Origin of the sequence: Sphingomonas floccifaciens, from assembly GCF_042681125.1 — a bacterium.
GTDB classification, from domain to species: Bacteria; Pseudomonadota; Alphaproteobacteria; order Sphingomonadales; family Sphingomonadaceae; genus Sphingomonas; species Sphingomonas floccifaciens.
Genome location: NZ_JBHUFC010000002.1, coordinates 338,678 through 383,064 on the forward strand (window position 1 = coordinate 338,678; position 44,387 = coordinate 383,064).

Sequence of the window (44,387 nt, forward strand, 5' to 3'; positions counted from 1 at the left end):
TATGACAAGAATGCGGACAAGAGCCTCGACAAGGCAGAATTCGGCAAATGGATGGTCGCACTGAAGACTGCGAGCGACCCTTCGACCAAGCCCACCGATTCGACCACGAAGACATGGATCGACGGTGCGTTCGCCACGGCGGACAAGGACAAGTCGAAGTCGGTGTCGCAGGCAGAGTTGACCGCCTATCTGTCGCAGGGCGCCGGCTAACGCTTGGCCTTTGCTCCCCGCGATTGTGATTGGCCGCCCGGTTTAGGACCGCGCGGCCTTTTGCGTCTTTCGCCTATGGGGGACTGCAATTCCGACCCGTAGCGAGCCTACTCTGTCGCCGCCTTAGGAAAGAAGCGCTCGATCGTCTCGCGCGCCAGTCGCGCCGGTCGCAGCGTCTTCGCATCCACGCAGCACCAACTCGACCGCACCTCCGCCAATACGTCCTCACCCCGGCGGATGACGGTCTCGTACATCGCCCGCGCGCCCTGCACCTTTTCCAGCAACACCGTCGCGATCACATCGTCGCCCAGGAAGGTCGGGCGGCGGTAGGTAATCTCGTGCTTCAGCGCTACCCACAGGTGTTGCGCGATCGCGTCGGCCGGCGCGAGCGACCGCCAATGGTCGATCACCGCGTCCTGCACCCACTTCAGATAGCTGGCGTTGTTGACATGGCCCATGAAGTCGATGTCGTCGGGCGACACGTCGATGGGATAGAGGTGGGGCGACACGTTGCTCACACGCATGTCAGTACCACGAACGGCCGGTCGCGCGCCAGACGTTCGCGAGGCCAGCAGCGCACCATTCGTCGACTTTCCGGCAGGCTGTGCCGCTCTGAGCAATTGCCGTCGAACCCGGTGCTTTCGCGCCCGATCTGTCCCGGAATCATCCAACCGCAATCATGAACGCGATGTTGTTTTAGGTTCATGCAACCGGAGCTAGAGTCACACCGTTACACATCCAGATCGTTTTTCAGGGATCGAAAGGAGCCTGTATCATGCGTAACCTTATTCTCGCCGCTGGCGCTGCCGCGTTGCTCGTCCCCGCCTCGCTGACCGTCCCGGTCGCCGTGGAGACCGGCTATTCGAAGGCCGAAGCCCAGCGCAACTATCGCTATCGCGAATGGCGTGGCCGTGACGGCCGTTACTACTGCCGCAAGCCGAACGGCACGACCGGTCTGGTCGTCGGCGGCGTCGCCGGTGCACTGGTCGGTCGCACGATCGACACCCGCGGTGACCGCACGGTCGGTACGCTGCTCGGCGCCGCCGCCGGTGCCGTCGCCGGTCGCGAGATCGAGCGCAGCGGCAGCCGTCGTAGCTGCCGCTAAGCGACACGCGGCAGACGCTGCGTAAGAATTGGGCCGCTCTCCATCGGAGGGCGGCCTTTTTCTTCTACGGTGTAAGCGGGCTGCGTTGGGTCAGGGAATAATCTGACCGACTATAGCTGCCATGTACTCCGGCTAGCGCAAGTGCCCGATCAATCGAGCGGGTAAAGCGCCCCGACGATCTGCCGTCCCTCACCGCGTAGCACGCCCCAAGCGCGTGCGGCGGCGCGGCTGTCCATGACCTCGACCCCCATTCCGCGGGCTTCCAGCGCAGCGACGAAGGCGCGGGGCGGGTGCTGAAGCGTCGAGCCGGTTCCCAGCAGCAAGAACTCAGGCGGCGGCTGGAGCGGCAGGATCGGCGCCACATCGGCATCGGTCAGCGCGTTCAGGGCAGGGGGGCGCCAGCCATCGGCGCGCTCAGGGGAGATCAGCAGCGCGTGATAGACGTTGTCGTCCACGCGAAAGCCGCCGCCCGAGAAGCCGGCGATGACCGGTCCCGGAACGGCGGCGTTGCGATCCATCTTCACGGCAGTTCGGTCGCCGGCTTCGCCTTGCCGCCGGAGCGCACATCGTCGGGCAGGAAGCTGTCGGGCTTCAGCCGCAGCCACAGCAGGATCGCGGCAGACACATAGACCGACGAGAAGGTGCCGATGACGATGCCGAGCAGCATCGCAGCAACGAAGCCGAACATCACGTCCGGACCCAGTACCAGCAGCACGGTCAGCACCAGCCCAATCGACAGCGACGTCGCGACCGTCCGGCTGAGCGTCTCGTTGATCGACAGGTTGAGCAGCTCCTCCATGCTCATCTTGCGATACTTGCGCATGTTCTCGCGGATGCGGTCGTACACGACGATCGTATCGTTCAGCGAATAGCCGATGATGGTCAGGATCGCGGCGACGACGTTCAGGTCGAATTCGAGCTGGGTCAGCGCGAAAAAGCCGAGCGTCAGCGCGACGTCGTGGAACAGCGCGAACAGCGCGCCGACGCCGAACTGCCATTCGAAGCGGAACCAGATGTACAGCGCGATCGCCAGCATCGCGAGCGCCAGACTGGTACCCCCGGTGCGGAACAATTCCTGGCTGACCTTCGGCGACACGCTCTGCACCGATCCGACGTTCGCACCAGGATAGTTCTTCTCGATCGTCGTCTTGATCGCGGTCGCCGCGCGGTCGGCCGCGGCGGGATCGCTGCTTTCCGGGACCGGGGTGCGGATGGCGACGTCGCGGTCGTTGCCGAAGCGCTGGATCGTCGTCTCACCGACGCCCAGCGCCTCGATCTGCTCGCGCAATTTCACCGCATCGACCGGCTGCTGGAAGCTCACGCGTACCGACTGGCCTCCGGCGAAGTCGACGCCCAGGTTGAAGCCGTTGATGAAGCACAGCGCGATCGAACCGACGATCAGGCCGATCGACAATGCCATCGCGACCGTCCGATATTTCAGGAACGCGATGTTGGTGTTGTCGGGGACAAGTTTCAGCGGGCGCATGAGCGAACTTCCACAGTCACCGTTCGGGCTGAGCTTGTCGAAGCCCTGTCCTTCTTCGCAAAGAAGTGCGGCCCTTCGACAAGCTCAGGGCGAACGGGGGAGGGGGTGATACGGAGCATCAGATGTTGATCGACTTCGGCCGGTTGCGCTTCAGCCAGCCCGCGACGAGCAGGCGAGTGAAGGTTACGCCGGTGAAAACCGAGGTGACGATGCCGATCGCGAGCACGACCGCGAAACCGCGGACCGGGCCGGAGCCGAACACGAACATGATGACCGCCGAGATGACGTTGGTCAGGTTCGCGTCGAAGATCGCGCGGCTCGCTTCCTTATATCCGACCTCGACCGCCGGAAGGGCGGCGCGGCCGCGGATGCGCTGTTCCTCACGGATGCGCTCGTTGATCAGCACGTTGGCGTCGACCGCCGCACCGATCGTCAGAACGAAACCGGCGATGCCCGGCAGCGTCAGCGTCGCGTTGAACAACGCCATCAGGCCGAGGATCATCACCGCGTTCACCAGCAGCGCCGCGGTCGTGTAGACGCCGAAGCGCAGATAGGTCGCAACCATGAAGGCGATCAGGGCGAGCGAGCCGACGACACCGGCCAGGATGCCCTTGTCAATCGAATCCTGCCCCAGTTCGGCCGAGATCGAGCTTTCCTGCACGACCTTCAGGTCGACCGGCAGCTTGCCCGAGCGCAGCGCGATGGCGAGTTCGTTCGCGGTCTGGACGGTGAAGCCGCCGCCGGAAATGGTCGCAGTCCCGCCCAGAATCGGTTCGTTGATGTTCGGCGCGGAGATCACCTGGTTGTCGACGACGATGGCGAAGGGCTTGCCGGTGTTCTCCTGCGTCACGCGGGCGAAACGACGACCGCCTTCGCCGTTGAACGTCAGGGTCACATCGGGCTGACCGTTCTGGTCGTAGCTCTGCTTGGCATCTGCGATCTGGTCGCCGGAGATGACCGCGGTGCGCTTGACCGCGATCTGCCCGCCGCCGTTGGCATAGGGCAGGACCTGGCTGCCGATCGGCGCCTGGCCACGTGCGAGCGCTTCGGCGTCCGAGCTACCGATCTGATCCACCAGCTTGAATTCGAGCTTCGCGGTCTTGCCGATCAGCGCCTTCAGCGCCTCGGGGTCCTTCAGACCCGGCACTTCGACGACGATGCGGTTGTTGCCTTCGCGGACGATGTTCGGCTCACGCGTGCCGAGCGCGTTGATGCGCTTGCCGACGATCTCACGCGCATCGTTCATCGCGGTGTCGATCGCCTGGTTGATGCCGGCCGCGGTCGGCTTCATCACGAAGCGGTTGGTGTCGACGACGCTGATGTCCCAGTCGCGCTGCCCGGTCATTCCGGCGCCGCTGGTCATCGGCAGCAGGCGTTCGCGTGCCGCGTCGACCTGCGAGCTGTCGCGCACCACGAACGACAGCTGGCCGTCGCGCGTCGAGATGTCGCCGATGTTGATCCGCGGGTTGGCGCGACGCATTTCGGTCTGGATCTGCTCGCGCATCGCCTCGACGCGGGCGTTGGCGACGTCCTTGGTGTCCGCCTCAAGCAGGATGTAGCTGCCGCCGGCGAGGTCCAGCCCCAGGTTGATGACCGGCTGCGGTACCCAGCCTGGCCATTTGGCGCGGGCGCTTTCGGGTACCAGGCTCGGCACCGCGAGCAGCGAGCAGAAGATGATCGTGGCCCAAACGAGCCAGACCTTCCACTTCGGAAAGTCCAGCATCAGTCGTTCGCCGGCTTGCCGCCGCCGAGCGGCGTTACCTCGGAAATCGTCGCCTTGACGATCTTCACGCGCACGTTCGGCGCGATCTCGACCTCGACCAGCCGGTCCTCGACCTTGGTCACCTTGCCGACCATGCCGCCGGCGGTGACGACGGTATCGCCCTTCTTCACCGCTTCGATCGACGCCTGCAGCGTCTTCATCCGCTTTTGCTGCGGGCGAATCATCAGGAAATAGAAGACGACGAAGATGAGGACGAGCGGTGCGATCGACACGATCGAGGCGAGTCCGCCATCGGCGGCGGCGCCACCGGCGGCTTGAGCATGGGCTGCGGGAATGAACATGGGTCTCGATTATCTTTGGGAAGCGTCGCCAACCGGCGCCCCCGGGCCGGCACATGGGTGGCTCCGCTAACAAAGTGAAGCGGTGCGCGCAACTTTTCGGGAGCGATGCCACGCCGCGCTTGCATCCCCGCGCGGCCCGGCCTAGATGCCGCGCCTTCGGACGTGGGGTCCTAAACCGCCCCATGTCCCCGGTCGGGGCGTAGCGCAGCCTGGTAGCGCATCACACTGGGGGTGTGGGGGTCGCAGGTTCGAATCCTGTCGCCCCGACCATTTTCTTCTGAGAGCAGGTGTTAGTAGGGGCAGCGATTACGCCGCCGCCTTGCTTTCCATATCCGAGCAATCGCCGGCCACGGCCGCGACCACCGCAGGCGGCTTCTTGCGGCCCATCGTCCAGTTCGCCTGCATGCGGACCCGCGGGTTGGGCGCACACCAAATTTCGCCCGTCTCGTTGATCGCGGTGACCCAGATCAGATTATGCTCCTGCCCATAGTCGATCACGGCAAAGGCATAGCCCGGCCCCTTGTCGAGCACATGGACGGGCAGCGGCGGGTCGAGTTGTTGGAAAGCCATGTTGTTATAGCGTGTTAGTCCTGCAGATGTTCCTTGGGCGCTGCGGCGATAGCTCCCTGAACCCCGCGGGACGCGGGGACTGGGCGGCGGCGATGCGGGTGCGGTCCACGTCAGCGCGTCCGTCCTGCTTGCTGGGGGCTTCAATCCCAGGTCAGGACCAGGCGACCGTTCGCCGGAACGCGGAAATCGATGCGGTCGTCGGTGACACAGTTCGCCGACAGCGTCTCGCCGCCGATGGTCGCGACCTGCGGGGTACCGAGCTTGCGGCGCTTCAATCGGACAAGGCTGAGGCCCGCGGTACAATTTTCCCCGCCGTCGAGCGTGATCGACAGCGCGCGGTCGCCCGTGCGCTCGGCGGCGCGGACGAACTGATCGCAGAACAGGCGGAACGGTGCGCCTTCGACCGGGTGGAAGGCGCGAGTAGCGAAGACCATCGCCGCGCCGCCGCCATAGACTTCCTGACCGACCTGACCGGCCGGCTGGCCATCGGGGTAGAGGTCCTCCAGGGGGAAGGACAGTTTCCGATCGACATGCCCGTTATTCTCGCGCTGCGTATTGGACACGACCTCCGCCGGAAGCGCGTCGGGATAATAGAACCACGCGCGATCGAGTGCGTATCTGCAATATTCGGCGACCAGCATCCGTGCTGCGGGCTCCAGCTCGGGGCCGCTGTCGTTCAGGAAATGCTCGAACGCGACGAAGCTGTCGAAACACTCGTACATCGCCATATAGGGCGCGTCCTGAAGGCACGTCGCGCCCAGGAAATTGCGATAATGCACCGCGTGCCCGATCTCGCTCTCCCAGATCTCGCAATTGTGCAGGAAGCTGCCGAGGTAGACGTAGCTCTGGTCCAGATAGATCGCCTGGCCGGTGATACGCCACAACCGCATGCAGGCCGCCGCGCCCCAGGCCGTGAGATTCGCCTGGTAGTTGATGTTGAACCGCAGCCCCATCGCCGCATCGATCGCCGCGCGCGCTTCGTCGAGATAGCGTTTGTCGTCGGTCAGCTGGAATTCCTGCAACATGACCCAGGCATAGATGCCGCCGACATCGGTCTGCCCGCGCCCATCGGCGCCTGCGACGTCGACGATCACCGAAAAGTCGGTGATCTTGTACTGGACCGGCCAGCGATAGTCGAAATGCTGCGCGGCCCGAATGCCGAAATCGACCGACCGCAGCAACAGGTCGCGCGCCCGATCGTCGCCATCGAGGGCGAGTCGGCCGAGGTTGAGCATCGGATGATAGAGGTACCAGCTGTCGACCGCATCGGCGTCCTTGTCCTTGCCGACATTGGGCAGATAGCGGCGTAGCGACTTCAGCTTGGGGTCGTAGAATTTTTCGACCCCGGCTTTCAGCTCGGCTTCCAGCGGATGTGGTTCGCCGGTCCAGCGGCTCCAGTCGTGGATCGCCGCGACAAGCGACATCTGGACCATGATGTCAGGATATTCCGCAGCGGTATAGGGATGGACGTAGCGATGACCATAATGACGGATCGTCGCTTCGGGAGCGGTATCAAGGTCGTGCAGCGTGCGTTCGGCGCGGTCGATCCAGTCGCGGTAGTCGGTACGGGGCAGGGCGATCTGCTTGTAGGCGACGCCCAGCATCTGGAGGAAGCGCCGCGCGCTGTCGCGCTCGTCGGCAGGGGCGTCGTGGCGGAACACCAGGATCGCATCGGACAATATGGTGGCTTCGCCCGCCGGCAGCGGCTGCTCGAGCGGAGTGACCGGCAGCAACATGCCCAGTTCGGGCCACTCCCCGCCGACGATGCCGTCCGGCTTGGTTCCCGTGATGAAGTAATAGGGGTTCAGCGCGGTGAGATTCTGGAAGTACAGCACGTCGCCGAAGGCAGGCTTGTCGATACGGAAATAGACCATTCCCGAATTCAGCCCGCGCTGCCCTGCCTCGACGACACCTTCGGTGCGCAGCGGATCGTCGTGCACGTCGAGCGGATACAGGTCGCGCGGCTGAAAGGGCAGCCACAGCGGCGCATCGGGCGTGACCGTCGTCGTGACCCGCACCGCTTCCAGCGCATCGCTGGGAATGCGGATGGTGACGACATGTTCGCCGATCGCGCTGGTGATGCGCAGGCGGACCTGCTCGTCCTCCAGACAATCGACTGCCACGCAATCGAACGGCACGGGAACATAGGCCATGCGCATCGCCAAGCCACCGCCGCGCGACCGGCGGAGTACGAGCCATACCGAATCCGTGGCATTGAGGATCTGTGCGGCAAGCGAGCCAAGCGTGAAGTCGGTTACCGCGGTCGCGCCGCCGGGTTCGAGCGCGGCCTTAAGGGCGATCAGATAGGGGCTGATCCCCCGGCTCTCCTGCGATGTCGTGTCTGGCGCCACCATGCCGGCAGAACCGGTGCGCCCGGTGAGCGTTCCCCTTGGAAGCCCCGAGATTTACCTGGGTGAAGATGTTTCTCCGACGACCGCATCCTCACGCTTTTCGGGCCTGATATAAATCGACGTGAGTTGCGGCAGGGCAGATTTAAGCTCGGTTTCGAGGCCCTCGATCAGCGTCTCTCCCTCGCCCATCGTCACGGCATCGTCGAAATCGGCGCTGACCGCGACGAAGATCGCGTCCGGCGACGTGTGAATCGTACGGACGTGATTGACCGACACGATCGCAGGGTGCCGCGCGACGCGCTCGCGGATCGTCGCGACCAGCCGCGGGTCGGCTGCCTCGCCGATCAGCAACCCCTTGGCTTCGCGCGCCAGCAGGATCGCGACCGCGGCCAGCACCGCGCCGATCGCGATCGAAGCCACGCCGTCGATCCGCGGGTCGCCGAGGCTGTGGCTTGCCCAGATGCCGATGCCGGCGAAGACGAGACCGATCAGCGCGGCGCTGTCCTCGAACAGCACCATGAACCCCGCCGGGTCCTTGGACCGCCGGATCGCCCGCCACCAGCCCAGCTCGCCACGGCGCGCATTGAATTCGCGTAGGGCGATGGCCCAGGACGTTCCCTCCAGCGCCACCGCGATGCCGAGCACGATGTAGTTGACCATCGGATCCCGCAGCGGTTCGGGCTCCAGGACGTGGCGGTAGCCCTCGTAGATCGACACGCCCGCGCCGATCGCGAAGATCAGCATCGCGACGACGAACGCCCAGAAATAGAGTTCGCGGCCATAGCCGAAAGGGTGGGCGGCATCCGCCGGCCGCGCGGCGCGCTTCTGGCCGTAGAGCAACAGGATCTGGTTGCCGCTGTCGACCATCGAATGGACGCCTTCGGTCAGCATCGACGACGATCCGGTGACCCCGGCGGCGACGAACTTCGCGATCGCGATTCCGACATTGGCGGCCAATGCGCCGTAGAGGACGATGTTGGCGCGAAGTGCTGCGAGGATGCGTGTGGCGGTCACCCCGCGCCAAGCGCTGAAGCGACGCGGGTGTTCCACACACCGTGCTCCCGCGCAGGCGGGAGCCCAGTGTCGCGAGCAACACAGCCCGCGGTATTGCTTGACCCTGGGTTCCCGCCTTCGCGGGAACACATTGGCATTTTACGCCGTCGCCATCGGCTCAACCGCCACATCCGCCAGCGCCTTGGGCTCATGGATCGGGCAGCCGTTGAACTTCCCGCGATAGTCCGCCGAGAATTTATACGTATCCTTGCGCGCCCGGTTCACCGCGCCGAGCGGCTGATGCGCCGCGAGGCCATGCCAGACGCTGAACGACAATCTGTCCTCCTGTCGCTCGCTCGTGCCATAGACCCACGCCGCCTGCGGCTCGACCGTCAGCGTTGCGATGGTGCGATAGGGGCTCACGTCCTCGTCCCAGACCGCGCTCGCATCCTCAATCGGCATCGCGTCGAGATCGGTGTTCAGCTGGACCCGCAGTTCCCAGGTGCCGCCCTGTTCCTCCAGCAGCTCGTTCATCGCCTCGCGGTTGGCATCGGGGCGGCCGGTTGCGTCGATCGTCTCGTCGGCGAAATCCTTGATGCCGCTGACCGGGACGAACTGGAACTTGGCGATATGATCGCCATAGCGGAACGGCGTCTGGCTGAAATAGGTGGTGCCGAGCGGATGGACCGGTTTTGCGCCGCCCAGCGTGCTGAGCATCACGGATTTCTGCCCGATCGCCTCTAGCCCTGCCTCGAACGCGCGCAACACGCTCGACAGAAGCTTTTTGGCACCTTCCGCCTTGTCGGTGGTGGCGGCGAGCATCTTGAGGTTGCCGAGGAATTTGTCCGGCGTCGGCGCAGCGAAGGCGGGCGCGTTGGCCGTCACGAAGTCCTGCGTGGTATCGCCCTCGCTGCCCGGCAACCGATCGCCCTCGACGCCCAGCACCTTGACCGCCAGGCCGCGCGGCAGGCGGATCGAATCGTCCAGGATATCGCCCGCATTCGTCGAGAACCGCAGGATCGCATCATAGTCGGCGGCGTGCGCGAACAACCCCTGCGCCAGTTCGGGCGGCAGGTCGCCGTGGACGGTCAGCTTGCCCGGCACCAGCCCGTGCGCCTTGGCATGGACCGAGCGGACGGCGTGGCCGTAATCCCGCGACGTGGTGTCCAAGATCGTCTTGAACTGATCCTTCAGGCCTTCGATCGTCTTCGCTTCATCGTCTTCGAAGCGTTCGACGTCCGCGCTGTAACGTACCGGCTCGGCCATCGTGCAATCTCCATCAGTGTCGCAACTGAACCATTCCCGATACGGCCCGTTCCGTTCTAACGTGCGTGGGTACTAAACGGGACGAAGCGGGATGGCGGGCAAGAAATCGACGTCAAAGGCGGGCAGCTACTGGGGTCCGGCCGGCGGCTGGGGATCGATGCGATCGGTCGCCGAGATCATGAAGCGCGAGAAGGTCGGCCCCGAGGCGATCCGGGAGCTGACCCGCCAGAACAAGCCCAAGGGCTTTGCCTGCACCAGCTGCGCCTGGCCCAAGCCCGCCGACCATCATCCGGCCGAATTCTGCGAAGAGGGCGCGAAGGCGACGGCGTGGGAATTGACCAGCCTGCGGACGACACCCGAATTCTTCCAGAAGCATACGCTGACCCAGCTGCGCGAATGGCGCGACTATGACTTGGAGCAGCAGGGGCGGCTGACTCATCCGCTGCGCTACGACGCCGCAACCGACAAATATGTCGCCTGCGACTGGGGCGAGGCGTTCGACGCGATCGGCGCGTCGCTGAAGGCGCTCGATCCCAAGTCGGTCGTCTTCTATGCGTCGGGCCGCGCCAGTCTGGAGACATCGTACATGTGGGCGCTGATGGCGCGGATGTACGGCAACCAGAACCTGCCCGACAGTTCGAACATGTGCCACGAATCGACCTCGGTCGGTCTGAAGGCGGCGATCGGCGTGCCGGTCGGCACGACACGGCTGGAAGATTTCGAGCAGTGCGATGCGATCTTCTTCTTTGGGCAGAATGTCGGGTCGAATTCCCCGCGGATGCTGCACGATCTGCGCTCGGCGCGGCACCGGGGCTGCGAGATCATCGTCTTCAACCCGCTGAAGGAACGCGGGCTGGAGCGGTTCACCGATCCGCAGAACCCGGTCGAGATGGCGACGCTGACCGAAACGCGGATCGCCACCCAATATCATCAGGTCCGCGCCGGCGGCGACATCGCGGCGATGACCGGCCTCGCGAAGTTTCTGGTCGAATGGGACGATGCGGCGAAGGCGGTCGGCGACACGCCCGTCCTCGACCATGAATTCATCGCGCAGCACACCCACGACTTCGACGTCTTCGCCGACCACGTCCGCGCCGCCGACTGGACCGCGATCGAGGCCGAAAGCGGCCTGACCCGCGAGGCGCTGGAACAGGCCGCGCGCGTCTATGCGCGGTCGAAGGCGGTGCTCGGCATCTATGGCATGGGCCTGACCCAACATGTGAAGGGCGTCGACAACGTCCGTATGGTCGTGAACCTGCTGCTGATGCGCGGCAACATCGGCCGCCCGGGTGCCGGGCCGACGCCGGTGCGCGGGCATAGCAACGTGCAGGGCCAGCGGACGGTCGGGATCACCGAAAAGACCGAACTGGCGCCGGTCGACAAGCTGAAGGAGCTCTACGGCTTCGATCCGCCGACCGAAAAGGGGCTCGACACGGTCGAGGCGTGTCGCGGCGTCATCGACGGCAGTGTGAAGGCAGTCATCGGTCTCGGCGGCAACTTTCTGCGCGCGGTGCCGGAGACGGGACTGATGGAAGACGCCTGGCCGAAGCTCGACGTGTCGGTCCAGATCGCGACGAAGCTTAACCGCAACCATTTGTTCGCGGGGCGCGTGACGTATCTGCTGCCGTGCCTTGGCCGGATCGAGGAGGATGTGCAGGCATCCGGCCCGCAGGTGGTGACGGTCGAAGATTCGACCAGTTGCATCCACGGATCGCGCGGTAAGGCCAAGCCGGCCAGTCCGCACCTGTTGTCCGAACCCGCAATCGTCGCCGCCATCGCCAAGCGCATCTGCCCCCCGAACGATCGCGTCGACTGGGACACCTGGGTCGCTGACTATGGCCGCGTGCGCGACGCGATCGAGGCGACCTATCCGGACAAGTTCGCCAACTTCAACCAGCGATTGTTCGAACCCGGCGGCTTTTGGAAGGGCAACAAAGCGTCGGAGCGGATATGGGAGACCGAGAGCGGCAAGGCCGAATTTCTGGTGCCCAGCGAACTGTCGGCGACCGGTTTCCTCGACAAGGCCGGCCGCTACCGGCTGATGACACTGCGGTCGAACGACCAGTTCAACACGACGATCTACGGCTATTACGACCGCTTCCGCGGTGTGAACGGCACCCGCGACGTGCTGTTCATGAACAGCGAGGACATCGCCGCGGAAGGTCTGCACGAGGGGCAGGTGGTGACGCTGGTCAGCGATGCGGAGGACAACCACGTCCGCCGCCGCGAAGGGCTGGTGGTGACACCCTACAGTATCCCGCGCGGGTGCCTGGGGGCCTATTATCCGGAGTGCAACGTGCTGATGCCGGTCGAGCATCATGCGGAGGAAAGCCACGTGCCGGCGGCGAAATCGGTTCCGGTGCGGTTCGCCCGCTGAGAGTGCGAGACGACTTAACCTCTCCCCGTTCGTGCTGAGCTTGTCGAAGCACCGTACTTCGTGCCGCGAGCGGTTAGCGGGCGTATCGCAGTACGGTGCTTCGACAAGCTCAGCACGAACGGGGTTTTGAACGCCCCCCCGGCACCGCCGCAATCCCCGCCGCCACCAGCGTACCCACGCAAAGCTGATACGGAAATGCTAGCATCGTCAGCCCCAGCCCCATCCACGGCTGCAACAGCAACACCGTCACGAACCCACCCGCCAAGGCTGCGATCACCGATCCCGTCGTCCCGCGCGTCGTGAACACCGCTACGCCGTACACCCCCAGCAACCCGGCATAGGCGAAGCTCATCACGCTCAACGCGAATTCCAGCAGCGGGGTGTCGGTGTAGCGCTGCCAGTAGAAGCTGAGCACCGCCGCGCCGAACATCGCGAGGCCGACGATCCCCATCCCCCAGCGGCCGGCTTGGACATAATGCCTCTCCGACCGCGCCGCCGTCCGCTCGCGCCAGGGGCGGTAGAAGTCGGTGATCAGCACCGACGACATCGCATTCAACGCCGAATTGGTCGTCGCCACCGCCGCCGCGGTCACCCCGATCGTCACCAGTCCGCGCAAGCCCGGCGGGATTTGGGTCAGGATGTAATGGACGAACACCGTCACCTTCTCGCCGGAGAACTGCGTCGCCGCGGTGTTCGCCGAACCCATAAGGTCGGGGCGGTTGTAGAAGATGTGGAGCAGCAGCCCGATCGTGATGAACATCGCGATGATCGGGATCGACGCCAGCGCCGACAGGATCAGCCCTCGCGCGCCGGTCTTCGCATCGGGGGAGGCGAGCAGGCGCTGCGTCGTATCCTGGTCAAGCCCCGCGTTGGCGACGTTCAGCAGGAACAGCCCCGTGCAGAGCGACAGGATCGTGAACGGCTTGGTGAGATCGAGCGAGGGATCGAAGACGAGCAGCTTGTGCTCGGCCGCCAGCGCATCGACCACCTGCCCGGTGCTCGCAGGGATCGACGTCCACAGGAACACGAACACCGCCACCGCCGACCCGACGTAGATCACGAACTGAATAAGGTCGTTCCACAGCACCGACCGGAGGCCGCCGACGAAGGTGAAAAGGAACGCTGCGACCATGACCGCGGCGGCGGCGAACATGATGCTGGGTGCCGACACGCTGGAGAACATCACCATCGCGATCGCGATCGCCGCCAGGTATACGCGCGCCCCGCCGGCCAGCACCCGCCCGACCAGGAACATGCCGCCGGCTGCGCGCTTCGCCCGGCCGTCGAACCGCTGGCCGAGCAATTCGTACACCGTCGTCACCCGTGCCGCATAGAAGCGCGGGATCAGCACGCGCGCCACGAACAGCGCGGCGAAGACGGAACTGAGCACGCCGCCGAGATAGGTGTAATCGCTGCGATATCCGTAATCCGGCCCGCCCAGAAACGTCGCGGCGGACTGCGTCGCCGACAGCACCGACACCGCGGCCAGCCAGGCGGGGACCGTGTGACCGGCAAGAAAATACTCCTCCGCATCCGCCGTCCGCCGCCGCGAGAACACATATCCGCCGACGATCAGCACGGCGACGTAGGCGGCGACGACGATCCAGTCGAGCGGGGCGAATTGGCCTGTCATCGTTGGATGGTAGCGGAGCGTGAGGGGGGTGCAACTCCCTCCCTTCATTCCGGCGAAAGCCGGAATCCAGGGTTTCTATGTCCAAACCTCGGACCTGCTTGGCCCTGGATCCTGACTTTCGTCAGGATGACGGCTTTGCAAGGGCTGCGCAAAATCCGAAACGTCGCGCGGGCTCGGCCCGAACGGTAATCGTCAGGTCCGCACCGCCCGCATCGCCGCCGGCCACATCAGCGCCAGCGCCGCGACCGACGCCGCCAGGGTCGCCAGCGCCGCCCCAAGTGCCTCGAACCGCGGCACCAGCAGGATCGCCGCCAGCACCAGTACGCCGACCGCCGCCAGCCGGATGCGGAACGCGGTCCCCGCGCGACCGGTGCCGATCAGCATCGGTTCGAATCCGATCCCCATCACGTCGATCGCTACTGCCAGGCTCAGCACCAGCACCAGTGGCCAGGCGGCGGTATAGGCCTTGCCGCCGACCAGATGCAGCGCGGGCTCGCCCAGGATCGGTAGGGCCAGGCAGATGACCGCGCCCACCGCCAGCGTCAGCCGCGTCGACTGGCGGAACAGCCGGCGCAGGTCGTCGCGCGACGTCGCCCGGTCGGCGCGCGAGAACTCCGGGAAGATTCCGCGCGAGAACATCTCGGCGATCTGCGCCAGCGCCTGACTCAACTGGAAGGCGAGGCGATAGGCCCCCGCCGCCGCCGGCCCGGTGACCAGCCCGACGACGACGACCACGCCCTGCCGTCCGACCGCGTTCAACGTCGCCGACACATTTGTCAGTGCGGCGAACCGCATCATTCCCGGATGCTCGCGCCACGTTCCCGCTACCCCGCGCCACCCGCGCATCAGTCCCGGCGATACCCGCCAGACCGCGCGCCAGTGGACGATGGCGGTGACGATTTCCGCCGCGCCCCATGCGATCAGGAAGCCGCGCACGCTTGCTCCGCTCGCGACCACCGCCAGCGCACCGACGAAGCGCATGATCGGGGTCGTCGATTCGGCCGCCGCACCGATGCCGTAGCGGTCGAACAAGCGCAGAACGCCGACGGCACTGGAGCGGATCGATATCATCAGCACCGCGCAGAAGATGACGGCGTCGCGCGTCATCGCATCGTCCCAGCCGAACCGCGCGTCGAGCGCCCAGAGCACGATCGTGACGACGACGCATCCCGCGACCGCGGCGACCGCATCGAGCAGCGCGCAGAACCGCACCAGCCGGCCGAGCGCCGCGTCGTCGCCCGCCTCCTGCAACGGCACGCCATATCGCACGACGACCTGCCACGACTGGAACAGCATCATCGCCGCCACCGCCTGGCCGATCGACAGAATCAGCATGAACTGGCCGAAGCCCTCCGGCCCCAGCGTCCGCGTGGCGAGGCCGAGGTAGACGAGGCTCAGCACCGCGCCCACGCCCTTGCCGGTCAGCAGCCAGCCGACGTTGCGCAGCGCGCGGGCGAACGGGCTCGCGATCTTTTCTTCCGCCGCCAAGGTCTTAGATGTCGCGAGCCATGCGCATGATCCGCCCCTTATCGCCCGGCCAGCGGGTGCGCCACCGGTGAAGATCGGGTTTCTCTACAATCACGATGCCTTGCATCAGGTAAGCCACACCGCGCCCGTCATCGCCGCGCTGACGCGGGACGCGCGCGCCGACGTGACGGTGCTGACGTCAAGCGACGCGCAGGCGATGCGCGTCCGGGATCTGATCGGCGCGGAAGCGGCAGCGAAGGTTAGGTTCGTCGCGCTCGACATCGGCAGGATCGCCCGTGTGCTCGATGCGGGTCTTCGCTGGATCGCGCCTTTTCGCCGGATCGCCGTATTGCGCGAGAACCTCGCCGAATTCGCCCGGCTCGATGCGTTGGTCGTGCCGGAGACGACCAGCCTGATGCTGCGTGACCGGTTCGGGCTGACCGACCTCAAATATGTCTGGATCCCGCACGGAGCGGGTGATCGCTCGGTCGGTTTCCGCAGCGTGATGAAGGGGTTCGATCTCGTTCTTCTTTCGGGGTCGAAGGTGCGTGACCGGATGCTGGCGCTGGGGCTCGTCACGCCCGACAATCACGCAATCGTCGGCTATCCCAAGTTCGAGACGGTCGACCTGACGCGCCGCCCGCGCCTGTTCGCCGACGAACGGCCGGTGGTGCTTTACAATCCGCATTTCGATCCGCTGCTAAGTAGCTGGTATCCCTGGGGTGAGGCGATCGTTGACGGGGCCGTCGCGCGCGGCGACGTCAATCTGGCGGTCGCGCCGCACGTCATGCTGTTCCAGCGCCGCATCCATGCCTCCGTCGAGCACCGCCGCCTTCATTGGCGTCGCGATGTGCCGGAGCGGTGGCGCGACCGGCCGGGCCTGATCGTCGATCCCGGCAGTCCGCGGTCGATCGACATGAGCTACACGCTGGGTGCCGACATCTACATCGGTGATGCGTCGAGCCAGATCTACGAATGGATCGCACGACCGCGGCCCGCGATCTTTTTGAATCCCGGCCGCATCGACTGGGTCGACGATCCGAATTTCGCCCATTGGCATCTGGGCGAAGTCGTCGACGACATCACGCAGCTCAACGCGGCGATCGACCGCGCGCTGGCCGACCCGCATCGCTTCGATGCGGTGCAGCGCGAAGCCTTTGCGCGGACGTTCGACCGCTCCGACCGGCCCGCCGCCGAACGCGCCGCGGCCGAAATCCTGAAAATGCCATGATCGGGACACAACCGTAATAAATTTGTCATGTCATGCGTCCGGACCGCTTGCCGAGCGTTAGTCGGCTAACCAGATTCTGGCGCGTTGTGACCCAATCCATCTACGATAGCCTTGCCCTGCCGCGACTTGCCTTCACGTCTTCGGACGTCCTGTCGTCGCGTGCCATGCGGAAACCTGTGGCCCGCCGAGGGAACACCCCTGGCCTCGTTGGCCTGATCCGCAATCCGCGCAGCCGCCATAACATCGGCGCGGCGAGTGCGTTCGTGCACCGCCATAATGTGATCTCCGCGACCCCTGACACCCGTGAAAGTCTGCGCGATACGCTCGAACTGTTCGCCGCGCGGGGGATCGACCTGCTCGCGATCGACGGTGGCGACGGGACTATTCGCGACGTGCTGACCTGTGCCGGTGACAGCTTCGGCGCGCGCTGGCCCGACATCGCTATCCTGCCGACGGGTAAGACCAACGCGCTGGCGATCGATCTCGACGTACCGGCCAACTGGACGCTGGACGAGGCGATGGAGGCGGCGACCCGCGGCCGGACGATCGCACGCAGCCCGGTGGAGATCGTCGATCGAGCGGTAGCGCTTCCACGAGTCAGAGGCTTTCTGCTCGGGGCAGGGGGCTTCGTCGACGCGACCGAACTGGCGCAGGCGACGCACCGTGCCGGTGCCTTCAATGGCCTGGCGGTTGGGCTGGCGCTGGCGGGGGCGATCGGATCGACTTTGTTCGGTCGCGCCGACAATCGCTGGCGCCGCGGCAGCCGGATGAAGTTGCGCTATTCTGACGACGCCCGCGCGCTCTACGGGGCGGCGACACAGAGTGACACCGCACGCTACATGATGCTTGCGAGCACGCTCGAACGCCTGCCGGTCGGGCTGAAGCCGTTCGGTCGAACGCGGCCGGGCCTGAAGTCGCTGGTCGTCGATGCCCCGCCGCGCGGACTGGCGACCAGCGTGCCGTTCCTGCTCGCCGGCCATGAAGGCGCTTGGCTTGAGGCGCGTGGCTATCACCGGATCGACGCGTCGGCGTTCGACATGGACCTGGACGCCGGTTTCATCCTCGATGGCGAGATTTTCCCCGGCGGCACCTATCGCGTGTCGCAGGGAGCGCCGCTGCGCTTCGTCGTCCCGTGAACGATGATCTCGCCGCGCTGGTCGCGGCCTCGCTCGACCGGCCGGTGGCGGCACCTGTCCGTGCGTTCGCCGATCTCCTGGCGCGCGAGAGCGGCGCGGTGGCGGTCCTGTTCTATGGATCGAACCTGCGAACCGGCGCGCTCGACGGGGTGCTCGACTTCTACGTGCTGACTGACGGTCCGCGCGAGCGGGGGCTGTGGCCGAGAGTAGGATACCGGGAGTGGAACGGGCTCCGCGCCAAGATCGCGACGATGACGCTGGCGACGTTCGAACGGGCCTGTGCCGACCGCACGATCGACACGACGATCTGGACCCGCTTCGTCCAGCCCGCGGCACTCGCCTGGTCGACGCAGGCGGGGCGCTCGCGGGTCGAAACGGCGATCGCGGCGGCGGCGGTGACCGCGGGGCGCTATGCCGCGGCGCTGGGGCCGGGGGCGGGCGAGGCTGCCGATTACTGGCGGGCGCTGTTCCGCGCGACCTATGCGGCCGAGTTGCGTGTGGAAGCCAAGGGGCGAGAGGAACAGATACTGAGCGTCCACGGCGACCATCTGACCGCGCTCCTGCCGGCGGCGTGGGACGCCGGCCGTATCCCGTGTCAGACGCGCGGGCAGGCGAGATACGAGATATTGCTAACCCCCGAAGACCGCGTCCGCATCCTTGCGCGCTGGAAGCGCCGCCAGCGCATGGGGCGTCCGCTCAACATCGTCCGGCTGGTTCGCGCCGCCTTCACCTTCGACGGTGCGGCGCGCTATGCGGCGTGGAAGATCGAGCGGCATACCGGCGTCGCCGTGCCGATCACTCCGTTTCGTGAGCGTCATCCCGTCCTCGCCGCGCCCGGCGTGCTGTGGCAGGTCTGGCGGGCACGGGCATGAACCTGTCGGCAGTCATCCTGGCCGGATCACGGCCCGGCGCGATCGATCCGGTCGCCGCGGCGGAGGGCGTCGCGCACAAGGCGCTCGTCCGGATCGACGGCGCGCCGATGCTGGCCCATGTCGCGGCGGCCCTGCGCGAGGCGGGCGTGCAGACGATCGCGGTGTCGGCCAACGATCCTAGCGTGATCGCGCTTGCGGTGTCGCTCGACCTGCGCGTCCTGCGGCCCGCGCGGGGGCCGAGCGACAGCGTCGCGATCGCGATCGCCGAACTCGGTGCGCCGCTGCTCGTCACCACCGCCGATCATGCCCTGCTGGAGGGGGCGTGGGTGACCGACTTCCTCGCCGACATTCCGGCGGAGGCCGATGTTGCAGTGCTGCTGGCGGAACGGCGGCGGATCGAGGCGGCGATGCCGGGTTCGCGGCGGACCTATCTGCGCTTCGCCGATGGCGCGTGGTCGGGGTGCAACCTGTTCCACCTCGCGACGCCCCAGGCCGAACGCGCGATCGCGCTGTGGCGGACGGTGGAGGCCGATCGCAAGCGGCCGTGGCGGATCGTGCGCCGGTTCGGTGTCGGCATGCTGCTGCGTTATCTGATCGGGCGATTGACGCTGGGCGAGGCGATCGCGCGGCTGGGGCAGACCGCGGGCGTGCGCGCAGCGGCGGTGGCGGCGCGCGACGGGCTCGCGGCGGTCGACGTCGACAAGGTCTCCGACCTGGTCGACGTCGACCGCATCATCGCCAGTCGACGATAGGCCAGCCGCGCGCTTCTGCCAGCACGCGCAACCGGGCGTGCGGGTTCACCGCGATCGCCTCGTCCGCCCAGGTGAAGCTCGGCTCGTCCGTCGCGTGATCCGAATAGAAGCGGACATGGGCGTCGGCGCGGGCCAACCCCTCGCGCGCCATCCACGCCTCGATCATCGCCAGCTTGTCAGGCCCGTAGCAGTTGGTACCGGCGATCCGATACGTGACGCGACCCTCCGCATCGACTTCAGCTTCGGTCGCAATGACGTCGTCGATCTCGAGCGCCGCGGCGATGCGGCCGGCGTAGAAGCGATGCGCGGCGGAGGCGATAACGATGCGATACCCCGCCGCCCGGTCCGCCGCGATCTGCGCGCGCGCGCCCGGCCGAATGTGGCGCGCGAAGCTGTCGGCGAACGACTGTGCGACGGCGGCGGTGTCGTCCGGCGAGAGCGTGCCGACCAGCAGCCGGTGCATCAGTTGCTTCAGCGTCCGCCGCTCGATGAGGCCGGCGCGATAGGTCAGCATCGCCCCGATCACCACCGGCGCGAACGCCAGCCGCCACGGCGCACGGGTCCACGCGGCGTGGAGCAGGAACGGCGTCCACGTCGGCACCGCGGTGATCGTGCGGTCGAGGTCGTAGATGGCGAGGCGGTGCATATCCGGCGCTCCGTCATCCCCGCGCAGGCGTGGATCCAGGGTTATCGCCGCACCACCTGTGTTGGTTGGCCCTGGATCCCCGCTTTCGCGGGGATGACGACAGTGAGCTATGGTTTACCGATCATAGGCCTTGGGCAGCACGCCCTCGACCACGTTCAGATAGCGGTCGCGCAACTGGCGCTGACGCGAGGTCATCGGCTGCGGCTTGCCGTCGATCCACACAGCCTGCGGTTGCGACGACAGCTCCAGCGGGTCGCCGTCCCACAGCACCACGTCAGCGCGGCGGCCGGGGCGCAGCGAGCCGATCTCGTTCCCCAGGCCCATCACTTCGGCCGGCTTCGACGTGATCGCGGCAAACGCCTTGCCCCAGTCGAGCCCGGTCGAGCCCGGCACCTTGGTGATCGCGACCAGATTGCCCGCGAACTGGCGCACGACATGCTCGCCGCCCGACCCGTCGAAATAGATGCCGACGGTCACGCCCGCCGCGGTCATCCGCCCGACGTTGCTTTCGGTCGCGGCGAGCTGTTCGAACGACGACGGCAGGTCGGCGAGCGCATAGGCGAGCACCGGCACCTTGGCGGCGGCGATCTCGCGCGCGACCATCCAGCCCTCTGCCGCACCGGCCAGGATCAGCCGTATCCCCGGATAGCGCGCCGGCAGCGTCAGCACCTGTCGGATGTCGCTCGCCCGTTCGACACGAACGACCAGCGGCACCTTGCCGTCGAGGACGTTGAGCAGCGCCTGCGCGTCCGCACGGGTCAGCAGGGCGTCCTTGCTGCGCCCGTCGAAGCCCGCCGGGTTGCGACGATAGTCCTGCGCCATGGCGAACGCATCGGCCAGCGCCGCCCAAGCCGCCGGACGGCTGCCGCCCGCCGAGCGCGCCCCGTCCTCGCCCAGCTGGACGGTCTGGAAGGCGCGGGCCTTCGTCACCGGATCGGGATCGGCGCCCAGATCGATCACCGCGCCTTGCCCTGAGAAGATCGACTGGCCGCCGCTGCCCGAGATGAAGGCGCGCGTCACGCCGCCCAGCCGCTCGTTGGCGATCATCACCGTGTCCGGATTGATCGCGGTCGAGACGTCGATCGATGCCGAATAGGGCGATTGGCGCGCCGAGCTGTCGTTGCTTTCGTCGACACCGCCGGCATCGACGAGGCCGAGGTCGCCGATGCCGGTGACGATGCCGGCCGACACCCATTTGCCGTTCGCGTCGACCGTCTGTGCACCGGCGGGGACGGCAACGCCCGAGCCTGCGGCGACGACCCGCCCGTCGCGGATGACGACGGTACCGTTCGGGATCGGCGCAGAGCCGTCGCCGATCGCGACCGTGCCGCCGGTGATCGCGATGGTCTGACCACCCCGCAAAGTATTACTTTGCGGGGACCCCGTCTGAGCGGAGGCGGGGAGGGCGACCAGAGCCGCCGCGGCGAGGAGCAGGGCCTTCACTTGACGTCTCCCATGCCGGGCTGGCCGATCTCGAAATCGCTCACCGGTCGCAATCTGGGGTTGTTCATGTCGTAGAGCATCGCGCCGTCGACCCAGACCTTCTCGGGCCGTGTGTAGACGCTCATTGGATTGCCGTTCCACAGCACGACGTCGGCCATCTTTCCGGGCCGCAGGGAGCCCGTGACCTTGTCAATGCCGAGCGCCTTGGCCGGGTTCAGCGACAGCCAGGTCCAGGCGAATTCGTCGCTGACGTCGATTCCGGCGCGGCGGCCGGCGGTCAGCGCCTTGGCGACTTCCTGGTTCAGTCGCTGGATGCCGTTGGCGTCGTCCGAATGGATCATCACGCAGGCGCCCGCCTTGTGCAGCAGCGGCAGGTTCTCGTGGATGCCGTCGTAGCTTTCCATCTTGAAGCCGTACCAGTCGGCCCACACGGCCGCGCAGGTGCCGTTCGCCCTCAGCAGATCGCCGATCTTATACGCCTCGACCGCGTGGTGGAAGGCGCTGACCTTATAGCCGAATTCCTTCGCCATATCCATGACGATGGCCATTTCGTCGGCGCGGTAGCAGTGGTTCTGCACCAGGATCTCGCCCGACAGCACGCCGCGCAGCGTGTCCATCGCAATGTTGCGGGCAGGGGGCTCGCCGCCGTCCTTCTCATATTTGTCCCAGCGGCGCTTATAGTCGGACGCCTGCGCCCAGGTCGCGCGGTCGACCGCGACATTGCCCATGCGCGTCGAGGGCTGACGTCCCTTGTTGCCATAGACGCGCTTGGGGTTCTCGCCGCACGCCATCTTCAGGCCGTATGGCGCGCCGGGGAACTTCATGCCCTGCATCGTGCGGGCATAGACGTTCTTCAGCACCACCGATCGCCCGCCCATCAGGTTCGCCGAGCCGGGCAGGATCTGCAGCGTGGTCACCCCGCCGTTGGCGAGCGCGCGGCTGAAGCCCGGGTCCTGCGGCCAGACGCTGTGTTCGGCCCAGACGTCGGCGGTGACTGGGCCGGTCGCTTCGTTCCCGTCCGAATGCGCCTGCACGCCGGGCGAGGGATAGTCGCCCAGATGGCTGTGGATATCGATGATGCCGGGGGTCACCCATTTGCCGGTGCCATCGATCACGGTCGCACCCGCCGGCGCGTCCACGCTCTGTCCGACCGCGACGATCTTGCCGTCCGCGAACAGCACCTGCCCGTTCTCGATACGCCCGCCTTCGCCGTCATAGACGGTGACGTTGCGGACCAGCGTCGGCACGCCAGGATAGGGGCGGTAGGTCGAGGGGAAGGGGTTGCGGTCGTATGGCTTGCCGGGCTGTTTCTTCGGCGCGGCAGAGGCGGTCTTCGCCTCCTCCTTCTGCCCGCAGGCGACGAGCGCGGACGCGGCAAGCAGCGTCGCCGCCAGGCGCAGGGTTCGACGGTTCATGATGGCCCCCTATTATTATGCAACGCATTGGTAGGGCGGGGCCGCCCATGCTTTCAAGCGCGAAACGCTCGGTCGTCCCATCCGTCGTTCCCGCGAAGGCGGGAACCCATCTCCCGGACGAGCAGCAGGCGAGCGCGGGAGATGGATTCCCGCCTGCGCGGGAATGACGGGGGTATGCTTAGTGAATCGTCGATGCCGGCGGCTCACCCGTCGAACGCACCTTCGCCCGCGCTGCCGCCAGCGCGAAGACGACCAGCGCGGCATAGCAGGCGGCCGGAACGATGAACGCGGTCGCATAGCTGCCGGTCGCGCCGGACACGAGGCCGGTCAGCGGCGGGATCGCCGCACCACCGACGATCGAGAAGCACAGGAATCCCGACGTGGCTTCCTGGCTGGCCGTCGACCGCTCCAGCGTCAGGGTGAAGATCACCGGGAACATGATCGAGTTGAACAGCCCCATCGACAGCGCGGCAAAGCCCGCACCGACGCCGCCGACCAGCAGCACGTAGCTGGCGATGCCGACATTGACGGCGGCGAACACCGCCATCAGCCGAGCGGCGGGGAAGCGCGTCAGCAGCGCCGAGCCGATGATCCGCCCGACCATCGCGCCGCCCCAATAGAAGGACACGGCCTTGCCTGCCTCCAGCAGCGACACGCCGGGTACGCCGTCGCTGCCCATCGCGAGGCCGAGCAGCGGGACGCCGAACGCCGCATCCGACTGGCCCCAGATCGCGTCCGAGTTCAGGAACAGTGCCATCTGCGTCCCGATCGCGACTTCGGCGCCGACGTAGAGGAAGATGCCCAGGCCGCCGAGAACCGCCCAGCGCGAGGCCAGCGCTTCGGAAATCGCCGCCCCGAATCCCTTGGGCGCGGCGCTGTCGGGCGCCGCTGCGGCGACCAGTTTGCGCATCGTGAAGAAGAACAGCAGCAGCAGCACGAGCAGGCCGGCGATCCAGAAGAAGGCGCGGTCGATGCCGCCGAGCGCCGTCTGGCGCACGGCTTCGGTGATGACCGTGCCTTCCTTCACCTCGACGCCCTTCAGGAACAAGGTCGCGCCGATCCAGGGGCCGAGGAACGTGCCGAGGCTGTTGAACGCCTGGCTGAAGGTCAGGCGGAAATGGCTCTTTTCCGGCGCGCCGAGCACGGCGGCGAGCGGATTGGCCGCGACCTGCAGGATGGTGATCCCGCTCGCCAGCACGAACAGCCCCAGCAGCACCAGGCTGTAGACCGCGGCATTGGCGGCGCCGAGCATGATGAGGCAGCCCGCGATCATCAGCACCAGCGCGATCAGCACGGTCGGCACCGACTTGCGCCGGCTGAGCAGTGAGGCGGCGGGGAAGCTCATCACGCCGTAGGCGATGAAGAAGGCCGATGCCGAAAGCTGCGCCTGAAGGTCGGTCAGCGAGAAGATGCCCTTCACCGCCGCGACCAATGGGTCGATCAGCGAAGTGATGAACCCCCAGGCGAAGAACAGCGTGGTGACGGTCGCGAACGCCGCCGTCGTGTTGGCGCCCGTCTGGGGTGCCGGCCGTGTGCTCATCTCGCCCTCTCTGCTGTAACCGTTTTCATAAGTGTTCTCTTTTGTCTGTAGAGGTTGGCGAGCAGGCCGCAAGAGGGCTTTCCGATCCTCCCCTGCAAGGGGAGGTGGCAGCGCGAAGCGCTGACGGAGGGGTGTCGAGCTATCCTAGTGGCAAGGCCTCCGCGTAAAATCCCCGTCGGTGCTCCCGCGAAGGCGGGAGCCCAGGGCCAGAGGGACAGACGCTGTTGTATTGCTTGGCCCTGGGTTCCCGCCTGCGCGGGAACACGGAAGGGGCAAGTGTTTGTCGGAAACTCTCGGGCCTCGTCGATAGCGGGACACCCCTCCGTCAGCGATTCGCGCTGCCACCTCCCCTTGCAGGGGAGGATTTTGGTGCGTTGACCTCGCCGCTTCGCGTCCCCATCACCCCGCCATGACCGATTTCGCCGCCACTCGCGCGCTGTTTCACCTGCCGCCGGGCGTCACCTACCTCGACGGCAATTCCCTCGGCCCCATGCCGATCGCCGCGCAGGATCGGGCGCGCCGGGTCGTTGTCGAGGAATGGGGCGACCTTTTGATCCGCGGTTGGAATGCCGCCGGCTGGATGGCCGCTCCGGCGCGGGTCGGGGATCGGATCGCACGGCTGATCGGCGCGCCGCAGGGCAGCGTGGTGATGGGCGATACCCTCAGCATCAAGGTCTATCAGGCGCTCGCCTCGGCACTGGCGATGCGGCCCGACCGGCGCGTGGTGCTGTCGGACAGCGGCAATTTTCCGACTGACCTCTATATGGCGCAGGGACTGCTCGCGTCGCTTGGGTCCGATTACCGGCTGAAGGTCGTCGCGCCCGAAGATGTCGCGGACGCGATCGACGAGAGCGTCGCCGTCACGCTGCTGACCGAAGTCGACTATCGCACCGGTCGCCGCCACGACATGCCCGCGCTGACCGAAAAGGCGCATGGGGCGGGCGCGCTCGCCATCTGGGATCTCGCCCACTCCGCCGGCGCGGTCGAGGTCGACGTGTCGACAGGTCGGGCCGATTTCGCGGTCGGCTGCACCTATAAATACCTCAACGGCGGCCCCGGCGCCCCGGCCTTCATCTATGTCGCGCCCGAACATCACGACGCTGCGCTGCCCGCACTGTCGGGCTGGATGGGCCATGCCGCGCCCTTCGCCTTCGACCTCGACTATCGACCGGGCAAGGGGATCGAGCGGATGCGCGTCGGCACCCCGGCGGTCATCGCACTCGCCGTGCTCGACGCCGCGCTCGATGCCTGGGAGGGCGTCGAGATGACCGATGTCCGCGCCCGCTCCATCGCGTTGAGCGAAGCCTTCATCGCCGGGGTCGAGGCGCGATGCCCGGACGTGACGTTGGCATCGCCGCGCGATCCGCGCGCCCGCGGCAGTCAGGTCGGGTTTCGCCACCCACAGGCCTATGCCGTGATGCAGGCGCTGATCGTCGAGGATGTCATCGGCGACTTTCGTGCGCCCGATATCCTGCGCTTCGGCTTCGCGCCGCTCTACAATGATATGGCGGACGTCGAGCGGGCGGTGACGGTGCTCGCCGATATCCTGTCGACCGGACGCTGGGATCGGCCCGAGTTCCACGCGCGGCAGGCCGTGACATGAAGCTGCTTGCCACCGCGCTGCTGCTGGGCGCCGCGAGTCCCACGATCACCGCGCCGCCGCCGACACTGAAGGTCGATCCCTTCTACGAAAAATATGTCGAGGCGGCCGGCTTGCCAATCCTGTCGTCGCGCGCCGTGCCCGACCCCGCGCTGCTGACCGCGCGTTCGCTGGTCGAGGGAATGGTGCGCCACCGCCCCGAACTCGCCCGCTGGCTCGTCGCGCACGGCTATCGCATCGCGATCATGTCGCTGGGGGAGGGGACGCTGGACCTGCCCGAACAGCGGCACTGGAAGAAGCCCGAGCGCGACGACCTGCGCCTGACGCGGTGCGAGCGCAAACATTACGACGAGCGGATCGGCAGAAAGTCGGATGCGGACTATTGGAATAATCGCGCGCGCGGCATGGGCGGCATCCTGACCAGCGCGGGGGCGGAGGATCTGCTGGGCGACCCCTATTCGCGCTATTATGGCGAGACGATCTTCGTCCACGAATTCAGCCATGTCCTTCTGCACGCGATCCGCGCGATCGATGCACCGCTCTACGCCCGGCTGGAGGCCGCTTATGCCGCCGCGAAGCGCGACGGGCGCTGGACGGACGAATATGCGCTGACGACCATCGATGAATATTGGGCGGAAGGGACGCAGACCTGGTTCGAATCGAACCGGCTGACGGTTGTCGATGGCACGCGCATCCTCGGCCCCAAGGATCTCAAGCGCTACGACCCCGCGCTCTACGCGGTGCTGGGCAAGGTCTATGGACGCAGTCACCACCTTGCCGGCGACCCCTGGTATCGCTCGCCGATGCGCATCCCGCTCGGGCCGATCCCGAAGAATACGGCGGAGGTCTGCTGAGGTTTACGTCTGTCGCCGCCGCGACCAAATACTCCTGCCGGCGGAACATAACCCATATTGGCTTGTTGCGCGCGGCATGGATCAAACCAAGCCCAACGCCCGCCAATATCCGCTGCTCGCCCACCCGCATGTCCACCTGCACGGCACGGTGAACGACGCGATGTACGACAGCTTCCGACAGCAGATCCTCGACGCGCCGCAGGAAGGAAGCCTCGTCTTCTCGATCACCACGCTTGGCGGCGATCCCGAGGTCGCGCGCGCGATGGGCGACGATGTGCGGCTGATCGGCGAATATGCCGGTCGCGAGACGTTGTTCCTGGGCAAGGTCGCAGTCTATTCGGCGGGCGCGACCTTCATGGCGGCGTTCCCCAACGACAAGCGCTTCCTAACCCGCGGCACCCGCCTGCTGATCCACGAGCGTCAGATGACCGCGACCGTCGAACTGAACGGCCCGCTGCGGATGCAGATCGCCAATCTGAAGGGCAAGCTGCACGAGATCGAACAGTCGATCGCCATCGAGGAGGAGGGCTTCCGCGCGCTGATCGCCGGATCGAGCGTCGATTACGACGAACTGCTCCGCAAGGCGCCGAACAACTGGTACATCGATTGCGAGGAAGCGATGGCGATGGGCCTCGTCCTCGACGTGATTTGATCCTACATGGTTGACGCACCCGCGAAACCCGTGCTTTCGCGTGCCGCAACCGCGAAGGACGAGATTGAGCGATGGCCGAGTTCACCCTGCCGAAGAACAGCAAGATCACGGGCAAGGGCCGCGTGCACAAGGCGCCGGCCGGGGCGAGCCGTGTAAAATCGTTCAAAATCTATCGGTACGACCCGACGACGGGTGAGAATCCGCGTTATGACACGTTCGAGATCGACCTCGACGACTGCGGCCCGATGGTCCTCGACGCGCTCATCAAGATTAAGGCGGAGCAGGACCCGTCGCTGACCTTCCGCCGCTCGTGCCGCGAGGGAATCTGCGGCTCGTGCTCGATGAACCTCGGCGGCAAGAACGGCCTCGCCTGCACGACCGCGATTGAGGACATCAAGGGTGAGGTCCGCATCACCCCGCTGCCGGCGATGGATGTGATCAAGGACCTCGTTCCCGACTTCACCCACTTCTATGCGCAGTATGCGTCGATCAAGCCGTGGCTCCAGACCGTCACCCCGCCGCCCTCGGGCAAGGAGCGACTCCAGTCGCCCGAGCAGCGCGAGCAGCTCGATGGCCTGTACGAGTGCATCCTGTGCGCCTGTTGCTCGACCAGCTGCCCCAGCTATTGGTGGAACAGCGACAAGTTCCTCGGCCCGGCGATCCTGCTCCAGGCCTATCGCTGGCTGGCCGATAGCCGCGACGAGATGACCGGCGAGCGTCTCGACGCACTGGAGGATCCGTTCCGCCTGTACCGCTGCCACACGATCATGAACTGCGCGAATGCGTGCCCGAAGGGCTTGAGCCCGGCGAAGGCGATCGCGGAGATCAAGAAGATGGAAGCCGAGCGGATCATCTGACGGTTCGGAGGCTGACCCATCACCGTTCTGCGAGCCGCGAGCGTTAGATTTGAAGAAGAAGGGCAGTGCTTCGACAGGCTCAGCACGAACGGGGAGGGTGGTGCACTCTCCCTCAACCGTTCGCACTGAGCTTGTCGAAATGCTGCCCTTCTTCGTCCCGCGAGCGATGACCTAACCCATGCCCACCGTCCTCGCCCGCTACGAAGCCCTGGTCGCCAGCGGAGAACTCCGCCCCGATCCCGCGCAGGCCGACGCCGCCCGCCGCCTTGCCGCGCTGGCGACGGAACTCGAAACCCAGCAAAAGCCGGGGCTCCTCGGCCGCCTGTTCGGCCGCACGCCCGAACCGCCCCGCGGGCTCTACATGTGGGGCGGGGTAGGGCGCGGCAAGTCGATGCTGATGGACCTGTTCCATGCCTGCCTGAAGATCGATCAGAAGCGTCGCGTCCATTTCCACGAATTCATGGCCGAGGTGCACGACCGCCTGCGCCGCGAGCGTGAGAGGGAGGCGGGCGACCCGATCCCCCCGGTCGCCGCCGCGATCGCCGCCGACGTCCGCGTTCTCGCCTTCGACGAACTGGTCGTCACCAACATGGCCGATGCGGCGATCCTGAGCCGTCTGTTCACCGGCCTGTTCGATCACGGCGTGACGATCGTCGCGACCTCGAACCGGGCGCCGTCCGAACTCTACAAGAACGGCCTCAACCGCCACCTTTTCCTGCCGTTCATCGCGCTGATCGAGGCGAAGATGGACGTGATCGCCTTGAACGGTCCGACCGACTATCGGCTCGATCGGCTCGGCAGCGGCGAGACGTGGCACGTACCCACCGGCGACGCTGCGACTCAGGCGGTCACGCAAGCCTTCTTCCGCCTGACCGACTTCGACCCCGCCGACCGCGCGAATGTGCCGAGCGAGGATCTGCCGATCCCGGGCGGGCGCGTGCTGCATGTGCCGAAAAGCCTGAAGGGCGTCGGCGTGTTCAGCTTCAAGCGCCTGTGCGGCGAACCGCGCGGCGTGCCCGACTATCTCGCCATCGCGCGGCATTTTCACACGGTGATCGTGGTCGGCATCCCGAGGATGGGGCCGGAGAACCGCAACGAAGCGGCGCGGTTCGTAACGCTGATCGACGCGCTCTACGAGCATAAGGTGAAGCTGCTGGCGACCGCGGATGCGGAACCGGACGACCTCTATGTCGCAGGCGACGGCGCGTTCGAATTTGAACGGACCGCAAGCCGGCTGATGGAGATGCGCTCGGCCGACTACCTCGCGCTGGGGCATGGGGCGGAGTAGCGGAATAGAAGAATTGGTTCAGAGAAGGCGCGAGGGCGCGAAGAGGGTGCCCATGTCGCCGCATCCAGGCCCCCGCCACCGTCATCCCCGCGAAGGCGGGGATCAATAGTCGCTGAGCGACCTGAGACTCACCTCCATCAGCGACTATCTATTCCCGCCTTCGCGGGAATGACGGAGGTGAGTGGTGGGCCAAGCCTAAACGCCTTTACACGCATCGCTTCTGTTCGCGCCTTCGCACCGTCTATAAACCGATCTTCCTTCGCCTTAACGCTATTGCGAACGATATGCAGTAAAACTCGTTAACCCGTCCGCTTTACGGGTTGCCCCCGTCGCGCGATGGGCCTAAGGCCGCATCCGACTTTCGCGCGTCTGTATAGGGTTTGAAATCGGGCGCGCCCGATCCTTGAATTTCGCGAAGGGAGAGACGGTTTTGGCTCGCAAGAAGATCGCGCTGATCGGCGCCGGTAATATCGGCGGCACGCTCGCGCACCTGGCCGCCCTGAAGGGGCTGGGCGACATCGTGCTGTTCGACGTCGTCGAAGGCGTGCCGCAGGGCAAGGCGCTCGACCTGTCGCAGTGCGGTCCGGTCGAAGGCTTCGACGCCACCATCATCGGCTCGAACGATTATGCCGACATCGCCGGCGCCGACGTCATCATCGTCACCGCCGGTGTCGCCCGCAAGCCGGGCATGAGCCGCGACGACCTGCTGGGCATCAACCTGAAGGTGATGAAGGCGGTCGGCGAAGGCATCGCCGAACACGCCCCCGACGCGTTCGTGATCTGCATCACCAATCCGCTCGACGCGATGGTCTGGGCGTTGCGTGAATTCTCGGGTCTGCCGCATCAGAAGGTCGTCGGCATGGCCGGCGTGCTCGATTCGGCGCGCTTCAGCCACTTCCTCGCCGAAGAGTTCAAGGTGTCGGTGAAGGATATCAACACCTTCGTGCTCGGCGGCCACGGCGACACGATGGTCCCGGTGCTCGAATATTCGACCGTCAGCGGTATCCCGGTCAGCGACCTGATCGCGATGGGCATGTCGACCCAGGAGCGCGTCGACGAAATCATCAAGCGCACCCGCGGCGGCGGCGGCGAGATCGTCGCGCTGCTGAAGACCGGCTCGGCCTATTACGCGCCCGCCACCAGCGGCATCGCGATGGCGGAAGCCTATCTCTACGACCAGAAGCGCATCCTGCCCGCCGCGGCGCACCTGACCGGCCAGTATGGCGTCGATGACCTGTACGTCGGCGTGCCGGTGGTGATCGGCAAGGACGGCGTCGAGAAGGTCGTCGAAGTGAAGCTGTCGGATGAGGCGAAGGCCAACCTCCAGGTCTCGGTCGACGCGGTCAAGGAACTGCTGGTCGCCTGCAAGGGCATCGATGGTTCGCTGAATTGATCTCTTGGGTGCACCCGCGCAGGCGGGTGCCCAGGGTTATTGAGCGACGACCTCAGTAACCCTAGGCTCCCGCCTTCGCGGGAGCACGGGAGTGTGAGATGAAGGCCGGTTACGTTTACATCGTCGCCAGCCAGCGCAACGGAACGATCTACACCGGTTCGACCAGCAATCTGATCCAGCGGATCTGGCAGCATCGAAACGGCGTAGGCGGCGAATTCACCAGCGAAACGAGGTGCGTCCTCCTCGTCTGGTATGAAGCACATGACGATTTGCAGGAAGCGCGATTGCGCGAACGGCGGATCAAGAAATGGAACAGGCCGTGGAAGCTGCGGCTGATCGAAGAGATGAACCCGCGGTGGGATGATCTGTTCGGTTCGATAACTGGGAATGCGGAGACAGCATGAGCATCCTCGTCAACAAGAACACCAAGGTCATCACCCAGGGCATGACCGGGGAGACCGGCAGCTTCCACACCAAGGCGGCGCTGGATTACGGCACGCAGATGGTCGGCGGCGTCACGCCGGGGAAGGGCGGCACCGAGCACCTCGGCCTGCCGGTGTTCAACACCGTCGCCGAAGCGGTCACCAAGACCGGCGCCGACGCGTCGGTCATCTACGTGCCGCCGCCCTTCGCCGCGGATTCGATCCTCGAAGCGATCGACGCCGAAGTGCCGCTGATCGTCTGCATCACGGAGGGCATTCCGGTGCTCGACATGGTCAAGGTGAAGCGTGCGCTCTCGGGCAGCAAGTCGCGCCTGATCGGCCCGAACTGCCCGGGCGTGCTGACGCCGGGCGAGTGCAAGATCGGCATCATGCCGGGCAGCATCTTCTCCAAGGGTAGTGTCGGCGTCGTGTCGCGTTCGGGCACGCTGACCTATGAGGCGGTGTTCCAGACGACCAACGCCGGCCTGGGCCAGACCACCGCGGTCGGCATCGGTGGCGATCCGGTCAACGGCACCAACTTCATCGACGTGCTGGAACTGTTCCTGGCCGACGACGCGACCGAATCCATCATCATGATCGGTGAAATCGGCGGCGACGCCGAGGAGCAGGCCGCGCAGTTCCTGATCGACGAGGCCAAGCGTGGCCGCAAGAAGCCGATGGCCGGCTTCATCGCGGGCCGCACGGCGCCTCCGGGTCGTCGCATGGGCCACGCCGGCGCGATCGTGTCGGGCGGCAAGGGCGACGCCGAGAGCAAGATCGCGGCGATGGAAGCCGCCGGCATCAAGGTCGCGGATTCGCCCAGCCTGCTGGGCGAGACGCTGGTCTCGGTGTTGAGCAAGTAAACCTTCTCTAGAGGGAGAAGGATACCGCAGCTTGCGAGCTTGCTCGCTAGCGAAGGTTGGATGAGGGGAGCCCGCTATCGATAGCGGGACACCCTCACCCAGCTCCGACTAAGGCCTTGCAGGCCTAAGTCTGCGCAACCCTCTCCCACGGGGAGAGGGGAAGTGAGGACGTGGTAATGGGCTACGAAGGCCAGGATTTTTCGGATATCGCCGGCGGTGTTTCGCAGGCGTTCGTCGACACGCTCTACGCGAAGTACAAGAGCGACCCGTCGGGGCTCGAACCCGGCTGGCGTGACTTCTTCGAGGGGCTGGAGGGTGCCGCTACGGGGCCGTCCTGGGCGAAGAAGAGCTGGCCGCTGACGGAGACGGACGCGCTCACCGCGGGGCTCGACCCGATGCAGATGGAGCCCGCGCCCAAGCCCGCGAAGCCCGGTGCCAAGCCTGCACCCGCTGCCGCTCCGGCCGCCTCGCCGGATGCGATCCGCGCTGCGGCCGATGCGTCGATCCGCGCAATGACGCTGATTCGCACCTATCGCGTGCGCGGCCACCTGGCGGCGAACCTCGACCCGCTGGGCCTGTCGACCCGCGAGCTGCCGGAGGATTTGCGCACCGAATATCACGGCTTCACCGACGATCAGATCGATACGCCCGTCTATCTCGGCGGCGTTCTCGGCCTTCAGAGCGCGACGATCCGCGAGCTGGTGACGATCCTGCGCGCCAACTACTGCGGCAACGTCGGCCTGGAATATATGCACATCGCGGACGTGGAGGAGCGCAAGTTCCTGCAGGACCGGATGGAGGGCCGCGACAAGGCGATCCAGTTCACGCCGGACGGCAAGAAGGCGATTCTCAGCAAGGTGATCCACGCCGAGGGCTATGAGAAGTTCCTCGGCAAGAAGTACGTCGGCACCAAGCGTTTCGGCCTCGACGGCGGCGAAAGCATGATCCCGGCGCTGGAAAGCGTCATCAAGTATGGCGGCCAGCAGGGCGTCCGCGAGATCGTCTACGGCATGGCCCACCGCGGCCGCCTGAACGTGCTCGCCAACGTGATGGCGAAGCCCTACCGCGCGATCTTCCACGAATTCTCGGGCGGTTCCTCGAACCCCGAGGACGTCGGCGGCTCGGGCGACGTTAAGTACCATTTGGGCACCTCGACCGACCGTGAATTCGACGGGATCAAGGTCCATATGTCGCTGGTCGCCAACCCGTCGCACCTTGAGGCGGCGGACCCGGTTGTGCTGGGCAAGACCCGCGCGATTCAGACGCTGGCGAACGACCTGACCGAGCACAAGGCGTCGCTGCCCGTGCTCATCCACGGCGACGCCGCAATGGCGGGGCAGGGAATTGTCTGGGAATGCTTCGGCTTCTCCGGCATCCGCGGCTACAACACCGGCGGCTGCGTCCACTTCATCATCAACAACCAGGTCGGCTTCACGACGAGCCCGCAGTTCGCGCGCAGCTCGCCGTATCCGTCGGACGTGGCCAAGGGCGTCCAGGCGCCGATCTTCCACGTCAACGGCGACGATCCCGAAGCGGTGACCTTCGCCACCAAGATGGCGATCGAGTTCCGCCAGACCTTCCACCGCGACGTCGTGATCGACATGTGGTGCTATCGCCGCTTCGGTCACAACGAAGGCGACGAGCCGTCGTTCACCCAGCCGCTGATGTACGCCAAGATCAAGCAGCATCCGGGTGTCAGCAAGATCTACGGTGACCGGCTGATCGCCGAAGGTGTCGTCGACCAGGCGTGGATCGACGATCAGTGGAAGCAGTTCGACACGATGATGGAAGGCGAGTTCGAGGCGGGTGCCTCGTACAAGCCCAACAAGGCGGACTGGTTCGCCGGTCGCTGGTCGGGGCTTCACGCGCCGGCCGACAGCGAAGGCAGCCGCCGCAACGTCGAGACGGGCATCGACAAGAAGCTGTTCGACAGCCTCGGCCGCACGCTGACGACGGTGCCGGACAGCATCCAGATCCACAAGACGCTGGCCCGCGTGCTCGATGCCAAGCGCAACATGTTCACGACCGGCGAGAATTTCGACTGGGCGACCGGCGAGGCGCTCGCGTTCGGCTCGCTGATGTCGGAAGGGTACGGCGTCCGCCTGTCGGGCCAGGACTCAGGCCGCGGCACGTTCAGCCAGCGCCATGCGGTGTGGGTCGACCAGACCGACGAGCATAAGTACGTCCCGCTCACGACCCTGCCGCACGGCCGGTTCGAAGTGCTGGATTCGCCGCTCAGCGAATATGGTGTGCTTGGCTTCGAATATGGTTTCGCGCTCGCCGATCCGAAGACTTTGGTGCTGTGGGAAGCGCAGTTCGGCGACTTCGTGAACGGCGCGCAGATCATGATCGACCAGTTCATCACGTCGGGCGAGTCGAAATGGCTCCGCGCCAACGGCCTCGTGATGCTGCTGCCGCACGGGTATGAAGGCCAGGGGCCGGAACACTCGTCGGCGCGTCCGGAGCGGTTCCTCCAAGCTTGCGCGCAGGACAATATCCAAGTCGCCAACTGCACCACGCCAGCGAACTATTTCCACCTGCTGCGCCGGCAGATGCACCGGTCGTTCCGCAAGCCCCTGATCGTCATGACGCCCAAGTCGCTGCTGCGGCACAAGCTGGCGGTCAGCAAGGCCGAGGATTTCCAGACCGACAGCCACTTCCGCCGCATCCTGTCCGACCCCAAGGCGCCGTCGGACGCGAACACGCGTCGTCTGGTCCTGTGCACCGGCAAGGTCGCCTACGACCTGATGGAGGCGCGCGACGCGGCGGGCGATACGGACACGCAGATCGTCCGCATCGAGCAGCTCTATCCCTTCCCGGGCGAGCCGCTGGCCGAGCGCGTGCGCAACATGCCGAACCTCGAAGAGATCGTGTGGGCGCAGGAAGAGCCGAAGAACAACGGCTACTGGTTCTTCGTCGAACCGCTGATCGAGGAAGCCCTGGCCAACACCGACTGCCGCGTCCGTCGTGCCCGCTACGCCGGCCGTGCGGCTTCCGCATCGCCGGCCACCGGCCTGATGAAGCGGCACCAGCTCGAACAGGCGGCCCTCGTCGCCGACGCACTGGGCCATAACGTGCGCGAGGAAATCCGCCGCGCGCAGAAGACCGAAGACCCCAAGACGGCCGGGAAGGCCGGCGCGTAACCGAGAGACTAACCTATCCCGTTCGCCCTGAGCTTGTCGAAGGGCTGCCCTTCTTCTTCCCGGAAGAAAGTACAGGGCTTCGACAAGCTCAGCCCGAACGGTTTTGAGGAAGCTGCAATGAGCACCGAAATCAAAGTCCCCGTCCTGGGCGAATCGATCACCGAAGCCACGCTAGGTGAATGGCTGAAGAAGCCGGGTGAGGCGGTCGCCGCCGACGAGCCCATCGCCAGCCTGGAAACCGACAAGGTCTCCGTCGAAGTCCCCGCGCCGGTCGCCGGTGTGATGGGCGAATATGGCGTGCAGGTCGGCGATACCGTCGCCGTCGGCGCGACGATCGGCGTGATCGAGGCCGGGGACGGCGCGGCGGCCAAGCCTGCTCCGGCTGCTGCGGCACCCGCACCGGCCGAAGCCGCCGGTCAGCAGGCCCCGGCGAGCGGTGGTGACACCCCGGCCGCGCTCAGCCCGTCGGTCCGCCGCGCGGTGCTGGAAACCGGCGTCGATCCAGCGACGATCAAGGGCACCGGCAAGGACGGCCGCCTGACCAAGGACGACGTGCTGGCCGCCAAGTCGGCACCGGCTCCGCAGGCCTCGGCGCCCGCTGCCGCGCCGGCTCCGACCACGGGCGGCGAGCGTCGCGAGGAGCGAGTCAAGATGACCCGTCTTCGCCAGACGATCGCCAAGCGCCTTAAGGAAGCGCAGAACACGGCGGCGATGCTGACGACGTTCAACGACGTCGACATGACCGCGGTGATCGAGGCGCGCGCCAAGTACAAGGATCTGTTCGAGAAGAAGCACGGCGTCCGCCTGGGCTTCATGGGCTTCTTCGTGAAGGCCGCGACGATGGCGCTGAAGGACATCCCGGCCGTCAACGCGTCGATCGAAGGCGACGAGATCGTCTATCATGATTATGCCGACATCTCGGTCGCGGTGTCGTCGCCGGGCGGCCTGGTCGTCCCCGTGATCCGTGACGCGCAGGATCTGTCGGTCGCCGGCATCGAAAAGACCATCGGCGACTTCGGCAAGCGCGCCAAGGACGGTACGCTGAAGATGGACGAGATGAAGGGCGGCACCTTCACCATCTCCAACGGCGGCGTGTTCGGCTCGCTGATGTCGACCCCGATCATCAACCCGCCGCAGTCGGCGGTGCTCGGCCTCCACCGCATCGAGGACAGACCCGTAGTCCGCGACGGCCAGGTCGTCGTGCGGCCCATGATGTACCTCGCGCTCAGCTACGATCACCGCCTGATCGACGGCCGCGAGGCGGTGACGTTCCTCGTCGCGCTGAAGAATGCTATCGAAGACCCGACGCGGATTTTGATCGACCTGTGAGGCGATGATGGACTGGCGTGAACGCATCTATTCGAATCCGAATATCCTAGGCGGCAAGCCGATCGTGCGGGGCACCCGCATCTCGGTCGAACTGATCCTGGAGTATCTGGCCGAGGGTGCGTCCACTGCCGAAATCCTCGACGCCCACGATCATCTGACGGAGGCGGACGTGCGTGCCGCGGTCGGCTTTACCCATGATCTGTTGGTGAAGGAGGCGTCCGCCGCGCAACGGGAAGCTGCCTGACGATGCGTCTGTTCGCCGACGAGAATGTCCATCGCAAGGTGGTCTTCGCGTTGCGAGCGACGGGACGAACCGTCGAGTGGATCAGGGAAAGCAGCGCCGGAACCGAAGACCCCGACATTCTGGCGCGTCCAGACATCGGCGACTTGGTCCTCATCACCAACGACGGCGATTTCGGCAATCTGATCTTCCAGGAACTTCGACGGGCACCGCGCGCGATCCTTTACACCCGCACTCTGCACCGGGATTGGCAGGGCACGACAGACCTGATCCTCGCCGAACTTGAACGCGGCATCGTCGCCGATCACATGACCATCATTACGAAGGACGGCACGCGTCGCAGGCCGTTTCCGACCGGAGAAGACAATGGCTGAATACGACTACGACGTCCTCGTGATCGGCGCTGGCCCCGGTGGCTATGTCGCCGCGATCCGTGCGGCGCAGCTGGGCCTCAAGACCGCGTGTGCGGAAAGCCGCGAGACGCTGGGCGGCACCTGCCTCAACGTCGGCTGCATTCCGTCGAAGGCGATGCTGCATGCCTCCGAACTGTTCGACCACGCCGCCAACGGTACGATGGCGAAGCTGGGCATCAAGGTGACGCCCGAGCTCGATCTCGACACCATGCACGGTCAGCGCCGCGATGCGGTGAAGCAGCTGACCGGCGGCATCGAGTTCCTGTTCAAGAAGAACAAGGTCACCTGGCTAAAGGGCAAGGCCGCGTTCAAGGACGCGCACAGCGTCGACGTCGCCGGCCAGACCGTGACCGCGAAGAACATCGTCATCGCGACCGGATCGTCGGTCACGCCGCTGCCGGGCGTCGAGATCGATCAGACGGTCATCGTCGATTCGACCGGCGCGCTGGAGCTGGCCAAGGTGCCGAACCACATGGTCGTCATCGGCGGCGGCGTGATCGGGCTGGAGCTGGGCTCGGTCTGGCGGCGTCTGGGCGCCAAGGTCACTTGCGTCGAGTTCCTCGACCAGATCCTGCCGGGCTTCGACGGTGAGATCCGCAAGGAAGCGAACAAGATCTTCAAGAAGCAGGGGATCGAGTTCAAGCTGTCGACCAAGGTCACCGGCATCGTCAACAACGGCGACAGCGCGACACTGACGCTGGAGCCGGCTCAGGGTGGCGAGGCGACGACGCTCGATGCCGACGTCGTGCTGGTGTCGATCGGCCGCCGCCCGAACACCGACGGGCTGAACCTGGAGGCGGCGGGTCTGTCGACCAACCAGCGCGGTCAGATCGAGATCGACCACGACTTCCGCACCAAGGCCGATGGCGTCTGGGCGATCGGCGACGTGGTGCCGGGGCCGATGCTGGCGCACAAGGCCGAGGACGAAGGCATCGCGGTCGCCGAGAATATCGCCGGCCAGACCGGGATCGTGAACCACGACATCATCCCTAGCGTCGTCTACACCTGGCCCGAGATCGCCGGCGTCGGCCTGACCGAGGAGCAGGCCAAGGAAAAGGGCGAGGTCAAGGTCGGCAAATTCCCGATGATGGCCAACAGCCGCGCCAAGACCAACCACGAGCCCGATGGCTTCGTGAAGGTCATCTCGGATGCCAAGACCGATCGCGTGCTCGGCGCGTGGGTCATCGCGGTGCCCGGCGGCACGATGATCGCGCAGATCGCGCAGGCGATGGAATTCGGCGCGACTAGCGAAGACATCGCCTACACCTGCCACGCGCATCCGACGCACAGCGAGGCGATCAAGGAAGCCGCGATGGCGGTGCAGGGCAAGCCGATACACATCTGATCGCGCCAAGCCGCAGCGCAAGCTGCGGCGCGGCTTTGCCGCGGCGCGTTCCGCTCCCACCGTTCGCCCTGAGCTTGTCGAAGGGCTGCCCTTCTTCGTGCCCCAAATCCGCGGCAACGAAGAAAGGGCAGGGCTTCGACAGGCTCAGCCCGAACGGGTGGGGACGGCACTCATTCCCCGTTCGTGCTGAGCCTGTCGAAGCACCGTTCTGCGATACCCTCGCGTACCGCTTGCGGCACGAAGTACGATGCTTCGACAAGCTCAGTACGAACGGTGGTGGGGGCATCGTGCTCCCGCGAAGGCGGGAGCCTAAGGTTTCGCAGGGGTATCGCTCGTGGCTCTGGGCTCCCGCATTCGCGGGAGAGCCGCGGTATCGAATTAAACTCGCCGCACGCGCCCTTCGCGTCCCGTCAGCGCGCTCAACACCACCGTCAGTACCCCTGCCAGCACCGCCGCCACCGTCACGGCCATGGCCAGCGACGCTCGGCTCGCCAGCGCGCCCAGCACACCGCCGCACACGAAACCCAGCCAGAGCATCAGATACGGCCCCCACGCGTGATCGCCCGGCGCGCGCATCAGGGTAGCCGCCAGCCGTTGCCCCATGCGCACCAGCGTGCCGGTCATATAGGTCAGGCCGATCGTGACTTCGCCGTCGCGGTTGAATACGCCGTTTTCGGCGCCCATCGCGAAGGCGAGCAGCAGGAGCGGTGCCATCACATAGCCCCACCATGCCGAACATGCCGCTGCGGTCAGGGCGACGGTGACGACCAGCATGACCGGTGCCTTGTGTCGTCCGGCGAAGCGATGGCCGACGACGCTGGCCGCGATCACGCCCGACAGGAACATCATGACCAGCCCGCCGCCGATCCGCACCGCCACCCAGTCGCCGGTCGCAACTCCGATCGCGATTCGGGTCGAATTGCCGCTCATAAACGATGCGAAGAAGCCGAGCAGTTCGATCCAGGCGACCGCATCGACGAAGCCGGCGAGGGCGGCCAGGGCGACGGCAGCAGCGGCGAGCGATGCAGGATAGCGCGTCATCGCTCCCGCTATGGCGAAGCGCGGCGCGCTTGTCAGGGGGGATTCGCAACGGCGATCGGGCTCCCGGGTTGTGGCGGCCCCCGGCTCGCCTACACAGGACGCGATGGCTACCGATCGCGCCGCCCTTGAAGCCCGTTGGCTCGACATAACCCGCCGCGAGTTGCCCGCGCTGGCGGACGCGCGGGACTGGCCGGTGCGCGCGGATCATTGTTTTCAGCGTATCCTGCTCGACGCGGCCTGCGACGGTGTCTGGTATGATACGATCGTACAGCGCCCAGCCTATGCGCACGCACCCGATGCAATCCTCGCGCGAGCCGTGGTGCTGGGGGAGGGGGCCATCGCGGGTACCGTCGACCTCGCTGAACTCAACACGCGCTCGCTCCGCTGGCGCCGGGCGCGTAAGGCGGAGCGATGACGCCGATCGCCGCACCCTTGGGCCATGTCCTGCCCTATCTCGACCTGTTCGGCATCGCGGTGTTCGCGACGTCGGGCGCGCTCGCTGCGACACGGGCGAACCAGACCTTCGTCACCGCGGGTTTTTTTGCGCTGGTGACGGGCGTTGGCGGCGGGTCGGTGCGCGATCTGCTCATCGGAGCGCCGGTGTTCTGGACGCATGATCCCTGGGTCGCGGCGGTGTGCCTGGCGGCGGCGGCGATCATCTGGTCGACGCCGGAGCGGTGGTGGCGCGGCCCGGCACTCGACTGGTTCGACGCGTTGGGGTTGGCGGTCTACGCCGTGTTCGGCGCGGCCAAGTCGGTGGCATTCGGCATCCCGCCGGTGCCCGCCGCGCTGATGGGCGTGGTGACGGCGTGCGTCGGCGGCGTGATCCGCGACGTGCTGGCGGGCGAGCCGTCGATCATCATGCGGCCGGAACTCTATGTGACCGCGGCAGCGCTGGCGGCCGGGCTCTATGTCGCGCTGCATGCGATAGGCGCGCCGCTGTGGCTGGCGGCGATCGGCGCGGCGGCGGCAGGCTTCGGGCTGCGCGCGGCGGCGATCGCGTGGAAGCTGGCGCTGCCGGCTTATGGTCGGCGGCAGTAGCTTTCCCAATCACCGTCACCCCCGCCTTCGCGGGGATGACGGAACGAGTGATGGGACCAAGTTACAGCGTCACGAACAGCGTCGCGTTCAAGACATGGTTGGTCCGGTCTTCACCCGGCCTGAACACGCGCTGGTTGAGATAGCCCGGCTCCAGCCGCGCCTTCTTACCGACCGGCAGACCCAGCCCGACGAAATTGCGCCACTGGTCGACCCCCGACCGTGCGCCGAAGTCGGTCGAATTGAGGTTGAAGAACCCTTCGCTGAACACGACCGCCTGCACGCCCGAACGCGAGATGGGCACACCGGCGCGGACGAACTGGCGCAGCCGCCAGCCGGTCCGGTTCCGCCCCTCCACCATCCGTTGTTCCAGCCGCGTGCGACTGGTCACGACCGGTTTGCCCGCCCCATTGCGGACCAGCGCGAACTGCACCTGCTGCCAGGGGCGATGTTCGCGGGTAATGGCCCCCGCCGACGACCGCGTCTGGACATAAGCATAGCCCGCGATCGCGCTTGCGTCTGGCGCGAAGCGGACCCCCGCGGCGGGGCGCAGGATGAATTGGCCGAGTTGGCCGATGTCGTCGGTGAAGCGGGCCTGCCCTTCTAGCCAGACATAGAGATCACCCTTCACCGCGCCCTGCGCGACGACGCCGGTCCAGCCCTGGATGTCCTCATCGGCCGCCGCCGGCGCGGCAGACAGCAGGGCGGGGAGGGCGAGCGAGGATATAAGGTTACGCATGACGCAGCCTTTGCCGGGCGCGCCTGCCTCGATCAACCGCGATGCGATCAGCCGCGCACGACGCCCGTTTCGTTGAACGGTCGCGGATCGACCGGTTTCGCTTCGGCATCGCGCAGCGCGCATTGCCAGAAGCCGACGTCGATCCATCGCCCCTGCTTGAAGCCGATCTCGCGATAGACGCCGGCGCGGCGGAAGCCGACCGCCTCGTGCGTCTTGATCGACTGGTCGTTGGGTAGGGCGATGACGCCGATCGCCTGGACGAATCCTTGCGCGCGGAGCGTATCGATCAGCGCCTCATACAAAAGCCGCCCGACACCCTGACCCTGCACCGGCCCGGCGACGTAGAGCGACGTCTCCACCGTCCACTTATAGGCCGGACGGTCGCGGAAGCGCGTGGCATAGGCATAGGCGAGCACGCCCGCATCGTCCTCGCCCGGCGTAGCGACCAGCCAGGGGTAGAGGCCGTCCGACGCCGCGATCCGTTTCGCCATCGCGCGCGCGTCGGGCGCTTCGGTTTCGAACGAAACGGTGCCGCCCAGGACATAGGGTGCGTAGATCGCGGCGATGGCCGCCGCGTCCTCTGCCCGCGCGCCGCGAATGCTCACCATGCTGCGATCCTTGCGAACAGCGCCTCGGCGATCGTGCGATCGGCCGCGGATGGGTTGACCGGGGCGAGCGCCGCGCACTCTAGACAACGCACCTGCATCGACGGCGCGGTCGCCAGGCGGCGCGCGTCGGCGATTGCCTGGGCGAAGACGGCGCGGCGCTGGTCGGCGATGCGAGCGATCGGATCGCTCGCCTGACCGCCGCTGTCGGCATCGTCGGTGTCGCGCGCCAGCAGTTCCGCAAGCTGCGCACGCCACGTCTGCGGCTGTTCCAGATAGACGCGGCGCGCACCCGCCGGATCGATCTTCGCGCGGCGTGCCGCCTCGGCCACCGCCTCGTCCAGCCCGCCGAAGCGGTCGATCAGCCCCAACTGGCGCGCGGTCCCGCCGTCCCATACGCGGCCCTGCGCGATCTCGTTGACGCGGGCCGGCGTCATCTTGCGCGACGTCGCCACCAGATTGACGAACCGGGCATAGCCCGCCTCGATCGTCGACTGGATGACGGTGTCGAGCGCCGGGGTGAAGCCGCGATAGACGTCCGGCTGACCCGACAGCGGCGACGTCCGCACGCCGTCCGCGGTGACGCCGATCTTGGCCAGGCTGTTCTCGAAGCTCGGCAAGACGCCGAAGATGCCGATCGAGCCGGTGATCGTGTTCGGCTCGGCAAAGATGGCATCGCCCGCGGTGGACACCCAGTAGCCGCCCGACGCCGCCAGGCCTGCCATCGAGACGACGACCGGCAGCCCCTTGGCCTTGGCCTGCAACACCGCCTGGCGGATTTCCTCCGACGCGGTGACCGATCCGCCGGGCGAATCGACGCGCACGACCAGTGCCTTCAGGTCGTTCTTGGCCAGCGCGTCGCGCAGTAGCTTGGCGATCGTCTCGCTGCCCGCGGTGCCCGCGCGCGCCTTGCCGTCGACGATATCGCCGGCGACCGTGACGATGCCGATCTTGTCGCCCGTGGTCGGCAGCGGGTTGGCGGCCAGCCAGTCCTTCGCGGTGATCGCGGCATAGCGGCCGGCCATCTTGCCGGTCCCCGGACCCGCCAGCTGCGCGACGCGCGCGTCGAACGCGATGCGGTCGCCCAGCTTGTCCACCAGGCCCATCTGGACGTTCATCTTGGCCATGTCGCCGCCGGCCGCGCGCACCAGCACGTCGGGCTGGGCCAGCAGTTCGGCGACGCGCGCCTTGGGTCGCGCCTTGGCGACGTTCTGGCGCCATTGCTCCAGCAGCGATCCGTACAGCGCCTCGCTCGCCGCGCGCGCCGGCTCCGACTGGCCGGTCAGGATATAGGGCTCGACCGCCGACTTGAACTGCCCGACGCGATAGACGTGGACGTTGACGCCCAGCTTGTCGATCAGCCCCTTGTAATAGAGTTGCGACCCGCCCGGTCCCATCAGCAGCGTCCCGCCCAGCGGGTTCATCCAGACCTCGGACGCGTTCGCCGCGATCAGGTAGCTCGCGTCGGTATAGCCGGTCGCATAGGCCAGCACCGGCTTCCCGCTGGCGCGCACCCGGCCGACCGCTGCGGCGACATCTGCGATCGTCGCGGGGTAGCCGCCGGTGAAGCGGTCGAGATCAAGCACCACGGCTTTCACACGCGCATCGCCGCGCGCGCTGTCGAGCGCCCGGATCACGTCGCGCGCCCGCGCCTCGCGCAGCACGCCACCGCCACCGAGCCCCGCCAGCGGATCGACCTCGGTCGGCTGCTCGACGAGGCGCCCGTCCAGATCGAGCACCAGCGCACCCGACCCGATCGGCTTCGCCCCCGGCCGCGCATTCAACGCGGCAAACATTATTCCGAAAAACAACAACAACAGGGCCAGGACCATGAAGTCCTTGATCCCGACCAGGAGTTTCCAGGCACCACGCAGCAGTTTCACGGTCGTTGGGATCTTTCGAGGAGGAGAATTTCCGCCGGTTCTAGCCCAGGGGCAGGGAGGGAGCAACGGGCTGTATTACGTGGTTAAGACGCGAGAAGGCGGTTGTCGGCGGCCTTTTTAGGAA

General features: G+C 66.3%; 41 protein-coding genes and 1 tRNA gene (1 of these 42 cut by a window edge). 23 read left to right on the forward strand and 19 right to left on the reverse strand.

All coding sequences use genetic code 11. The features are described 5' to 3' along the window. Nucleotides 1–210: the 3' portion of an EF-hand domain-containing protein gene (locus ACFSC3_RS04455; RefSeq protein WP_380939148.1), read on the forward strand. It extends 357 nt beyond the left edge of the window; the window shows 210 of its 567 coding nt (coding positions 358–567); its start codon lies off the left edge, out of view; its stop codon occupies nt 208–210. Between the two features lie 107 nt (nt 211–317). Here ACFSC3_RS04455 and ACFSC3_RS04460 read toward each other — a convergent pair whose 3' ends face one another. After that, the gene (locus tag ACFSC3_RS04460; RefSeq protein WP_380939150.1) at nt 318–734 is read right to left on the reverse strand and encodes an acyl-CoA thioesterase; all 417 of its coding nucleotides are present in this window, start codon (nt 732–734) and stop codon (nt 318–320) included. Nucleotides 735–985: 251 nt separating this feature from the next. Here ACFSC3_RS04460 and ACFSC3_RS04465 point away from each other — a divergent pair, with 251 nt between their 5' ends. Continuing rightward, nucleotides 986–1,315: a glycine zipper 2TM domain-containing protein gene (locus ACFSC3_RS04465; protein ID WP_380939152.1), complete on the forward strand. Its 330-nt coding sequence runs from the start codon at nt 986–988 to the stop codon at nt 1,313–1,315. A gap of 149 nt (nt 1,316–1,464) precedes the next feature. On the opposite strand, the gene ACFSC3_RS04470 is transcribed toward ACFSC3_RS04465, so the two are convergent. From ACFSC3_RS04470 to yajC, 4 genes are all read right to left on the reverse strand, one after another. Beyond that, complete coding sequence (locus ACFSC3_RS04470) at nt 1,465–1,833, reverse strand: Mth938-like domain-containing protein (protein WP_380939665.1); 369 nt, start codon at nt 1,831–1,833, stop codon at nt 1,465–1,467. A 2-nt stretch (nt 1,834–1,835) separates the two neighbouring features. Then, nucleotides 1,836–2,801 (reverse strand): protein translocase subunit SecF, encoded by a 966-nt coding sequence (secF, locus tag ACFSC3_RS04475; protein WP_380939154.1) that lies wholly within the window; start codon nt 2,799–2,801, stop codon nt 1,836–1,838. A 118-nt stretch (nt 2,802–2,919) separates the two neighbouring features. Beyond that, nucleotides 2,920–4,524: a protein translocase subunit SecD gene (gene secD, locus ACFSC3_RS04480; protein ID WP_380939156.1), complete on the reverse strand. Its 1,605-nt coding sequence runs from the start codon at nt 4,522–4,524 to the stop codon at nt 2,920–2,922. Continuing rightward, a complete protein-coding gene (gene yajC, locus ACFSC3_RS04485) occupies nt 4,524–4,865 on the reverse strand; it encodes a preprotein translocase subunit YajC (protein ID WP_380939158.1) in 342 nt (113 codons plus the stop codon). The genes secD and yajC overlap by 1 nt, the downstream gene beginning before the upstream one ends. A gap of 193 nt (nt 4,866–5,058) precedes the next feature. Between yajC and ACFSC3_RS04490 the strand changes: the two genes are divergently transcribed. Continuing rightward, a tRNA-Pro gene (locus tag ACFSC3_RS04490) sits at nt 5,059–5,135 on the forward strand. A 36-nt stretch (nt 5,136–5,171) separates the two neighbouring features. On the opposite strand, the gene ACFSC3_RS04495 is transcribed toward ACFSC3_RS04490, so the two are convergent. The 4 genes from ACFSC3_RS04495 to ACFSC3_RS04510 all read right to left on the reverse strand — a co-directional run bounded on the left by ACFSC3_RS04495 (nt 5,172) and on the right by ACFSC3_RS04510 (nt 10,045). Then, nucleotides 5,172–5,435, reverse strand: a complete 264-nt coding sequence (locus ACFSC3_RS04495) for a hypothetical protein (protein WP_380939160.1) — start codon at nt 5,433–5,435, stop codon at nt 5,172–5,174. Between the two features lie 140 nt (nt 5,436–5,575). Next, nucleotides 5,576–7,789: a hypothetical protein gene (locus tag ACFSC3_RS04500; protein WP_380939162.1), complete on the reverse strand. Its 2,214-nt coding sequence runs from the start codon at nt 7,787–7,789 to the stop codon at nt 5,576–5,578. A gap of 51 nt (nt 7,790–7,840) precedes the next feature. Further along, nucleotides 7,841–8,800, reverse strand: coding sequence for a cation diffusion facilitator family transporter (locus tag ACFSC3_RS04505; RefSeq protein ID WP_380939164.1), 960 nt, complete (start codon nt 8,798–8,800; stop codon nt 7,841–7,843). Between the two features lie 138 nt (nt 8,801–8,938). Further along, nucleotides 8,939–10,045, reverse strand: a complete 1,107-nt coding sequence (locus ACFSC3_RS04510) for a catalase family protein (protein WP_380939166.1) — start codon at nt 10,043–10,045, stop codon at nt 8,939–8,941. 91 nt (nt 10,046–10,136) lie between these two features. On the opposite strand from ACFSC3_RS04510, the gene ACFSC3_RS04515 reads away from it, so the two are divergent. Continuing rightward, a complete protein-coding gene (locus tag ACFSC3_RS04515; protein ID WP_380939168.1) occupies nt 10,137–12,422 on the forward strand; it encodes an FdhF/YdeP family oxidoreductase in 2,286 nt (761 codons plus the stop codon). A gap of 109 nt (nt 12,423–12,531) precedes the next feature. On the opposite strand, the gene ACFSC3_RS04520 is transcribed toward ACFSC3_RS04515, so the two are convergent. Further along, a complete protein-coding gene (locus ACFSC3_RS04520) occupies nt 12,532–14,055 on the reverse strand; it encodes a sodium:solute symporter (RefSeq protein WP_380939170.1) in 1,524 nt (507 codons plus the stop codon). A gap of 192 nt (nt 14,056–14,247) precedes the next feature. Continuing rightward, on the reverse strand, nt 14,248–15,543 hold the full coding sequence (locus ACFSC3_RS04525) for a lipopolysaccharide biosynthesis protein (protein WP_380939172.1): 1,296 nt from the start codon (nt 15,541–15,543) through the stop codon (nt 14,248–14,250). A 67-nt stretch (nt 15,544–15,610) separates the two neighbouring features. Between ACFSC3_RS04525 and ACFSC3_RS04530 the strand changes: the two genes are divergently transcribed. The 4 genes from ACFSC3_RS04530 (at nt 15,611) to ACFSC3_RS04545 (ending at nt 19,513) form a co-directional block, all read left to right on the forward strand. Next, nucleotides 15,611–16,753, forward strand: coding sequence for a hypothetical protein (locus ACFSC3_RS04530; protein WP_380939174.1), 1,143 nt, complete (start codon nt 15,611–15,613; stop codon nt 16,751–16,753). A gap of 164 nt (nt 16,754–16,917) precedes the next feature. Then, the gene (locus ACFSC3_RS04535) at nt 16,918–17,889 is read left to right on the forward strand and encodes a diacylglycerol/lipid kinase family protein (protein WP_380939176.1); all 972 of its coding nucleotides are present in this window, start codon (nt 16,918–16,920) and stop codon (nt 17,887–17,889) included. After that, a complete protein-coding gene (locus tag ACFSC3_RS04540) occupies nt 17,886–18,761 on the forward strand; it encodes a hypothetical protein (RefSeq protein WP_380939177.1) in 876 nt (291 codons plus the stop codon). The genes ACFSC3_RS04535 and ACFSC3_RS04540 overlap by 4 nt, the downstream gene beginning before the upstream one ends. After that, nucleotides 18,758–19,513: a nucleotidyltransferase family protein gene (locus ACFSC3_RS04545; RefSeq protein WP_380939178.1), complete on the forward strand. Its 756-nt coding sequence runs from the start codon at nt 18,758–18,760 to the stop codon at nt 19,511–19,513. Before ACFSC3_RS04540 ends, ACFSC3_RS04545 begins: the two co-directional genes overlap by 4 nt. Here ACFSC3_RS04545 and ACFSC3_RS04550 read toward each other — a convergent pair. The 4 genes from ACFSC3_RS04550 to ACFSC3_RS04565 form a co-directional block, all read right to left on the reverse strand. Beyond that, nucleotides 19,494–20,159 (reverse strand): HAD family hydrolase, encoded by a 666-nt coding sequence (locus tag ACFSC3_RS04550; RefSeq protein ID WP_380939179.1) that lies wholly within the window; start codon nt 20,157–20,159, stop codon nt 19,494–19,496. The genes ACFSC3_RS04545 and ACFSC3_RS04550 overlap by 20 nt on opposite strands. A 114-nt stretch (nt 20,160–20,273) precedes the next feature. Further along, nucleotides 20,274–21,602, reverse strand: coding sequence for an amidohydrolase family protein (locus tag ACFSC3_RS04555; protein ID WP_380939180.1), 1,329 nt, complete (start codon nt 21,600–21,602; stop codon nt 20,274–20,276). Beyond that, a complete protein-coding gene (locus ACFSC3_RS04560) occupies nt 21,599–23,017 on the reverse strand; it encodes an amidohydrolase (protein ID WP_380939182.1) in 1,419 nt (472 codons plus the stop codon). Before ACFSC3_RS04560 ends, ACFSC3_RS04555 begins: the two co-directional genes overlap by 4 nt. A 178-nt stretch (nt 23,018–23,195) precedes the next feature. After that, a complete protein-coding gene (locus tag ACFSC3_RS04565) occupies nt 23,196–24,557 on the reverse strand; it encodes an MFS transporter (protein ID WP_380939183.1) in 1,362 nt (453 codons plus the stop codon). Between the two features lie 409 nt (nt 24,558–24,966). On the opposite strand from ACFSC3_RS04565, the gene kynU reads away from it, so the two are divergent. The 13 genes from kynU to lpdA all read left to right on the forward strand — a co-directional run bounded on the left by kynU (nt 24,967) and on the right by lpdA (nt 38,957). Next, nucleotides 24,967–26,160: a kynureninase gene (gene kynU / locus ACFSC3_RS04570; RefSeq protein ID WP_380939184.1), complete on the forward strand. Its 1,194-nt coding sequence runs from the start codon at nt 24,967–24,969 to the stop codon at nt 26,158–26,160. Continuing rightward, nucleotides 26,157–27,011 (forward strand): glycoside hydrolase, encoded by an 855-nt coding sequence (locus ACFSC3_RS04575; RefSeq protein WP_380939185.1) that lies wholly within the window; start codon nt 26,157–26,159, stop codon nt 27,009–27,011. The genes kynU and ACFSC3_RS04575 overlap by 4 nt, the downstream gene beginning before the upstream one ends. Nucleotides 27,012–27,087: 76 nt before the next feature. Continuing rightward, complete coding sequence (locus ACFSC3_RS04580) at nt 27,088–27,663, forward strand: ATP-dependent Clp protease proteolytic subunit (protein WP_380939186.1); 576 nt, start codon at nt 27,088–27,090, stop codon at nt 27,661–27,663. A gap of 71 nt (nt 27,664–27,734) precedes the next feature. After that, nucleotides 27,735–28,520: a succinate dehydrogenase iron-sulfur subunit gene (locus ACFSC3_RS04585; protein ID WP_380939187.1), complete on the forward strand. Its 786-nt coding sequence runs from the start codon at nt 27,735–27,737 to the stop codon at nt 28,518–28,520. A 178-nt stretch (nt 28,521–28,698) separates the two neighbouring features. Continuing rightward, nucleotides 28,699–29,808 carry a cell division protein ZapE gene (gene zapE / locus ACFSC3_RS04590; protein WP_380939189.1) on the forward strand — a complete coding sequence of 370 codons (1,110 nt, stop codon included), beginning with the start codon at nt 28,699–28,701 and terminating at the stop codon, nt 29,806–29,808. 430 nt (nt 29,809–30,238) lie between these two features. Further along, nucleotides 30,239–31,201 carry a malate dehydrogenase gene (gene mdh, locus ACFSC3_RS04595; protein ID WP_380939191.1) on the forward strand — a complete coding sequence of 321 codons (963 nt, stop codon included), beginning with the start codon at nt 30,239–30,241 and terminating at the stop codon, nt 31,199–31,201. A gap of 98 nt (nt 31,202–31,299) precedes the next feature. Then, nucleotides 31,300–31,605, forward strand: coding sequence for a GIY-YIG nuclease family protein (locus tag ACFSC3_RS04600; RefSeq protein WP_380939193.1), 306 nt, complete (start codon nt 31,300–31,302; stop codon nt 31,603–31,605). Further along, the gene (sucD, locus tag ACFSC3_RS04605) at nt 31,602–32,486 is read left to right on the forward strand and encodes a succinate--CoA ligase subunit alpha (protein WP_205494485.1); all 885 of its coding nucleotides are present in this window, start codon (nt 31,602–31,604) and stop codon (nt 32,484–32,486) included. Before ACFSC3_RS04600 ends, sucD begins: the two co-directional genes overlap by 4 nt. A gap of 176 nt (nt 32,487–32,662) precedes the next feature. Further along, nucleotides 32,663–35,629: a 2-oxoglutarate dehydrogenase E1 component gene (locus tag ACFSC3_RS04610; RefSeq protein ID WP_380939195.1), complete on the forward strand. Its 2,967-nt coding sequence runs from the start codon at nt 32,663–32,665 to the stop codon at nt 35,627–35,629. A 117-nt stretch (nt 35,630–35,746) separates the two neighbouring features. Further along, a complete protein-coding gene (gene odhB / locus ACFSC3_RS04615; protein ID WP_380939197.1) occupies nt 35,747–36,958 on the forward strand; it encodes a 2-oxoglutarate dehydrogenase complex dihydrolipoyllysine-residue succinyltransferase in 1,212 nt (403 codons plus the stop codon). A 4-nt stretch (nt 36,959–36,962) separates the two neighbouring features. Continuing rightward, entirely contained in the window at nt 36,963–37,202 is a 240-nt protein-coding gene (locus ACFSC3_RS04620) for a DUF433 domain-containing protein (RefSeq protein ID WP_380939199.1), read from the forward strand. Nucleotides 37,203–37,204: 2 nt separating this feature from the next. Then, entirely contained in the window at nt 37,205–37,573 is a 369-nt protein-coding gene (locus ACFSC3_RS04625; protein ID WP_380939201.1) for a DUF5615 family PIN-like protein, read from the forward strand. After that, nucleotides 37,566–38,957: a dihydrolipoyl dehydrogenase gene (gene lpdA, locus ACFSC3_RS04630; protein ID WP_380939203.1), complete on the forward strand. Its 1,392-nt coding sequence runs from the start codon at nt 37,566–37,568 to the stop codon at nt 38,955–38,957. Before ACFSC3_RS04625 ends, lpdA begins: the two co-directional genes overlap by 8 nt. Nucleotides 38,958–39,335: 378 nt before the next feature. Here the strand turns inward: lpdA and ACFSC3_RS04635 are convergent, their stop codons facing one another. Then, nucleotides 39,336–39,998: a YoaK family protein gene (locus ACFSC3_RS04635; RefSeq protein WP_380939205.1), complete on the reverse strand. Its 663-nt coding sequence runs from the start codon at nt 39,996–39,998 to the stop codon at nt 39,336–39,338. Between the two features lie 103 nt (nt 39,999–40,101). Between ACFSC3_RS04635 and ACFSC3_RS04640 the strand changes: the two genes are divergently transcribed. Together ACFSC3_RS04640 and ACFSC3_RS04645 are read left to right on the forward strand one after the other, a co-directional pair. After that, a complete protein-coding gene (locus ACFSC3_RS04640; protein WP_380939207.1) occupies nt 40,102–40,413 on the forward strand; it encodes a GCN5-related N-acetyltransferase in 312 nt (103 codons plus the stop codon). Continuing rightward, nucleotides 40,410–41,039, forward strand: a complete 630-nt coding sequence (locus ACFSC3_RS04645) for a trimeric intracellular cation channel family protein (RefSeq protein WP_380939209.1) — start codon at nt 40,410–40,412, stop codon at nt 41,037–41,039. The genes ACFSC3_RS04640 and ACFSC3_RS04645 overlap by 4 nt, the downstream gene beginning before the upstream one ends. Before the next feature lie 61 nt (nt 41,040–41,100). On the opposite strand, the gene ACFSC3_RS04650 is transcribed toward ACFSC3_RS04645, so the two are convergent. From ACFSC3_RS04650 to sppA, 3 genes are read right to left on the reverse strand one after another with little or no spacing between them, the layout of a single operon-like run. Then, complete coding sequence (locus ACFSC3_RS04650) at nt 41,101–41,775, reverse strand: DUF2490 domain-containing protein (RefSeq protein WP_380939211.1); 675 nt, start codon at nt 41,773–41,775, stop codon at nt 41,101–41,103. Nucleotides 41,776–41,822: 47 nt separating this feature from the next. Further along, nucleotides 41,823–42,383: a GNAT family N-acetyltransferase gene (locus tag ACFSC3_RS04655; RefSeq protein ID WP_380939213.1), complete on the reverse strand. Its 561-nt coding sequence runs from the start codon at nt 42,381–42,383 to the stop codon at nt 41,823–41,825. After that, nucleotides 42,377–44,263: a signal peptide peptidase SppA gene (sppA, locus tag ACFSC3_RS04660; protein WP_380939215.1), complete on the reverse strand. Its 1,887-nt coding sequence runs from the start codon at nt 44,261–44,263 to the stop codon at nt 42,377–42,379. Before sppA ends, ACFSC3_RS04655 begins: the two co-directional genes overlap by 7 nt. Between the last annotated feature and the right edge of the window lie 124 nt (nt 44,264–44,387).

Excerpts from the sequence above, each read along its gene's own strand:
- ACFSC3_RS04460 (WP_380939150.1), bottom strand. The coding sequence starts at position 734 with ATGCGTGTGAGCAACGTGTCGCCCCACCTCTATCCCATCGACGTGTCG.
- ACFSC3_RS04465 (WP_380939152.1), top strand. The coding sequence starts at position 986 with ATGCGTAACCTTATTCTCGCCGCTGGCGCTGCCGCGTTGCTCGTCCCC.
- ACFSC3_RS04470 (WP_380939665.1), bottom strand. The coding sequence starts at position 1,833 with ATGGATCGCAACGCCGCCGTTCCGGGACCGGTCATCGCCGGCTTCTCG.
- secF (WP_380939154.1), bottom strand. The coding sequence starts at position 2,801 with ATGCGCCCGCTGAAACTTGTCCCCGACAACACCAACATCGCGTTCCTG.
- secD (WP_380939156.1), bottom strand. The coding sequence starts at position 4,524 with ATGCTGGACTTTCCGAAGTGGAAGGTCTGGCTCGTTTGGGCCACGATC.
- yajC (WP_380939158.1), bottom strand. The coding sequence starts at position 4,865 with ATGTTCATTCCCGCAGCCCATGCTCAAGCCGCCGGTGGCGCCGCCGCC.
- ACFSC3_RS04495 (WP_380939160.1), bottom strand. The coding sequence starts at position 5,435 with ATGGCTTTCCAACAACTCGACCCGCCGCTGCCCGTCCATGTGCTCGAC.
- ACFSC3_RS04500 (WP_380939162.1), bottom strand. The coding sequence starts at position 7,789 with ATGGTGGCGCCAGACACGACATCGCAGGAGAGCCGGGGGATCAGCCCC.
- ACFSC3_RS04510 (WP_380939166.1), bottom strand. The coding sequence starts at position 10,045 with ATGGCCGAGCCGGTACGTTACAGCGCGGACGTCGAACGCTTCGAAGAC.
- ACFSC3_RS04515 (WP_380939168.1), top strand. The coding sequence starts at position 10,137 with ATGGCGGGCAAGAAATCGACGTCAAAGGCGGGCAGCTACTGGGGTCCG.
- ACFSC3_RS04520 (WP_380939170.1), bottom strand. The coding sequence starts at position 14,055 with ATGACAGGCCAATTCGCCCCGCTCGACTGGATCGTCGTCGCCGCCTAC.
- ACFSC3_RS04535 (WP_380939176.1), top strand. The coding sequence starts at position 16,918 with ATGCGGAAACCTGTGGCCCGCCGAGGGAACACCCCTGGCCTCGTTGGC.
- ACFSC3_RS04545 (WP_380939178.1), top strand. The coding sequence starts at position 18,758 with ATGAACCTGTCGGCAGTCATCCTGGCCGGATCACGGCCCGGCGCGATC.
- ACFSC3_RS04550 (WP_380939179.1), bottom strand. The coding sequence starts at position 20,159 with ATGCACCGCCTCGCCATCTACGACCTCGACCGCACGATCACCGCGGTG.
- ACFSC3_RS04560 (WP_380939182.1), bottom strand. The coding sequence starts at position 23,017 with ATGAACCGTCGAACCCTGCGCCTGGCGGCGACGCTGCTTGCCGCGTCC.
- ACFSC3_RS04565 (WP_380939183.1), bottom strand. The coding sequence starts at position 24,557 with ATGAGCACACGGCCGGCACCCCAGACGGGCGCCAACACGACGGCGGCG.
- kynU (WP_380939184.1), top strand. The coding sequence starts at position 24,967 with ATGACCGATTTCGCCGCCACTCGCGCGCTGTTTCACCTGCCGCCGGGC.
- ACFSC3_RS04575 (WP_380939185.1), top strand. The coding sequence starts at position 26,157 with ATGAAGCTGCTTGCCACCGCGCTGCTGCTGGGCGCCGCGAGTCCCACG.
- ACFSC3_RS04580 (WP_380939186.1), top strand. The coding sequence starts at position 27,088 with ATGGATCAAACCAAGCCCAACGCCCGCCAATATCCGCTGCTCGCCCAC.
- ACFSC3_RS04585 (WP_380939187.1), top strand. The coding sequence starts at position 27,735 with ATGGCCGAGTTCACCCTGCCGAAGAACAGCAAGATCACGGGCAAGGGC.
- zapE (WP_380939189.1), top strand. The coding sequence starts at position 28,699 with ATGCCCACCGTCCTCGCCCGCTACGAAGCCCTGGTCGCCAGCGGAGAA.
- ACFSC3_RS04600 (WP_380939193.1), top strand. The coding sequence starts at position 31,300 with ATGAAGGCCGGTTACGTTTACATCGTCGCCAGCCAGCGCAACGGAACG.
- sucD (WP_205494485.1), top strand. The coding sequence starts at position 31,602 with ATGAGCATCCTCGTCAACAAGAACACCAAGGTCATCACCCAGGGCATG.
- ACFSC3_RS04610 (WP_380939195.1), top strand. The coding sequence starts at position 32,663 with ATGGGCTACGAAGGCCAGGATTTTTCGGATATCGCCGGCGGTGTTTCG.
- odhB (WP_380939197.1), top strand. The coding sequence starts at position 35,747 with ATGAGCACCGAAATCAAAGTCCCCGTCCTGGGCGAATCGATCACCGAA.
- ACFSC3_RS04620 (WP_380939199.1), top strand. The coding sequence starts at position 36,963 with ATGATGGACTGGCGTGAACGCATCTATTCGAATCCGAATATCCTAGGC.
- ACFSC3_RS04625 (WP_380939201.1), top strand. The coding sequence starts at position 37,205 with ATGCGTCTGTTCGCCGACGAGAATGTCCATCGCAAGGTGGTCTTCGCG.
- lpdA (WP_380939203.1), top strand. The coding sequence starts at position 37,566 with ATGGCTGAATACGACTACGACGTCCTCGTGATCGGCGCTGGCCCCGGT.
- ACFSC3_RS04635 (WP_380939205.1), bottom strand. The coding sequence starts at position 39,998 with ATGACGCGCTATCCTGCATCGCTCGCCGCTGCTGCCGTCGCCCTGGCC.
- ACFSC3_RS04640 (WP_380939207.1), top strand. The coding sequence starts at position 40,102 with ATGGCTACCGATCGCGCCGCCCTTGAAGCCCGTTGGCTCGACATAACC.
- ACFSC3_RS04645 (WP_380939209.1), top strand. The coding sequence starts at position 40,410 with ATGACGCCGATCGCCGCACCCTTGGGCCATGTCCTGCCCTATCTCGAC.
- ACFSC3_RS04650 (WP_380939211.1), bottom strand. The coding sequence starts at position 41,775 with ATGCGTAACCTTATATCCTCGCTCGCCCTCCCCGCCCTGCTGTCTGCC.
- ACFSC3_RS04655 (WP_380939213.1), bottom strand. The coding sequence starts at position 42,383 with ATGGTGAGCATTCGCGGCGCGCGGGCAGAGGACGCGGCGGCCATCGCC.